The sequence below is a fragment of the Klebsiella terrigena genome, assembly GCF_006539725.1.
Lineage (GTDB): Bacteria > Pseudomonadota > Gammaproteobacteria > Enterobacterales > Enterobacteriaceae > Klebsiella > Klebsiella terrigena.
This window is the reverse complement of record NZ_BJNO01000022.1, coordinates 1-56,815: the sequence shown is the minus strand read 5'-3', so window position 1 is coordinate 56,815 and position 56,815 is coordinate 1. Positions and strand designations below refer to the sequence as shown.

The 56,815-nt window shown below is 57.6% G+C and carries 52 protein-coding genes and 1 riboswitch (1 of these 53 cut by a window edge); of the genes, 24 read left to right on the top strand and 28 right to left on the bottom strand.

Annotation, left to right across the window (positions count from 1 at the left end; all coding sequences use genetic code 11):
- From RTE01_RS20815 to RTE01_RS20805, 3 genes are all read left to right on the top strand, one after another.
- Window positions 1–542: the 3' end of an MFS transporter gene (locus tag RTE01_RS20815; RefSeq protein ID WP_076947977.1), read on the top strand. 724 nt of this gene lie to the left of the window's left edge; 542 of the gene's 1,266 nt are visible here — the last part of the coding sequence; its start codon lies beyond the left edge, outside the window; the stop codon is at window positions 540–542.
- Window positions 543–602: 60 nt separating this feature from the next.
- The gene (locus RTE01_RS20810; RefSeq protein ID WP_141335330.1) at window positions 603–1,196 is read left to right on the top strand and encodes a DapH/DapD/GlmU-related protein; all 594 of its coding nucleotides are present in this window, start codon (window positions 603–605) and stop codon (window positions 1,194–1,196) included.
- 106 nt (window positions 1,197–1,302) lie between these two features.
- A complete protein-coding gene (locus tag RTE01_RS20805) occupies window positions 1,303–2,682 on the top strand; it encodes a carbohydrate porin (RefSeq protein WP_134528306.1) in 1,380 nt (459 codons plus the stop codon).
- A 51-nt stretch (window positions 2,683–2,733) separates the two neighbouring features.
- On the opposite strand, the gene rhaM is transcribed toward RTE01_RS20805, so the two are convergent.
- From rhaM to rhaB, 9 genes are all read right to left on the bottom strand, one after another.
- Window positions 2,734–3,048 carry an L-rhamnose mutarotase gene (rhaM, locus tag RTE01_RS20800; protein WP_045853679.1) on the bottom strand — a complete coding sequence of 105 codons (315 nt, stop codon included), beginning with the start codon at window positions 3,046–3,048 and terminating at the stop codon, window positions 2,734–2,736.
- On the bottom strand, window positions 3,045–4,160 hold the full coding sequence (fucO, locus tag RTE01_RS20795) for a lactaldehyde reductase (protein ID WP_134528309.1): 1,116 nt from the start codon (window positions 4,158–4,160) through the stop codon (window positions 3,045–3,047). Before fucO ends, rhaM begins: the two co-directional genes overlap by 4 nt.
- Before the next feature lie 51 nt (window positions 4,161–4,211).
- Complete coding sequence (locus tag RTE01_RS20790) at window positions 4,212–5,213, bottom strand: ABC transporter permease (protein WP_115193842.1); 1,002 nt, start codon at window positions 5,211–5,213, stop codon at window positions 4,212–4,214.
- On the bottom strand, window positions 5,210–6,214 hold the full coding sequence (locus RTE01_RS20785) for an ABC transporter permease (RefSeq protein ID WP_115193841.1): 1,005 nt from the start codon (window positions 6,212–6,214) through the stop codon (window positions 5,210–5,212). Before RTE01_RS20785 ends, RTE01_RS20790 begins: the two co-directional genes overlap by 4 nt.
- On the bottom strand, window positions 6,214–7,725 hold the full coding sequence (locus RTE01_RS20780) for a sugar ABC transporter ATP-binding protein (RefSeq protein WP_041143418.1): 1,512 nt from the start codon (window positions 7,723–7,725) through the stop codon (window positions 6,214–6,216). The genes RTE01_RS20785 and RTE01_RS20780 overlap by 1 nt, the downstream gene beginning before the upstream one ends.
- A 50-nt stretch (window positions 7,726–7,775) precedes the next feature.
- Window positions 7,776–8,762, bottom strand: coding sequence for a rhamnose ABC transporter substrate-binding protein (gene rhaS / locus RTE01_RS20775; protein WP_041143419.1), 987 nt, complete (start codon window positions 8,760–8,762; stop codon window positions 7,776–7,778).
- A gap of 142 nt (window positions 8,763–8,904) precedes the next feature.
- On the bottom strand, window positions 8,905–9,735 hold the full coding sequence (gene rhaD / locus RTE01_RS20770) for a rhamnulose-1-phosphate aldolase (RefSeq protein ID WP_041143420.1): 831 nt from the start codon (window positions 9,733–9,735) through the stop codon (window positions 8,905–8,907).
- Between the two features lie 77 nt (window positions 9,736–9,812).
- Window positions 9,813–11,072, bottom strand: coding sequence for an L-rhamnose isomerase (gene rhaA / locus RTE01_RS20765; RefSeq protein WP_041143421.1), 1,260 nt, complete (start codon window positions 11,070–11,072; stop codon window positions 9,813–9,815).
- On the bottom strand, window positions 11,069–12,535 hold the full coding sequence (gene rhaB, locus RTE01_RS20760) for a rhamnulokinase (RefSeq protein WP_134528313.1): 1,467 nt from the start codon (window positions 12,533–12,535) through the stop codon (window positions 11,069–11,071). The genes rhaA and rhaB overlap by 4 nt, the downstream gene beginning before the upstream one ends.
- A 313-nt stretch (window positions 12,536–12,848) precedes the next feature.
- On the opposite strand from rhaB, the gene rhaS (RTE01_RS20750) reads away from it, so the two are divergent.
- Window positions 12,849–13,685 (top strand): HTH-type transcriptional activator RhaS, encoded by an 837-nt coding sequence (gene rhaS / locus RTE01_RS20750; protein ID WP_041143423.1) that lies wholly within the window; start codon window positions 12,849–12,851, stop codon window positions 13,683–13,685.
- A 73-nt stretch (window positions 13,686–13,758) separates the two neighbouring features.
- On the top strand, window positions 13,759–14,607 hold the full coding sequence (gene rhaR / locus RTE01_RS20745) for an HTH-type transcriptional activator RhaR (RefSeq protein ID WP_041143424.1): 849 nt from the start codon (window positions 13,759–13,761) through the stop codon (window positions 14,605–14,607).
- A 4-nt stretch (window positions 14,608–14,611) separates the two neighbouring features.
- Here rhaR and rhaT read toward each other — a convergent pair whose 3' ends face one another.
- Entirely contained in the window at window positions 14,612–15,646 is a 1,035-nt protein-coding gene (rhaT, locus tag RTE01_RS20740) for an L-rhamnose/proton symporter RhaT (RefSeq protein ID WP_141335328.1), read from the bottom strand.
- Window positions 15,647–15,937: 291 nt separating this feature from the next.
- On the opposite strand from rhaT, the gene sodA reads away from it, so the two are divergent.
- Both sodA and yiiM read left to right on the top strand, forming a co-directional pair.
- Window positions 15,938–16,558 carry a superoxide dismutase [Mn] gene (sodA, locus tag RTE01_RS20735; RefSeq protein ID WP_041143426.1) on the top strand — a complete coding sequence of 207 codons (621 nt, stop codon included), beginning with the start codon at window positions 15,938–15,940 and terminating at the stop codon, window positions 16,556–16,558.
- 71 nt (window positions 16,559–16,629) lie between these two features.
- Window positions 16,630–17,304 carry a 6-hydroxyaminopurine reductase gene (yiiM, locus tag RTE01_RS20730; protein ID WP_041143427.1) on the top strand — a complete coding sequence of 225 codons (675 nt, stop codon included), beginning with the start codon at window positions 16,630–16,632 and terminating at the stop codon, window positions 17,302–17,304.
- A 40-nt stretch (window positions 17,305–17,344) separates the two neighbouring features.
- Here yiiM and cpxA read toward each other — a convergent pair whose 3' ends face one another.
- Window positions 17,345–18,718, bottom strand: coding sequence for an envelope stress sensor histidine kinase CpxA (gene cpxA, locus RTE01_RS20725; RefSeq protein WP_041143428.1), 1,374 nt, complete (start codon window positions 18,716–18,718; stop codon window positions 17,345–17,347).
- Complete coding sequence (gene cpxR / locus RTE01_RS20720; protein WP_004203671.1) at window positions 18,715–19,413, bottom strand: envelope stress response regulator transcription factor CpxR; 699 nt, start codon at window positions 19,411–19,413, stop codon at window positions 18,715–18,717. The genes cpxA and cpxR overlap by 4 nt, the downstream gene beginning before the upstream one ends.
- Window positions 19,414–19,562: 149 nt before the next feature.
- On the opposite strand from cpxR, the gene cpxP reads away from it, so the two are divergent.
- The 3 genes from cpxP to pfkA all read left to right on the top strand — a co-directional run bounded on the left by cpxP (window position 19,563) and on the right by pfkA (window position 22,288).
- The gene (cpxP, locus tag RTE01_RS20715; protein WP_041143429.1) at window positions 19,563–20,066 is read left to right on the top strand and encodes a cell-envelope stress modulator CpxP; all 504 of its coding nucleotides are present in this window, start codon (window positions 19,563–19,565) and stop codon (window positions 20,064–20,066) included.
- Window positions 20,067–20,225: 159 nt separating this feature from the next.
- On the top strand, window positions 20,226–21,122 hold the full coding sequence (gene fieF, locus RTE01_RS20710) for a CDF family cation-efflux transporter FieF (RefSeq protein ID WP_041143430.1): 897 nt from the start codon (window positions 20,226–20,228) through the stop codon (window positions 21,120–21,122).
- Window positions 21,123–21,325: 203 nt separating this feature from the next.
- Complete coding sequence (pfkA, locus tag RTE01_RS20705; protein WP_134528319.1) at window positions 21,326–22,288, top strand: 6-phosphofructokinase; 963 nt, start codon at window positions 21,326–21,328, stop codon at window positions 22,286–22,288.
- A 57-nt stretch (window positions 22,289–22,345) separates the two neighbouring features.
- Here pfkA and rraA read toward each other — a convergent pair whose 3' ends face one another.
- The 7 genes from rraA to priA all read right to left on the bottom strand — a co-directional run bounded on the left by rraA (window position 22,346) and on the right by priA (window position 30,329).
- Window positions 22,346–22,831, bottom strand: coding sequence for a ribonuclease E activity regulator RraA (rraA, locus tag RTE01_RS20700; RefSeq protein ID WP_041143432.1), 486 nt, complete (start codon window positions 22,829–22,831; stop codon window positions 22,346–22,348).
- A 92-nt stretch (window positions 22,832–22,923) separates the two neighbouring features.
- Window positions 22,924–23,850 (bottom strand): 1,4-dihydroxy-2-naphthoate polyprenyltransferase, encoded by a 927-nt coding sequence (menA, locus tag RTE01_RS20695; protein ID WP_123552995.1) that lies wholly within the window; start codon window positions 23,848–23,850, stop codon window positions 22,924–22,926.
- A 68-nt stretch (window positions 23,851–23,918) separates the two neighbouring features.
- A complete protein-coding gene (gene hslU / locus RTE01_RS20690) occupies window positions 23,919–25,253 on the bottom strand; it encodes an HslU--HslV peptidase ATPase subunit (protein ID WP_041143434.1) in 1,335 nt (444 codons plus the stop codon).
- Window positions 25,254–25,262: 9 nt separating this feature from the next.
- Window positions 25,263–25,793, bottom strand: coding sequence for an ATP-dependent protease subunit HslV (gene hslV / locus RTE01_RS20685; RefSeq protein WP_041143435.1), 531 nt, complete (start codon window positions 25,791–25,793; stop codon window positions 25,263–25,265).
- Between the two features lie 91 nt (window positions 25,794–25,884).
- On the bottom strand, window positions 25,885–26,862 hold the full coding sequence (gene ftsN / locus RTE01_RS20680) for a cell division protein FtsN (protein ID WP_041143436.1): 978 nt from the start codon (window positions 26,860–26,862) through the stop codon (window positions 25,885–25,887).
- A 91-nt stretch (window positions 26,863–26,953) separates the two neighbouring features.
- A complete protein-coding gene (cytR, locus tag RTE01_RS20675; protein WP_041143437.1) occupies window positions 26,954–27,982 on the bottom strand; it encodes a DNA-binding transcriptional regulator CytR in 1,029 nt (342 codons plus the stop codon).
- A 151-nt stretch (window positions 27,983–28,133) separates the two neighbouring features.
- Window positions 28,134–30,329 (bottom strand): primosomal protein N', encoded by a 2,196-nt coding sequence (gene priA, locus RTE01_RS20670; protein ID WP_141335326.1) that lies wholly within the window; start codon window positions 30,327–30,329, stop codon window positions 28,134–28,136.
- Window positions 30,330–30,575: 246 nt separating this feature from the next.
- On the opposite strand from priA, the gene rpmE reads away from it, so the two are divergent.
- Window positions 30,576–30,791 (top strand): 50S ribosomal protein L31, encoded by a 216-nt coding sequence (gene rpmE / locus RTE01_RS20665; protein ID WP_041143439.1) that lies wholly within the window; start codon window positions 30,576–30,578, stop codon window positions 30,789–30,791.
- A 107-nt stretch (window positions 30,792–30,898) separates the two neighbouring features.
- Here rpmE and metJ read toward each other — a convergent pair whose 3' ends face one another.
- On the bottom strand, window positions 30,899–31,216 hold the full coding sequence (metJ, locus tag RTE01_RS20660; protein WP_004869405.1) for a met regulon transcriptional regulator MetJ: 318 nt from the start codon (window positions 31,214–31,216) through the stop codon (window positions 30,899–30,901).
- A gap of 268 nt (window positions 31,217–31,484) precedes the next feature.
- On the opposite strand from metJ, the gene metB reads away from it, so the two are divergent.
- Window positions 31,485–32,645 carry a cystathionine gamma-synthase gene (gene metB / locus RTE01_RS20655; RefSeq protein ID WP_041143440.1) on the top strand — a complete coding sequence of 387 codons (1,161 nt, stop codon included), beginning with the start codon at window positions 31,485–31,487 and terminating at the stop codon, window positions 32,643–32,645.
- A gap of 2 nt (window positions 32,646–32,647) precedes the next feature.
- Window positions 32,648–35,080, top strand: a complete 2,433-nt coding sequence (locus RTE01_RS20650) for a bifunctional aspartate kinase/homoserine dehydrogenase II (RefSeq protein ID WP_115193836.1) — start codon at window positions 32,648–32,650, stop codon at window positions 35,078–35,080.
- Window positions 35,081–35,125: 45 nt separating this feature from the next.
- On the opposite strand, the gene RTE01_RS20645 is transcribed toward RTE01_RS20650, so the two are convergent.
- Window positions 35,126–35,464, bottom strand: a complete 339-nt coding sequence (locus RTE01_RS20645; protein ID WP_374761805.1) for a carboxymuconolactone decarboxylase family protein — start codon at window positions 35,462–35,464, stop codon at window positions 35,126–35,128.
- Between the two features lie 122 nt (window positions 35,465–35,586).
- Here RTE01_RS20645 and RTE01_RS20640 point away from each other — a divergent pair, with 122 nt between their 5' ends.
- Window positions 35,587–36,492: a LysR family transcriptional regulator gene (locus tag RTE01_RS20640; RefSeq protein WP_041143443.1), complete on the top strand. Its 906-nt coding sequence runs from the start codon at window positions 35,587–35,589 to the stop codon at window positions 36,490–36,492.
- 188 nt (window positions 36,493–36,680) lie between these two features.
- A complete protein-coding gene (metF, locus tag RTE01_RS20635) occupies window positions 36,681–37,571 on the top strand; it encodes a methylenetetrahydrofolate reductase (RefSeq protein ID WP_041143444.1) in 891 nt (296 codons plus the stop codon).
- A gap of 31 nt (window positions 37,572–37,602) precedes the next feature.
- On the opposite strand, the gene gldA is transcribed toward metF, so the two are convergent.
- The 3 genes from gldA to RTE01_RS20620 all read right to left on the bottom strand — a co-directional run bounded on the left by gldA (window position 37,603) and on the right by RTE01_RS20620 (window position 40,488).
- Window positions 37,603–38,706, bottom strand: coding sequence for a bifunctional L-1,2-propanediol dehydrogenase/glycerol dehydrogenase (gene gldA, locus RTE01_RS20630; RefSeq protein WP_141335324.1), 1,104 nt, complete (start codon window positions 38,704–38,706; stop codon window positions 37,603–37,605).
- Window positions 38,707–38,760: 54 nt separating this feature from the next.
- Window positions 38,761–39,423 carry a fructose-6-phosphate aldolase gene (gene fsa / locus RTE01_RS20625; protein ID WP_041143446.1) on the bottom strand — a complete coding sequence of 221 codons (663 nt, stop codon included), beginning with the start codon at window positions 39,421–39,423 and terminating at the stop codon, window positions 38,761–38,763.
- Window positions 39,424–39,624: 201 nt separating this feature from the next.
- On the bottom strand, window positions 39,625–40,488 hold the full coding sequence (locus tag RTE01_RS20620; RefSeq protein ID WP_115193833.1) for a helix-turn-helix transcriptional regulator: 864 nt from the start codon (window positions 40,486–40,488) through the stop codon (window positions 39,625–39,627).
- Window positions 40,489–40,639: 151 nt separating this feature from the next.
- On the opposite strand from RTE01_RS20620, the gene zinT reads away from it, so the two are divergent.
- On the top strand, window positions 40,640–41,290 hold the full coding sequence (gene zinT, locus RTE01_RS20615; RefSeq protein WP_141335322.1) for a metal-binding protein ZinT: 651 nt from the start codon (window positions 40,640–40,642) through the stop codon (window positions 41,288–41,290).
- 64 nt (window positions 41,291–41,354) lie between these two features.
- Here zinT and ppc read toward each other — a convergent pair whose 3' ends face one another.
- On the bottom strand, window positions 41,355–44,006 hold the full coding sequence (gene ppc, locus RTE01_RS20610; RefSeq protein WP_041143449.1) for a phosphoenolpyruvate carboxylase: 2,652 nt from the start codon (window positions 44,004–44,006) through the stop codon (window positions 41,355–41,357).
- A 255-nt stretch (window positions 44,007–44,261) separates the two neighbouring features.
- On the bottom strand, window positions 44,262–45,413 hold the full coding sequence (argE, locus tag RTE01_RS20605) for an acetylornithine deacetylase (RefSeq protein ID WP_041143450.1): 1,152 nt from the start codon (window positions 45,411–45,413) through the stop codon (window positions 44,262–44,264).
- Between the two features lie 179 nt (window positions 45,414–45,592).
- On the opposite strand from argE, the gene argC reads away from it, so the two are divergent.
- The 4 genes from argC (at window position 45,593) to oxyR (ending at window position 50,023) form a co-directional block, all read left to right on the top strand.
- A complete protein-coding gene (argC, locus tag RTE01_RS20600) occupies window positions 45,593–46,597 on the top strand; it encodes an N-acetyl-gamma-glutamyl-phosphate reductase (RefSeq protein WP_041143451.1) in 1,005 nt (334 codons plus the stop codon).
- 6 nt (window positions 46,598–46,603) lie between these two features.
- On the top strand, window positions 46,604–47,380 hold the full coding sequence (gene argB / locus RTE01_RS20595; RefSeq protein WP_115193831.1) for an acetylglutamate kinase: 777 nt from the start codon (window positions 46,604–46,606) through the stop codon (window positions 47,378–47,380).
- A 70-nt stretch (window positions 47,381–47,450) separates the two neighbouring features.
- A complete protein-coding gene (gene argH / locus RTE01_RS20590) occupies window positions 47,451–48,824 on the top strand; it encodes an argininosuccinate lyase (protein ID WP_123552978.1) in 1,374 nt (457 codons plus the stop codon).
- Window positions 48,825–49,105: 281 nt separating this feature from the next.
- Complete coding sequence (gene oxyR / locus RTE01_RS20585) at window positions 49,106–50,023, top strand: DNA-binding transcriptional regulator OxyR (RefSeq protein WP_041143454.1); 918 nt, start codon at window positions 49,106–49,108, stop codon at window positions 50,021–50,023.
- On the opposite strand, the gene sthA is transcribed toward oxyR, so the two are convergent.
- Window positions 50,006–51,406 (bottom strand): Si-specific NAD(P)(+) transhydrogenase, encoded by a 1,401-nt coding sequence (gene sthA, locus RTE01_RS20580; RefSeq protein ID WP_076947970.1) that lies wholly within the window; start codon window positions 51,404–51,406, stop codon window positions 50,006–50,008. The genes oxyR and sthA overlap by 18 nt on opposite strands.
- Window positions 51,407–51,601: 195 nt before the next feature.
- On the opposite strand from sthA, the gene fabR reads away from it, so the two are divergent.
- Window positions 51,602–52,237: an HTH-type transcriptional repressor FabR gene (fabR, locus tag RTE01_RS20575; RefSeq protein WP_041143456.1), complete on the top strand. Its 636-nt coding sequence runs from the start codon at window positions 51,602–51,604 to the stop codon at window positions 52,235–52,237.
- A gap of 15 nt (window positions 52,238–52,252) precedes the next feature.
- On the top strand, window positions 52,253–52,612 hold the full coding sequence (locus RTE01_RS20570) for a YijD family membrane protein (RefSeq protein WP_041143457.1): 360 nt from the start codon (window positions 52,253–52,255) through the stop codon (window positions 52,610–52,612).
- Between the two features lie 54 nt (window positions 52,613–52,666).
- On the opposite strand, the gene trmA is transcribed toward RTE01_RS20570, so the two are convergent.
- A complete protein-coding gene (trmA, locus tag RTE01_RS20565) occupies window positions 52,667–53,767 on the bottom strand; it encodes a tRNA (uridine(54)-C5)-methyltransferase TrmA (protein ID WP_041143458.1) in 1,101 nt (366 codons plus the stop codon).
- A gap of 115 nt (window positions 53,768–53,882) precedes the next feature.
- Window positions 53,883–54,062: riboswitch (cobalamin riboswitch) on the top strand.
- Between the two features lie 67 nt (window positions 54,063–54,129).
- On the opposite strand from trmA, the gene btuB reads away from it, so the two are divergent.
- Together btuB and murI are read left to right on the top strand one after the other, a co-directional pair.
- On the top strand, window positions 54,130–55,998 hold the full coding sequence (gene btuB / locus RTE01_RS20560; protein WP_141335320.1) for a TonB-dependent vitamin B12 receptor BtuB: 1,869 nt from the start codon (window positions 54,130–54,132) through the stop codon (window positions 55,996–55,998).
- On the top strand, window positions 55,943–56,794 hold the full coding sequence (gene murI, locus RTE01_RS20555; RefSeq protein WP_045853640.1) for a glutamate racemase: 852 nt from the start codon (window positions 55,943–55,945) through the stop codon (window positions 56,792–56,794). Before btuB ends, murI begins: the two co-directional genes overlap by 56 nt.
- Window positions 56,795–56,815 lie beyond the last annotated feature (21 nt).

The window sequence follows — 56,815 nt, the reverse complement described above, 5'->3', positions numbered from 1 at the left end:
ACGTCTTCGATCAGCAGTTTGCCACCTTCTTTAAATCCTTCTTCGCTACGCCGGAATCGGGTACCCGCGCCTTTGGTTTTGCGACCACCGCCGGGGAGATTTGCAACGCTATCATTATGTTCAGCTCGCCGTGGATTATTAACCGCATCGGTGCGAAGAACACCCTGCTGATTGCCGGGATGGTGATGGCGGCGCGGATGATCGGCTCATCCTTCGCCACCACGGCGGCGGAGGTGGTGGCGCTGAAGATGCTCCACGCCCTGGAAGTGCCGTTCCTGCTGGTGGGGGCGTTTAAATATATTACCGGCGTATTTGACGTCCGGCTGTCGGCGACGATTTATCTGGTGGGCTTCCAGTTTTCCAAACAGGTAGCGGCGATTTTCCTCTCCGCATTTGCCGGCAATATGTATGACCGGATCGGTTTCCAGGAGACCTATATGATCCTCGGCGGTATTGCGCTCTCCGTCACCTTAATATCGGCCTTTACGCTTTCAGGGAAGTCCGCGCCCGGCAGCGTCAGTAATAAAGCAATGACCATTTGATCAATTAACAGAATAAATTCTCACAGGGATGTGCTGAATAAACGGGAGAACATATTGACTATGGATATTAAAAAAAGAATGAACAGCGGTGAATTATATACTGATGGCGGCTACGGGCTGCCGGAGGAGCGGCTAATGGCAAAGGTGCGGGCCTATGAATATAACCACTCGCACCCATTCGGTCAGGAGCTAAGAGAGGATATTATCCAGCGCATGTTTGCGAGCGTGGGTAAACAGTGCTGGATTGAGCCGCCGATCAATCTTGCTTACGGAACTCACACCACTATTGGCGATAACTTCTACGCAAACTTCAACCTGACGCTGGTGGATGACGCGGAGATTATTATCGGCAATAACGTGATGTTCGCACCGAACGTGACGATCTCTACCGCCGGTCATCCGGTGCATCCGGATCTGCGCCACACGCAGCAGCAGTTCTCTCTGCCGGTGATTATTGAGGATGGCGTCTGGCTGGGCTCCGGGGTGATTATTAATCCCGGCGTTACCATTGGTAAAAACTCGGTGATTGGCGCCGGCAGCGTGGTTAATCGCTCGATTCCACCGAACGTTGTTGCCGCCGGGGTGCCCTGCCGGGTATTAAGAAATATTACCGATGAGGATAAAAATAAACATCAGTTATATACCGGCCAATAAACATAAGTCACATATTAATTAGCACTCGTTTCCCTATAAAAATAATGAAGATAGAAAGGTGGGTTATTCACTCACCTTATCTCCCCGTTACCTCCGGAAAATAACAATGAATAAAAAGACGATAGCCTTAGCGATGAGTTTATGTTTGATGGCAAGTTCGGCAGTTGCTAAAAATAATTCTCTGACGCTTGAACAGCGTATGGAACAGCTGGAAGCGCGGCTGGCCGCGGCGGAAAGCCGGGCTACGGTGGCGGAAGGCCAGGTGCGAGAATTACAGGAGAAACAGCGCACCGCTATTGCGCTGGCGCAACCGACCGTTGCGGTAAAAAGCGTCGCGGTGGTCGAGGAGAGCAAAAAGAATATTACCGCGCCGGAGCTTAAGCTCTCCGGCTATGGCGATCTGAAGATCTACGGTGACGTTGAGTTCAACATGGACGCGGAGAGCAAGCACGGCTTGCTGGCGATGACCAACGCCGATGTTGGCAGCGACCCGACCTACGATAACTGGGATTTAAACGGCCGCATTCTGCTGGGCTTTGACGGCATCCGCACCATGAGCAACGGCTATTTTGCCGGCTTCTCGATTCAACCGCTGGCCGATATGACCGGCTCAATGAACCTTGACGATGCCGCCTTCTTCTTCGGTCAGGAGAAGGACTGGAAGATAAAAGTTGGCCGCTTTGAAGCCTATGACATGTTCCCGCTGAACCAGGATACCTTCGTCGAACATTCGGGTAATACCGCCAACGATCTCTACAGCGACGGTCACGGCTATATTTACATGATGAAAGAGGGACGCGGGCGATCCGACGCGGGCGGTAACTTCCTGCTCAGCAAGCAGCTGGATAACTGGTACTTCGAGCTGAATACGCTGCTGGAGGACGGCACCTCCCTGTATGACGGCGGTGACTACCACGGCCGCGACATGGAGCAGAAAAAGAACGTCGCCTACCTGCGCCCGGTTGTCTCGTGGGCGAAAGATGAACTCTCCGTCGCCGCGGCGATGGAGTCGAACGTGGTGAAAAACGCCTACGGCTATAGCAACGCGCGGGGAGAGTTTGTCGATCAGTCCGATCGTACCGGCTACGGCCTGACCATGACGTGGAACGGCCTGAAAACCAATCCGGCCGATGGGGTGGTGGTGAACGTGAACACCGCGTATATGGATGCCAACAACGAAAAAGACTTCACCGCCGGGGTTAACGCGCTATGGCAGCGCTTTGAGCTGGGCTATATCTACGCCCATAACAAAATCAACGACTATGACGGGGTGATCTGCGATAACGACTGCTGGATTAAGGATGAGGGGACCTACAATATTCATACCTTCCACGCCTCGTATCAAATCCCGAACGTAATGAATATGCAGAACTTTAATATCTATCTCGGGGCCTACTACTCCATTCTTGATAGCGATGTGCAGGCCAATAAGAGCGATGACGACGACCGCTACGGCGCGCGCGTGCGCTTTAAATACTTCTTCTGAAGACCGTAAAAGCGGCCCCGCTAAACCTGTTCCGGCGGGGCCGCCGGGGATTTAATCCAGATAGAATACCGGCTTCAGCTCGGCGCTAAGCGGGCTGTTATCGGCATTTGCCGGCATGACGTCGCGCATATGCCGCCACCAGCGCTGGCAGACCTCGGTTTCGGCGACCGCGTTCCAGCGGGCTTCAGATTCAATCTCCACCGTGGCGAACAGCAGGCTGCGCGCTTTATCGAGATAGATTGCGTAGCGGTGCGCGCCGTGCGCCTTCAGAACCGCCTCCAGCTCCGGCCAAATGGGCGAATGTCGACGCTCATACTCTTCGTGCGCGTCGGGATTCACCTGCATCACAAACGCCTTGCGGATCATAACGCCTCCAGATAGAGCTCGCGCACCTGGTCGCGGCTGGCGGTTCGCGGGTTGCACGGCGCGCACGGGTCGGCGAGGGCTTTGTCCAGCCAGCCTTCGATGTCGGCTTTGGTCACCCCAAGCTGGCTGAAGCCCTGCGGAATGCCGACGCGTTTGCTCAGGGCGCGAATCGCCTCGATTGCCGCCATGCTGGCAGCCTCATCGCTCATGCCGCGGGTCTCAACGCCCATCGCCTGCGCCACGCGGGCAAAGCGGGCAACGGCGTTCGGGCGGTTAAAGTTTTCGATGATCGGCAGCAGGATGGCGTTGCATACGCCGTGGGGCAGGTTGTGGGTCGCGCCAGGCTGATGCGCCAGCGCATGGACCAGGCCGAGACCGGCGCTGTTGAACGCCATGCCCGCCAGATACTGACCAAACGCCATCTGCTCGCGCGCCTCAAGGTTGTGCCCGTCATCGACGGCTTTCGGCAGCCACAGATTAATCAGCCGAATAGCCTCCAGGGCGTTGGCATCGGTGAGCGGGTGGGCGCCGACCGAGACAAAGGCTTCGATAGCGTGGGTCAGGGCATCCATTCCGGTGGCCGCGGTGATCGAGGCCGGGATGTCCAGCATCACGCTGGCGTCATCGACGGCGATGTCCGGAATAATATTCGGATCGATGATGACCGCATTGCTGGTCATCTCCGCCGCCGTTCCGGCGGTGGTATTTATCGCCACCAGCGGGACGCCGGCGTTTTTCACCTTGCCGACGCCGGAATAGGCGGTGGAAGGGGCCGGGTTGGCGGTGAGAATTTTAACCGCTTTCGCGGTATCGATGGGGCTGCCGCCGCCAAAGGCGATAATGTAATCGCACTGCGCATCGTGGAAGGCGGAAATGCCTTTATGCACCAGCGCTTCGGTGGGGTTCGGGAACACCTCATCAAACAGGTGCCAGCACATCTGGTGTGCGTCGAGCGCGGCAAACAGGCTGTCCAGCAGGCCCAGCTTCACCAGCTGACCGTCGGTGACGATCAGCGCTTTGCCCCACTGTTTAGCGGCGACCAGATTGACCATATCGCCAATGGCGCCCGCGCCGTGCAGGCTGATTTTCGGCAATGCCAACATAAAGCTCATGATAACTCTCCTGTTAATGAAATCCCGTTCCCCCCACCGTCAGGCGAAGGGTTAATGTCTTCGCTGCAGCACCCGCCGGGCGATAATCGGCAGAGAAATCACCGCTATCAGCATGGCGCCGATGATTATCGACATCACGATGCCCGGTACGTTGAGCAGGCTCAGGCCAAAGGTCACCAGACCCATCAGGAAGGCGGCAATAATCACCCCCACCATGCTGCCGGAGCCGCCGAGGATATTGACGCCGCCGAGCACCGCCATCGTCACGACCGCCAGCTCCCAGCCCACTGCCAGCGAGGGACGAGTGCTGCCGAGCCGTGACGTCAGCAGCACCGCGGCCAATCCCGCCATCAGCCCAACCAGGGCAAACAGGATCAGGTTATGGCGCTTAACGTTGATCCCGGAAAACCAGGCGCCGGTCGGATTATTGCCAATCGCGTAGGTGCGGCGGCCAAAGTTGGTTTTATGCAGCAGGAAGGTAAAAGCGGCCGCCAGCAGCAGGAACAACGCAAACTCAAACGAGAGCGCTCCCCAAACGTAGCCCTGACCGAACCAGGCGAAGCTGTCCGGATAGTGATTTAGCGCCTTATCGCCCAGCAGGATGTAGGTCAGGCCGCGATACAGGCTCATGGTGCCGATGGTGATAACGATCGACGACAGGTTTAGTCGCGTCACCAGGATGCCGTTAAACAGGCCGCACAGCAGGCCCACTCCCAGCCCGACGGCCACCAGTAGCGGCGTATCCATCCCCGCCGCCGCGCAAAAGCCCATCGCCGTTGAGCTCAGCGCCATGGTGGAGGCGACCGAGAGGTCAATCTCTCTGGCGATAATCAGCATCGCCATCGGCAGGACGATAATCGCCTTCTCGGTGAAGTTGAAGGTGGCGTCAGAGAGGTTCCAGATATTAAGGAAGTAGGGCGACGCCAGCGCGTTGGCGGCAAAAACGGCGAGGGTCACCGCCAGCAGGAAGCCTTCCCAGCACAGCAGGCGGCGCAGCGGCGACGGCGCCGTCGGGCGGCCGGTCATCTCGTCAGTGGTCATTATTTTGCTCATGGTTTCACCGTCTGTTTTTGCGAAGCCAGCACCGCGCTGCGCAGAATGAGCCGTCCTTGACGTTTGTTCCCACGCTCGTTAAGCACCACGGCGATGACAATAACCGCGCCGGAGATAGCCATCTGCCAGAAGGGGGAGATACCGATGACCGGCAGCGCGTTGTTGATAATCCCGAGGAATAGCGCGCCGCACAGGCAGCCGACTACGCGTCCGGTCCCGCCCATGGTGCTGATGCCGCCGATGACGCAGGCGGCCACGACCTGCAGCTCGAAGCCGTTGGCAACGTCAACGTAGGCGACGGCAAAGCGGGAGATCCACAGATAGCCGCAAAATCCCGCCAGCGCCCCGGAAAGGCAGAAGCTGATGAACTGCATTTTCCCGGCGTTGATGCCGGTGTAGTACGCCGCCGTGGCGTTGCCGCCTGCGGTGTATAGCGCCCGTCCGGTGCGGCTGTAGCGCAGGAAGTAGCCCACCAGCAGCAGGGCGGCGATGGCGCACCAGCTCAGCAGCGGCAGCCCCAGCAGCGAGGTGCGCGGCAGGGCGAGGAAGTCCGCGCTCATCTGATGTGAGTTAACCCAGCCGCCGTCGGAGAGCAGGAAAATAATGCCGCGATAGATGCTCATGGTGCCGAGGGTGACCACGATCGCCGGTATGCCGAGACGCCAGACCAGCAGGCCGTTAATCACCCCCATCAGCAGGCCGAGCAGGGTCGCCAGCATCAGCAGCGCCCACACCGGAATGTCCGGGTGGTGGGCGTTGAGCAGGGCGACGATCATCCCGGTCAGCGCCAGGTTGGCGGCCATCGACAGGTCGATCCCCTTGGTCAGCAGCACCATCATCTGGCCGAGAGCGAGGACGATCAGAATCGAGGTGTCGTTAAACATCTCGACCAGGTTTTCCGCCGCGATGAACGACGGTACCCGGCTGCCGATGCCCGCCACCATCAGGATAATGACCGCCGCCAGCAGCGCTTCGCGGTTTTTAAGCAGTTGTCGCCACATCACGCAGCCTCCCGGGCAGTGCCGCTGGCGGCGCTGACGATAGTTTCCGCCGTCGCTTCGCCGGCGCGATATTCGGCCACCATCAGCCCTTCGTGCATCACGATGATGCGGTCAGCCATTCCCATGACCTCCGGCAGCTCTGATGAGACCATAATGACCGCCAGCCCCTGGCCCACCAGCTCGGACATAAACTGATGCACCGCCGCTTTTGAACCGATATCGATACCCTTCGTCGGCTCATCGAGAATGATCACCTGCGGATGGGTAGCCAGCCATTTGCCGATCACCACTTTCTGCTGGTTGCCGCCGGAGAGGGTTTCTACCGCCTGCTGCCAGCTAAAGGCCTTGACCTGCAGGCGCGAGGCATACTCATCGGCCAGCCGCCATTCGCGGGCGTCGTTCAGCACGCCGCGGGGGTTGAGCCTGGCGAGCTGGGGCAGGCTGATGTTCTGCGCGATCGGCAGGGCGACGATCGCCCCCTGCTTCTGCCGCTCTTCCGGCACGCAGACGATACCGGCCTGAATGGCGTCCGCCGGCTGGCGAAAGCGCACCGCTTTGCCATTCAGCACCATTTCGCCGGAGGAAGGGTGCGATACGCCGGACAGCGCCTGCATAAGCTCGGTGCGCCCGGCGCCGACCAGCCCGTAGAAGCCGAGGATCTCGCCTTTGCGCAGGCTGAAGTTGATATTGGCGAACTCGGTGGGGTGACAGAGATTGCTGACCTCCAGCACCGTTTCTCCCGGGGTGCAGCTCACCTTCGGGTAGGTTTGGGTAATGGCCCGCCCGACCATCATCGACACCATCCGCTCTTCGGTGATCTCGTTGATGGCGCCGGAGCTCACGTACACGCCGTCGCGTAAAATGGTGTAGTAGTCCGCCAGCTCGAAGATTTCGTCAAACTTATGCGAGATAAACAGGATGGCCTTACCGTCCTGCTTCAGGCGCTCGACTATCTGATAAAACTCCAGAATTTCGTGCTGTGAGAGCGCGGCGGTCGGCTCGTCAAGGATAACCACCTGTGCCTCAAAGGAGAGCGCCCGGGCGATAGCCACCATGTGGCGCTGGGCGATGCTCAGCGTTTTTAGCGTCGCGCGCGGGTCGATCTGCACTTCCAGGCGGCGAAGAATATCCCCGGCTTTCTGGTGCATTGCCGGCCAGTCGAGCTTTTTCAGCAGGCCTTTATGCAGATACTGGCCGACAAAAATATTCTCCGTCACCGAGAGTTCGTCAAACAGCACCGTCTCCTGGTGAATAGCGGTGATCCCGATCCGGTGCGCCGACTCCGGATGAGGCAGCTGAATCGGGATCGCTTTATAAAGGATTTCGCCCTCTTCGGGCTGATAAATGCCGGTCATCACTTTGACCAGCGTGGATTTGCCGGCACCGTTTTCGCCAATTAAGGCGGTCACTTTGCCGGGCCAGAGATCGAGCTGTACGTTCTCAAGAGCACGCACACCGGGGAAAACCTTGGTGATGCCCTTAAGCGACAGCAGCGGGGTGGACGCCGTCATGATAAGTCTCCGGTTTTTCCCCCGTTTCCAGGCGAAACGGGGGCTGAGGATTAGAAAATTTTGGAAAACTTATCGATGTTGCCGGCATCGTAAACGAACGGCTCCGCCATCGCGCCGCTGCCGTCGGCATCCAGCTTCACCTTGCCGAGCCTGCCCATGCTGGCTTCGGTTTTGGTTGCCGTGCCTTTGACTAAATCGTCGGCCAGGTAGGTGGCGGCGTAGCCGAGGTCAATGGGGTTCCAGATAGCAAAGCTTTTGCTGGCGCCGGACTTAATCGCTCCGGCCATTTCAGACGGCAGCCCCAGCCCGGTGACGTACACCTTGCCAATCTTGCCCTGATCCTTCACCGCCTGGGCGGCGGCAACGATCCCCACCGACGAAGGCGAGACGATCGCTTTCAGATTGGGATACGACTTCAGCAGGCCGACCGCTTCGCGGTAGCTCTTGTCGGAGAGATCGTCCCCGTAGGCAACGGTGACCAGGTTGACGGAAGGGTACTTCGGCAGCACCTTCTTCATCTCTTCGATCCAGATGTTCTGGTTGGTTGAGGTGGGGGTCGCGCTGAGGATCGCCACGTCACCTTTTTCGACGTTCAGCGCCTTCAGGGCGTCCGCGGCGAGCCTGACGTTGGTCTCGCCAATCAGTGCGTTATTGGAAGGATTTAAGTGGATCTGGCGGCCCGCTGGCGCAACGCCGGAATCCCAGGAGACCACTTTGATCCCGCGCTGCATCGCTTTTTTCAGCACCGGCACCACGGCGTCCGGATCGTTGGCGGAAATGGCGATCGCATCCACCCCCTGGGCGATCAGCCCGTTCAGCACTTCGATCTGCGCTTCGGCGGTGGTGGTGGTGGGGCCGGTATAGATCACTTTCACATCGCCTAACTCTTTAGCCGCTTCCTGCGCGCCGACGTTTGCTGCCTCGAAGAATCCATTTCCCAATGATTTTGCCACGAGGGCAATTTTAACTTCAGCTAAAGCAGAACCGGACAACGCCAGAGCGGCAACGGTGAGGATCAAGCTTGTCTTTATTTTCATTGCTTTTACTCCACATGATTGAGTTAGTTTCCCACCGTCTTTCATCTTGCTGATGCGTGGGCTTCCCGCAGGGCGAAAGAGTTAGGGTAGGGTTTGCAGGTGACAGAGTTCGCCCCGTCTCGGTGAGCGGGGCGCGATGTAATTATTGATAAAGGTCTAACGCGGACTGCACGGGCTGTACATCAAAGCGCTTGCCGAGGGCAATCAGCTCTTCGCGGGTGATGGTCTGCTTCATGCCACCCATGGAGTAAACCTTCACCAGCACTTCAGCCGATTTCTCGGCGGTATCGATCAGGCCAAAGGTCTCATCCAGCGTCGGCCCGCTGCCGAAGACGCCGTGGAACGGCCACAGCACCAGCGAATGCTGACGCATTTCCAGCGCGGTGGCTCCGCCGATTTCGTCGGTACCCGGCACCATCCACGGCAGAATGCCGACGCCGTCCGGGAACACCACCAGGCATTCGGTGCTGCCTTCCCAGAGCTTGCGGGTGAAGAGATCGCTGTTGTTCTCCAGCACGTAGGTCAGGGCGATCAGGTTGGTGGCGTGGCAGTGCATGATCACGCGATCTTTGCCGCCGGTCAGCCTGATGCGTTCGCTGTGGGAGAGGAAGTGGGCTGGCAGTTCTGAGGTCGGCACCGCCTCGTGGGTTAAGCCCCACAGGACGTGATATCCCGCACCGTCGCTGTCCACTTTGACCACGCCGAGGTTGGCGGCCGGATCGAGCTGCACGTTGCGGAAAAACTTACCGGAGCCGGTGACGATAAACGGCTGGTTGGCCAGCGTCGGCATCGGCTGGCTCAGGGCGATATAGCGCGGTTTGGCGTGGAAATCCGCCGCGAAAGGTTCGATATCGGCCTCGTCGAGGCGCAGCGTCAGGTTACCGCCGTTGCGCTCATCCCAGCCCTTCAGCCACGCATCTGTGGTGGCCTTAATCATGCCCTGGACGAACCAGGAGTCGATAATCGTGTGCATAGTCTTGTGCTTCCTGTTGATTCGGCGCGGAGTTGACCCCGCGCCCTGAATAGGTTGTTTATTTGTCGGTTGCCGGGCTACCCGCGCTGGCTGAGAACGGCCTTCTCGTAGCCGCGAACGCTATCCAGCCACTGGCTGCCCGCCGGGGTATCGTGACGCTGGCAGTACATCTCCCAGACGGCCTGCCACGGCAGGCATTTCTGCTCTTCCAGCAGCGCCAGGCGGGCGGTGTAATCGCCGTCGGCTTCCAGCTGGCGCAGCTGTTCCGTCGGCTCCAGCAGCGCGCGCAGCAGCGCTTTTTTCATGTTGCGGGTACCAATCACCCACGCCGCGATGCGGTTGATGGAGGCGTCGAAGAAATCGAGGCCGATGTGCACGCGGTCAAACAGGTTGTGGCGGATGATTTCGCTGGCGATGGCCTGGGTTTCGTCATCCAGCAGCACCACGTGATCGCTATCCCAACGCACCGGGCGGCTGACGTGCAGCAGCAGGCGCGGAATGTAGAGCATGGCGGCGGAGATCTTGTCGGAGATGACCTCCGTGGGATGGAAGTGCCCGGCGTCCAGGCACAGCGCGGTCTGCCGGCTGGTGGCATAGCCCATATAGAATTCATTGGAGCCGACGGTGTAGCTTTCGGCGCCGATACCGAACAGCTTGCTCTCCACGGCATCGATGTGATGCGCCGGGTCGAGCTTCTCGCTAATGACCTCATCCAGCGCGTTCAGCAGGCGCTGGCGCGGTGCGAGGCGGTCAACGGTGATGTCCTTCATGCCGTCCGGGATCCAGATATTCATCACCGACGGGGTGCCCAGCTGCTCGCCGAAATAGGCGGAAACCCGGCGGCTGGCCTTGCAGTGATCGATCCAGAACTGGCGGATTTCATCGTTAGCGTGCGAGAGGGTAAAACCGTCGGCGCTTAGCGGATGTGAGAAACAGGAAGGGTTAAAGTCGAGACCCAGCCCGTTGCTTTTGGCCCACTCCACCCAGTTTTTAAAGTGCTCAGGTTTGATTTCGTTACGCGCAACCGGGGCGTCGGACTCCAGGTACAGCGCGTGCAGGTTCAGCCGTTTCGGTCCGGGGATCAGGCTCAGCGCCTGCTCAAGGTCGGCGCGCAGCTCGCCCGCGTTGCGGGCTTTACCCGGATAGTTGCCGGTGGCCTGAATCCCGCCGGTTAAGCTCCCCTCCGGGTTTTCAAAGCCCGCGACGTCATCGCCCTGCCAGCAGTGCATGGATACGGGGAGCCGGTCCAGCTGGCGCAGAGCCTCCTCGACATCCACACCGGCGGCGGCGTAGCGCTGTTTAGCAATTTCCCAGGCTTGTTCAAGTTGAGTGGTCATGCGCAAAGCTCCTTGGTCTGTTGTTGCTGAAACTGCGCAACGAAGCGGGCAATTTCATGTTCAGGATTAGGGGTAAACGTGGTGAGCGCGTAGTTGTCGCGTACCACCTGACGGAAATCATCGACGTTGTTCAGCTCATCCAGCGTCATCAGCTGGATGCCGATATTGCCGAGCGTAGAGGCCTCGACGGGGCCGGCGATAACCGTTATGCCGCAGGCGTCCGCGCACAGCTGATTGAGCAGCGCGTTCTGACAACCGCCGCCGACGATATGCAGCTGGCTGAAGGGCTGGCCCCGCAGCCGGGCAAGCTCGCCGAGCACGCGGGCGTACAGCAGAGCGAGGCTGTCAAAAATACAGCGCGCCAGCTCGGCGTCGCCGTCGGGCACCGGCTGTCCGGATTCGCGGCAGGCGGCCTGAATCTCAGCGCTCATATTGGCCGGGTTGATAAAACGCTCATCGTTGCAGTCAATCACCGAGCGGCAGGCCGGGAGGTCGGCGGTGTGGGCAATCAGCGCCGGGAGGTCGCTGACGTTCTGCTCTTTCAGCACCCGCTGCAGCAGCCACAGGCCCATAATATTTTTCAGCACCCGATAGCGGCCTTCGGCGCCGCCTTCGTTGGTGATATTGGCCCGCAGCGCATCGTCGCCGGTGCAGGGGGTTTTGCTTTCAAAGCCCATTAACGACCAGGTGCCGGAGGAGAGATAGGCCGCATTTTTACCGGTCAGCGGAGAAGCGATCACCGCGCTGGCGGTATCGTGACTGGCGACGGCGACGACCGGGATCGCGTTGCCCTGCGGGCAAATCCAGTGGCCGATCACGTTGCCGGGATGGGTCGGGGTACCGAACCACTCGCGCGGCGCGCCGCTCCAGTTCAGCAGATCCTCATCCCAGCTATCGCTGTTGATATTGACCAGCTGGGTGGTGGTAGCGTTGGTGTATTCCCAGTTCATCTGGCCGGTCAGACGGAAGCTGAAGTAGTCCGGGATCAGCAGCGCGTGCGCGGCCTGGCTCACCAGCTCCGGCTGCTGCTCAACCAGGGCGCGCAGCTGGTAAAGGGTGTTGAACGGCAGAAACTGAATGCCGCTGCGGCGATAGATATCCGCTCGGCCTATCTGCGTTTCGGCATGCTGCATCAGGCCGTGGGTGCGGTCGTCGCGATAGGAAACCGCGAGGCCGACGCGCTGGCCCTGACCGTCGAGCAGGACATAATCCACGCCCCAGGTATCAATGCCGATGCTGTCGATAAGGATGCCCCGATCGCACACCAGCGCCAGCCCGCGGCGAATTTCGCCTTCCAGGCTATCGATATCCCAGCAGTCGTAGCCATCCACCTTGTGCAGGCTGTTGGTAAAACGGTGGATTTCACGCAGCGACAGCGCACGCTGTCCGCTTTCATAGCTGGCGAGCATCACCCGCCCGCTGGAAGCGCCTAAATCAACGGCGACACAATGTCGAAAACTCATGGCAGAGATCCTTCTGAAAATCATTGCCAGCAGTCTAAAAAAGTCGCCGGTCGCGCACCTTCTTGCCACGGACAGGGAAATTTCTCCGCTGGCAAGAAAGCAAAGGTGACCGTGAGAGAGCTCACAATTTCATTCTGTCGCTATCGACGTGGGGGATGTGACGCTCTCCGCAGTTCCCGATCTTTCCGGCTGTTTCTTGAAAAAGCGGCAGGCTTTACGCCGTTTGCGGTCGAAAATTGAAGGCCGGATTGCCGGTCCTTAATTACTATTTGCGACACTGATTGATAACATTTCTCATTTCGAGGGAGCTGCTATGACCGTATTGCACAGTGTGGATTTCTTTAAGTCCGGTACTTCTGCTGTTGCCATTGAGCCACGCCTCCCTCAGTCGGCGTTTCCGGAGCATCACCACGATTTCCATGAAATTGTTATCGTCGAGCACGGGACGGGGATCCACGTTTTCAACGGCCAGCCCTATACCATCAGCGGCGGCTCGGTCTGTTTTATTCGCGATCACGATCGCCATCTTTATGAACATACCGATAACCTGTGCCTGACCAACGTGCTCTATCGCGCACCGGATGCCTTTCGCTTTCTGAGCGGCGTCAGCCAGCTGCTGCCGCAGGAGCAGGAAGGCAACTATCTCTCGCACTGGCGGGTTAATCAGGGGGCTTTGCAGCAGGTGCGGCAGATCGTCAGCCAGATGGAAAGCCTCGGCGGCGAGTCGGATGTGCATACTATTGCCAGCCGGGAAATTTTGTTTATGCAGCTGCTGGTGCTGCTACGCAAAAGCAGCCTCGCGGAAGGGGCCGCCGATAGCGAGGCGCGGCTCAATCACCTGATGGCGTGGCTGGAAGATCACTTTGCAGAGGATGTCTGCTGGGAAGAGGTGGCGGCCCAGTTTTCGCTGTCGCTGCGCACGCTGCATCGTCAGCTCAAGCAGCAGACCGGCCTGACGCCGCAGCGCTACCTGAACCGGGTGCGGTTGATGAAGGCGCGCCATCTGCTGCGGCACAGCGATGACAGCGTAACGGATATCGCCTATCACTGCGGATTCGGCGACAGTAACCACTTTTCGACGCTTTTTCGCCGCGAGTTTTCCTGGTCACCGCGTGATATCCGCCAGGGACGTGACGCCATTCTTCAGTAACGCGAGAGCAGTCAACGTTTTAGCGAGCAAAATCGCGAATAATCGAACGTTATTTGTGCCTGGAGTTGTCGCGGTGGCCGGTCAGTTGATTCTTCGCAAAGATGAGTTTTTTGCCTCGCCTTCTCAGGCGGTGGCGGTAGCGGATCGGTACCCGCAAAACGTCTTCGCCGAGCATACCCATGAGTTCTGCGAACTGGTGCTGGTATGGCGGGGAAACGGCCTGCATGTGCTTAACGATCGCCCGTGGCGCATTACCCGCGGCGATCTGTTCTATATCCGCGCGCAGGACAAGCACTCCTATGCGTCGGTGAACGATTTAGTCCTGCAAAACGTCATCTACTGCCCGGACCGGCTGCGGCTCAACTTTGACTGGGCGGCCCATATTCCCGGACTGTTTGGTACGCCGTGGGTTCCGCACTGGCGAATCGGCAGCTCCGGTATGACCCAGGTACGGCAGGTGATTACCCAGCTTGAACAGGAGAGCACCCGCAGCGACCCCCAGGCCAATCAGATGGCCGAGCTGCTGTTCGCCCAGTTGGCGCTCATTCTGCACCGACATCGCTACGCGACCGACAACCTGGCGGCGACCCAGAGCGAAGCCCTCCTCGATAAACTGCTGACCGAACTGGCCGGCAGCCTGAACCGACCCTTTTTCCTCGATCGCTTTTGCGCGCGGGAAGCGTGCAGCGAGCGCGCCCTGCGCCAGCAGTTTCGCCAGCAGACGGGTATGACGATCAACCACTATTTACGTCAGCTGAGAATTTGCCACGCGCAGTACCTGCTGCAGCATACGGAGCGGCTGATTGGCGAAATCGCTATGCTGTGCGGATTCGAAGACAGTAACTACTTTTCGGTGGTCTTTAACCGTGAGATTGGCATGACGCCGGGGCAGTGGCGGCAACGCAGTCGCGTCGCCGCTTAGGCGTTTAGTTTGCCATTCCCAGGCCGACAATATTGGCGGCAATAATGATCACCACGCAGCCAAGGCTGAGTACGCCGACCGGACGCCGTCCGGCGTTGTTCCACTCCTTCAGCACCAGCCCCACCAGCCCACCGCACAGAACGTAGAAGCTCATATGCAGCATCCAGCTCATGTAGTCGTACTGTGCCGGAATGCTGGCGTGGCCCCATGCGTAGAAGAAGAACTGCAGGTACCACATCAGGCCGCCGAGCGCGGAAAGCAGGATATTGGCGATGATGAGCGGTTTTGCCCGCGAGAAGTCCGCTTTTATCGACAGGTTTTTCACTTTTGCCAGCCGAATAAAGCAGAATCCGAGGTTCACCAGCGCGCCGCCGCCCATGATCACCACGTAGCTAGGCAGAGCGGTGTACAGCGGGTCAACCCCCAGCGCCGCGGCGGCTTCGTGCATCGGTTTGGCGGCGTTCATTGCAAACGACATCCCCGCCGAGAAAATGCCGCACATGACCGCCAGGACCAGACCTTTTTTAAGGTTGAAGTCTGCGGCCTTAATGCCCATTTTGCGCTCTTTCAGCTGCCCCGCTCGGGTGACAATGGCGACGCCAATCACCGCGACCAGCACGCCGAGCAGCGTCATCTGACCGCCTTTGGTATTGATTAAAACCTCGAACTGACCGTTGAGAATCGGGGTCATGAGCGTACCGACGATCAGGGTAATGCCGATGGCGATACCGATCCCCATCGACATGCCGAGATAGCGCATGGTCAGGCCGTAGTTGATATTGCCGATACCCCACATCGCGCCGAACATGAAGACCGGCAGCAGAGTCGAGGCGCTAAAGGAGTTGTAATAGGCCCAAAAATCAGGCAACAGCAGGGCGCTGATAGTCCAGGGCAGGATCAGCCACGAGACAATCCCGCCGATAGACCACATGGTTTCCCATGACCACTGCTTAACTTGTTTGAACGGAGCATAGAAACAGGCTGCACTGGCCGCACCTATCAAATGCCAAAAAATACCCATCGTAATCGCGTGATTCATTGATTTTATCCTCATCTATTTTTTATCGGATAAATCTTCTTCCGACCCGATGAGTGTAAAAATCGGTCAGTTTTATCGCCTTCAGGCTGTTGCCACGTGTGGGTAAACCCTGGCAACCAACGGCTTAATTACTTGTTCCAGCTCACAAAATCGCGGGTATCACACTCTGTTATAACCTTATTAAAAATACGGCATTGATAAGCGTTTTCAATATCATTTAATTAACTATAATGAACCAACTGCTTACGCGGCCTTAACACTTTCAGCCGCTCGACAATAATGGAGATGATTATGAGTTTTACACTGCCAGCCCTGCCGTACGCTTATGACGCCCTGGAACCGCACTTCGACAAGCAGACTATGGAAATCCACCATACTAAGCACCACCAGGCTTACGTTAACAACGCGAACGCTGCGCTGGAAAGCCTGCCGGAATTCGCCGATCTGTCTGTTGAAGAGCTGATTACTAAACTGGATCAGCTGCCGGCTGACAAAAAAGGTCCTCTGCGTAACAACGCGGGCGGCCACGCTAACCATAGCCTGTTCTGGAAAGGCCTGAAAACCGGTACCACCCTGCAGGGCGACCTGAAAGCGGCTATCGAGCGCGATTTCGGCTCCGTTGATAACTTCAAAGCTGAGTTTGAAAAAGCTGCAGCCACCCGTTTCGGCTCCGGCTGGGCGTGGCTGGTACTGAAAGGCGACAAGCTGGCCGTGGTTTCTACCGCGAACCAGGACTCCCCGCTGATGGGTGAAGCTATCTCCGGCGCTTCCGGTTTCCCGATCCTGGGCCTGGACGTGTGGGAACACGCTTACTACCTGAAATTCCAGAACCGCCGCCCGGACTACATCAAAGAGTTCTGGAACGTGGTTAACTGGGACGAAGCAGCAGCGCGTTTTGCCGCCAAAAAATAAGGTTGCATTGTGCTGAACGAGAAGCGAGTCTGATGACTCGCTTTTTTTATACCTGTAGCAGGGGGCAGCAGATGCACTATCCGGTGAACGTCTTTGTGGGCAAGATAAGGGATTACGAAGGAAGCCGTCCGAGCGCCATCGGGAAAATCCAGGTCGACGGTGAGTTAACCCTCGGCGATCTGGGGCTGGAAGGCGATGAGCAGGCGGAAAAGAAAATTCACGGCGGCCCGGATCGCGCGCTCTGCCAGTACCCGCGCGAGCACTACGCCGACTGGATCCGCGAATTCCCCCAGCAGGCCGACCTTTTCTGCGCGCCGGCCTTTGGCGAAAACCTTTCTGCTGAAGGAATGACCGAGAAAAACGTCTATATCGGGGATATCTTTCGCTGGGGCGAGGCGCTGATTCAGGTAACGCAGCCGCGATCGCCGTGTTTTAAGCTCAACTTCCATTTTGCCATCAGCGATATGGCCCAGCGCATGCAGAATAGCGGTAAAACCGGCTGGCTGTACCGGGTGGTGGCGGGGGGCGTGGTCTCCTGCGACGCGCCGCTGGAGCTGGCGTCCAGGGTGAGTGATATCAGCGTACATGAGGCCGGCGCGATTGCCTGGCATATGCCGTTTGATGACGAGCAGTATCATCGCCTGCTCAGTGCCGCAGGGCTGTCGGTAAGCTGGAGCCGTACCATGCAGAAGCGGCGTTTAAGCGGCAAGATCGAAGATAATTCCCGCCGATTGTCGGGGAAATAAGGCTTCCCCCGGCTGCGTGCGCAGACCGGGGAACGCCGCGTCAGGTGCGCTTATACAGCGGCAGCCAGATGGTCAGCCGCAGGCCGCCCAGCGGGCTGTCGTCGGCTTTCACCCAACCGCGATGCTGCTGAATAGCGGCTTCGACAATAGCCAGTCCCAGACCGGTACCGCCTGACTCGCGATCGCGCGCTTCGTCGGTGCGGTAGAACGGGCGGAAAATCTGCTCGCGATCCTCAGGGCTGACGCCCGGACCGTCATCATCGACGTTAACCGTGATGCCGTCTTTATCCACCGAGAAGCTCACCGAAATTCGGGTATGCGAGTAGCGCAGCGCGTTGCGTACGATATTCTCCAGCGCGCTTTCCAGCGCGTTGGGGTTGCCGTACAGCGGCCACGGCCCCGGCGGATACTCCACGGTGAACGATTTTCCTACCTGCTCGGCCTCGAAGGCGGCGTTATCGAGCACCTCGCCCCACAGCTGGTTGGCTTTTACCGTCTCGCTGACCAGCGCGTTGTTGGCCTGATTGCGCGACATCACCAGCAGATCGTTGATCATGCTGTCCAGCCGATGCGCCTCCATCTCAATACGCTCCAGCTCTTTGCTCTCGCCGCTGCGGCGGCGCAGCAGGGCGGTGCCCAGCTGCAGTCGCGTAAGCGGCGTGCGCAGCTCGTGGGAGATATCGGAGAGCAGACGCTGCTGGCTGGTCATCATCCGCTCCAGGGCGGTGACCATCTGGTTAAAGCTGGTCCCGGCGGCCAAAAACTCCTGCGGGCCGGCTTCCAGTTCCGGATGCTGGCGCAGGTTCCCCTGGGCGACCTCGTCGGCGGCATTTTTCAGCTTACGCGCCGGTTTTGCCAGACTCCACGCCAGCCATAGCAGCAGCGGAGCGCTGACCAGCATGGTGACGATAAGCAGCAGCAGCGGACGGTCAAACAGCAGGTTGATGAAATCGGATTGTGACGTGCTGGCGGGGCGGATCAGATAGAGCTGATAATTATCCTCACCATCCCTGACGGAAAACGGGCCGACCATTTCCAGACGACCGTAGCGTTTTTTCTGCGGATGATCGGCATTATCGGCCTGGCCGATAAAGTTGCGAATAATCTGCATTTCGTTGCGTTCTGCGCCGATAACGCGCCCTTCGCTGGTGACCAGCAGCAGGCGCTGTCCCGGCGGAGCCCATTTATCTATCGCCCGAAACAGACGACGCCACCACATCAGATCGTTGGGTGGATCGGTCGCCAGCTCGGCCTCAACGTGCTGCTCAATCATGATGCCCTGGCGTTGCTCGCTTTCCAGAAGTTCGGTCATCTGGCGCGAATCCAGCTTGGGCAGCATCAGAACCAGCATCAACACCAGCGCCAGCGTGAGCCAGAAAATAGCGAAGATGCGTGCGGTTAAACTTCCAATCATGAAGCTGAAACCATCAGATAGCCGCGCCCGCGCAGGGTTTTAAACCACGGGTGGCCGTCTTTACGCTCCGGCAGCTTACGCCGCAGGTTAGAAATATGCATATCGATGGCGCGGTCGAACGGCGTCAGGCGTTTTCCCAATACTTCCTGACTCAGATGTTCACGAGAGACCACCTGGCCAAGATGCTGCGCCAGCAGGTACAGCAGGGTGAACTCCGTTCCGGTAAGCTCCAGCGTTTGACCATCAAAGTTGGCTTCCTGACGGCCCGGGTTGAGGCTCAATGCGTCAACCTCCAGCGTCGGTGAGCCGGCTTCGGTGGTTTGCTGCTGCTCACTCCAGTGGGAGCGGCGCAGAATCGCGCGTATGCGCGCCACCAGCTCACGATCGTTAAACGGCTTAGGCAGATAATCATCCGCGCCCAGTTCAAGGCCGAGAACGCGATCCAGCTCGCTACCGCGGGCAGTTAGCATGATAACGGGAGTCTGGTGTGTCTGACGCAACTCTTTAAGCGTATCGATACCGTTTTTCTTCGGCATCATCACATCAAGTAAAAGTAAATCGATGCTGTCGTCCAGGAGAGCCAGCGCCTGTTCCCCATCATGGGCTACGAGCACGTTAAAGCCTTCCATATCGAGCAGCTCTTTTAACAGGGAGGTGAGCTCCCGGTCATCATCAACTAACAGGATTTTGTTCATTGTTTAAATACCTCCGAGGCAGAAATTACGTCATCAAGGCTCGCTAATCCATGACTTTACGTTGTTTTACACCCCCTGACGCATGTTTGCAGCCCGAATCGTAAACTGTCTCTCGTTGAATCGCGACACAAACGTTTTGGGAGTATGTGATGCGCAATGTTATTGCTGCCGTCATGGCCTCAACGCTGGCGCTAAGTGCTAATAGCCAGGCCGCTGAAGTCGTTACCAGCGTTAACTGGCTCCCCGGAGAAGAAGGGGCGCAGCGCAGCATCCAGGGCCACATGTTTGATGGCATAAGTTTAACCGAACAGCAACGACAGCAGTTACGAGATCTTATGCAACGGGCACGCCACGATAGGTTACCCGTTAATGTTAGCGAAATGGAGACAATGCATAGCCTTGTCACCGCAGAAAAATTTGATGAAAACGCTGTGCGCGCTCAGGCCGATAAGATGGCGCAGGAACAGGTTGACCGCCAGATCGAAATGGCGAAGGTTCGCAACCAGATGTACCACCTGTTAACGCCAGAGCAGCAAGCGGTTTTAAATGCTAAGCACCAGCAGCGAATGGATCAGTTGCGTGAGGTTGTAAGGATGCAGAAAGGCTCAGCGAAGATGCTTTCAAGTAGTAGCAATACCGTGCAACCCCAGTAACAAACCCTGTTTTCCTTGCCATAGACACCATCCCTGTCTTCCCCCCACATGATGTGGGGGTTTTTTTTGCCTGTCATTCAGCTAAACGACCTCCCGCTTGTCATCCGTCGTCGCAATAGATCGGGTTATACTAAGCGCACTGCGGGTGAAGGAGCGTTTATGAATCAATCTTATGGGCGGCTGGTGAGTCGTGCGGCCATTGCGGCGACGGTGATGGCTTCCGCGTTACTTTTGATTAAAATTTTTGCGTGGTGGTATACCGGCTCTGTGAGTATTCTGGCTGCGCTGGTGGACTCGCTGGTGGATATTGCCGCCTCGTTAACCAATCTCCTGGTGGTGCGCTATTCGCTGCAACCTGCCGATGAGGAGCATACCTTTGGCCACGGCAAGGCCGAGTCGCTGGCGGCGCTGGCGCAAAGTATGTTTATCTCCGGGTCGGCGCTGTTCCTGTTTTTGACCGGTATTCAGCACCTGGCGCGCCCGGAACCGATGCAGGCGGCGGGCGTCGGGATGATTGTGACCCTGATTGCGCTGCTCAGTACGCTGGTGCTGGTGACCTTCCAGCGCTGGGTGGTGAGAAAAACGCAGAGTCAGGCGGTGCGAGCAGATATGCTTCATTATCAGTCTGATGTTATGATGAACGGCGCTATTCTGGTGGCGCTGGGCCTCTCCTGGTACGGCTGGCATCGTGCCGATGCGCTATTTGCGTTGGGGATAGGCGTCTATATTCTGTATAGCGCGCTGCGCATGGCCTATGAGGCCGTCCAGTCGCTGTTAGACCGCGCGCTGCCTGATGAGGAACGTCAGGACATTATCAATATCGTGACCGCATGGCCTGGCGTCAGCGGGGCACACGATCTACGGACGCGGCAGTCAGGGCCGACTCGCTTTATTCAAATACATTTGGAAATGGAAGATAACCTGCCATTGGTTCAGGCACACGTCATTGCCGACCAGGTGGAGCAGGCGATTCTGCACCGTTTTCCGGGTTCTGATGTCATTATCCATCAGGACCCCTGTTCTGTGGTGCCGCTGGCGCGGCAGGGCGTTTTTTAAGCTTTGAGTTATAGTCTGTAAACTCGATGTAAAAATGTGGGGCAGGCCGGCATTATTTGTATAAATTACCGCCGTTTGGTCTGACCTGAATCAATTCAGCCAGAAGCGTTTGATATACTATTGCAATTATCGTCGTGCACTCCTGATAAGGGAGCGCTTCAGGCAACAGGATTATTTTTTGCTTCCTAAGTTCAGAGGTAGTCATGATTAAGAAAATCGGTGTGTTGACAAGTGGCGGTGATGCGCCGGGCATGAACGCGGCAATTCGCGGCGTTGTGCGCGCGGCATTAACGGAAGGTCTGGAAATTTTTGGAATCTATGACGGTTACCTCGGGTTGTATGAAGATCGTATGATCCAGCTCGACCGCTATAGCGTTTCCGACATGATCAACCGTGGCGGCACCTTCCTGGGTTCAGCACGTTTCCCGGAATTCCGCGAAGAGCACGTTCGCGCCGTGGCCCTTGAGAACATGAAAAAGCGCGGTCTGGATGCGCTGGTTGTTATCGGCGGTGATGGTTCGTACATGGGGGCGATGCGCCTGACCGAAATGGGCTTCCCGTGCATCGGTCTGCCGGGCACCATCGACAACGATATTAAAGGCACCGACTACACCATCGGTTTTTTCACCGCGCTGAGCACCGTTGTTGAAGCGATTGACCGTCTGCGTGATACCTCTTCCTCACACCAGCGTATTTCCATCGTTGAAGTGATGGGCCGCTATTGTGGCGATCTGACGCTGGCGGCGGCTATTTCCGGCGGCTGTGAATTCGTCATGGTGCCTGAGGTTGATTACAGCCGCGACGATTTGGTCGCTGAAATCAAAGCGGGTATCGCCAAAGGTAAGAAACACGCGATTGTGGCCATCACAGAGCACATGTGCGACGTCCACGAGCTGGCTGACTACATTGAGAAAGAGACCGGTCGTGAAACGCGTGCAACCGTTCTGGGTCACATTCAGCGCGGCGGCTCCCCGGTTCCTTATGACCGTATCCTGGCATCCCGCATGGGCGCCTACGCGATTGACCTGCTGCTGCAGGGCTTCGGCGGCCGCTGTGTGGGTATTCAGAACGAGAAGCTGGTTCATCATGACATTATCGACGCTATCGAAAACATGAAGCGTCCGTTCAAAAATGACTGGCTGGATTGCGCGAAGAAACTGTACTAAGTTTCAGCGTAAAACAAAAAGGCCTTCTCAGAGAGAAGGCCTTTTTTATTGGGCGGGCTATTCGATATCCAGCGCATCCTCGGAGAGGATGATGCCGGTATTATCGGCGTACAGATGATCGCCGGAGAAGAAGGTCACGCCGCCGAAGTTGACGCGGACGTCGCTTTCGCCGATGCCTTCACCTGCGGCACCTACGGGAATGGCTGCCAGCGCCTGGATGCCGATATCCAGCTCTTCCAGATCGTCTACCTGACGCACCGCGCCGTAAACCACCAGTCCTTCCCACTCATTCTGCACCGCCAGACGCGCCAGGTCCGCGTCAATCAGCGCCCGTCGGACGGAACCGCCGCCATCGATCAGCAGAATATGACCACGGCCGTTCTGTTCGAGCATATCGTATAGCAACCCGTTATCCTCGAAACATTTCACCGTGATGATTTGTCCACCAAACGACGACCGCCCTCCAAAGTTGGAGAACAGAGGTTCCACTACGTTGACATCCTCCTGGTAGATGTCACAAAGCTCGGAAGTATCGTATTTCATAGGCTTAACGTTCAGTTGCTGCGAGAGTTTTTAGTATATCTCGCGAAACCCATTGTTGGCAAAATCATCAATTGTTAATTGATATTTGTCAGTTAACCCAGCAGCTTGCTGCAAATAATCCCGATGACAAACAGCAGGTTGGTTAACAGAGCCGCTTTTACCGTTCGTTCCAGCATTGGGCGCATCGCCACCGGTTCGCGCTCGCGCATGACAAACTGCACCTGCTTCACCAGCAGCGGCGTAGCGAGGATAAACAGCCAGCCCCACGGATTGTGCAGAGAAAGCAGGTTAAACAGCGCCAGGCACAGCGGAGCGCCAATTAACAGGCAGGCGTGGTAGCGGCGGGCGTTGAGCGGACCAAGGCGCACGGCCAGGGTGTTTTTACCGTTCTCCCGGTCGCTATCGATATCGCGCAGGTTATTGATATTGAGCACTGCCGCCGCGAGCAGGCCGCAGGCCGTTGCGGGCAGGAAGACGCTGGCGGCAATCGTGTGGGCCTGTAGGTACCAGCTTCCCGCCACGCTCAGCCAGCCAAAGAAGACCAGCACCGAAATATCGCCAAGGCCGATATAGCCATAAGGGCGGGTACCGACGGTATAGGTGATTGCCGCGACGATGGCGAGGCTGCCCAGAACCATAAAGCCAATAAAATCGGCCATGGTTTGCCAGGCGGAAAACAGCAGAGCCAGTCCGGAAAGACAAATCAGCACCACGGTGAGGATGAGCGCGCGCTTCATCTGCGCCTGGCTGATCGCCCCTTTTTGCATACCGCGAAGCGGGCCTATACGATCGGGCTTGTCGCTGCCCTTTACCGCATCGCCGTAATCGTTAGCCAGATTAGATAAAATTTGCAGCAGACCGGCGGTAATCAGCGCCAGCAGAGCCACCCAGGGATCGAAATGACCCTGGTGCCAGGCAAGCGTCGTTCCGACAACGATGGCGGCAAAGGCCAGAGGCAGCGTTTTTGGGCGCAGGCTTTCCAGCCAGGCCTGGGTGCGGTTTATCGGTTGTTCAGTCATAGGTTCCGGCCAAAAAAATGGGGCTATTTATAGCCCCATCGATTGTGATGAAAATATATTGAACCGGATTATAGGATAAAACGACTCAGATCTTCATCTGCCACCAGAACATCGAGATGTTTACCGACATATTCAGCGTCAATGGTGATGCTCTGGCCGTTCATTTCGCTGGCATCGTAGGAGATATCTTCGATCAGACGCTCCAGGACGGTATGCAGACGGCGCGCGCCGATGTTCTCGGTGGTTTCGTTGACCTGCCATGCGGCCTGAGCGATACGCTTGATGCCGTCTTGCGTAAACTCAATGCTCACGCCTTCGGTGGCCATCAGCGCCTTATACTGTACGGTAATCGAGGCGTTCGGCTCGGTCAGGATGCGCTCGAAATCTTCGGTGGTCAGCGCTTTCAGCTCGACGCGAATCGGCAGACGACCCTGCAGCTCAGGGATCAGGTCTGACGGACTGGCCACCTGGAATGCGCCGGAGGCGATAAACAGGATATGGTCAGTTTTCACCATGCCGTGCTTGGTTGAGACGGTACAGCCTTCAACCAGCGGCAGCAGATCGCGCTGGACGCCTTCACGAGACACGTCCGGGCCGGAGCTATTGCCGCCGCGCTTACAGATTTTGTCGATCTCGTCGATAAATACGATACCGTGCTGCTCAACCGCGTCGATAGCGTCCTGCTTCAGCTCTTCCGGGTTAACCAGTTTGGCCGCTTCTTCTTCAATCAGCAGCTTCATCGCGTCTTTGATTTTCAGCTTGCGCGGCTTCTGCTTCTGCCCGCCCAGGTTCTGGAACATGGACTGCAGCTGGCTGGTCATCTCTTCCATGCCCGGAGGGGACATGATCTCTACGCCCATTGGCGCAGCGGCAAGGTCAATCTCGATTTCTTTATCGTCGAGCTGGCCTTCGCGCAGTTTTTTGCGGAATGCCTGACGCGCCGCGGACGGCTCCTGAGTTTGCTCAGCCTGGCCCCAGTTATTTTTCGCCGGTGGGATCAGCACGTCAAGAATGCGCTCTTCCGCCAGCTCTTCCGCACGGTAGCGGTTTTTATCGATGGACTGCATGCGGACCATTTTGATCGCCGCATCGGTCAGATCGCGGATGATGGAATCCACTTCTTTACCGACATAGCCCACTTCGGTGAATTTGGTCGCTTCCACTTTGATGAACGGCGCGTTGGCCAGTTTTGCCAGGCGACGCGCGATTTCGGTTTTACCGACGCCGGTTGGGCCGATCATCAGAATGTTTTTCGGCGTAACTTCATGGCGCAGCTCTTCGCTAAGCTGCATGCGGCGCCAGCGGTTACGCAGGGCGATAGCGACAGAACGCTTAGCGGCGTCCTGACCAATAATATGTTTGTCCAGTTCGCTGACAATTTCGCGTGGGGTCATTTCAGACATGGGAGATCCTTACGCTTTAGAGGCTAATTCTTCGATGGTGTGGAAATGGTTGGTATAAATGCAGATATCGCCTGCAATATTCAACGCCTTCTCTGCGATGTCGCGAGCGCCCAAATCGGTATTTTCCAGCAGAGCGCGAGCAGCGGCCTGGGCGTAGGGACCACCGGAGCCGATAGCAATTAAATCATTTTCTGGCTGCACCACGTCACCGTTACCGGTGATGATCAGGGACGAGTTCTCATCCGCTACCGCCAGCAGCGCTTCCAGCTTACGCAGCATGCGATCGGTACGCCAGTCCTTCGCCAGCTCAACGGCGGCTTTGACCAGATGGCCCTGGTGCATTTCCAGTTTACGTTCAAACAGTTCAAACAGCGTAAAGGCGTCTGCGGTGCCGCCGGCGAAGCCCGCAATCACTTTGTCATTGTAGAGACGGCGGACTTTTTTCACGTTGCCTTTCATTACGGTGTTGCCCAGCGTGGCCTGGCCATCACCGGCAATAACCACATGGCCGTTACGGCGAACACTAACTATTGTTGTCACGAGCAGACCCCTTGGTTACAAAAGCGGAATAGGGGCCCCGCGCTTTACGCGGGGCGGAATGCAATTATAGATGGGGGGGATTTTGAGGGTTTCAACCCCTGGCGGCGAGACGAATGCAGTTTGCATGCCCGGCCATTTTCAGGCGACCGATCATGTCGTTGGCATTTTCCTTGCCTTTCAGCGGCCCAATGACCACGCGATTCCAGCCGTTGTTGGTGGTGATGTGCGAGGCAAATCCTTCAAAGGCCAGCTGAGCACGGACGGTTTCCGCCTGTTCAGCTCCTTTAAAGGAGCCGCACTGGATCATCCAGCTGCGATCGTCTTTCTTCTCGGCTGCGGCTTTTGGCGCCTCTTCAACTCGCGCAACCGGCGCGGCCGCCTGTGTTTTAGGTGCCGCTGCGGTATGCGCTGGCGTCTGCAGCAGATCCTGATACGGCTGCGTCGCTGCCGCCGTTTGTTTCGGCTGCTGTACCGGCTTCGGCTGCTGTGCTGGCTGTTCTACAACCCGCTGCTGTACGCGCGGCTGCTGCACCGGCGCCTGCTGCTGGGTTTGCGCCCACTGCTGCTGCTGTACCTGCTGCTGAGCCAGACGCTGACGCTGCAGCGTCTGCTGACGCTGTGCCGGGGTCTGTTCGTTCCACGGCACCTCGGTCAGCTGAGTAGGCTGCTGGCGCATATCGGCCTGCATCTGTGCCAGCAGCTGGCGCTGTTCGTTGGTCAGCTGTTCAGGCTTCATCACTTCGCCGCCGGCCGTTGGTTCAGTTGGCGCACGTACGCCAGGCTGACGGCTTTCCAGCTCTTTAATATAGCGCCAGCGCTCTTCCGGTTTCGGCGGTAGGCCGTTACCTGCCGCCTGGCGGTTTTGCAGCGCTTCAGCTTCTTCTTTTTTGTGGTGCGTGATGAAGTACAGTCCACCGATAAAGGCCACCAGCACGGCCGCCGCGATTGCCACCATGGTAGGTGAAATAGCAGAAAGGCCGCTTTGCTTGTTCCTTGAGCTTCGGGTGTTGCTCTTTTTGCGCCGCGAAGAAGCCGGTTGGCTGCGGCGTACATAATCTCGTTGTGCCACTATCGTTTCGCTGTCTTATTCATTCGTCAGCCCGCCATGTTACTTAAGCGGCGGGCCTTTGACCAGAAGAGCAGGCCCGAAAGCCTGATGGTTATGCTCTGATTTTTCGCGTACTGCCACGAACGATCAGCTCGCAGTCAAGCAGTCGCGAGCCGCTGCTGACGCTGTGACCGTGCAGCTGGTCCAGCAATAGCAGCATCGCTTCGCGGCCGATATCAAAGCGCGGTTGCGCAACGGTCGTCAATGGCGGATCGCAAAATTCAGACAAAGAGATGTTATCGAAACCAATAATAGACAAATCGTCAGGAATTTTCAGGCCACGACGTTTTGCCAGCGACAGAGCCCCCAGCGCCATAATATCGCTGTGGCAGAACACCGCCGTTGGCGGCACGGGCAGCGATAAAAGCTGCTCGAGGGCGTTAGAGCCGGCCTCATAGGTAAAATTACCGCGGGCAATATACTGCGGCTCGACGGTTATCCCGCTGCGGCGCAGCGCCTGGACGTAGCCCTGCAGACGGTAGTGGCACAGCGGCATCTCTTCCGGACCGGCGATACAGCCGATACGCTTGTGCCCCAGCTCGTGCAGGTAGTTGACGGCGTTGAAGGCGGCGGTGAGGTTGTCGATATGCACCGTGGGCAGCTCGAGCTCTGGCGCAAACTCGTTTGCCATCACCATCGGCGGCAGATTGCGCTGCTCCTCTACGCCGGCATCGAACGGCAGCCGGGAGCCGAGCAGCAGCATGCCGTCGATCTGCTTGGTAATAATCAGGTCGATAAAGGTTTTTTCCTGACGGTTTTGATGGGCGCAGTCGCCGATCAGTACCAGGTACCCCTGTTCCGCAGCGGTGATTTCGATACCGCGGATGATTTCACTGAAGAAGGGATCGCAAATATCCGGCACAATCACCAGGATCGTGCGCGATTCGTTGCGTTTCATATTTCGCCCGAGCGACTGCGGCAAATAGCCGACTTCCAGCGCCGCCTGCTCCACCCGATTACGGGTAGTTTGTGAAACCTTATCGGGATTCATTAACGCTCGGGATACGGTTGCCGTTGAAACGTTAGCCTTCAGGGCGACGTCTTTCATCGTGGCGGCAACCACCTGTTTTTTGGGCTTCACCTGTTTTCTCCTCGCTGACTGGCGCAGACACATCCCTTGTGATCTGACATCAACAACATTTTTAGCAGATAGTCGATGCGTTGAGTTACAGAATTTTCATGAAAAACGTGATGAGCATTGAATTTTTTCGATCCGCCTCGCAAGAGAAGGCTTAACCTTCAATAGGATCGACGTCCAGCATCCACTTCACCTTGCGCGCTTCCGGCAGCGTATTGATCAGGGCCAGCGTACCGCTGACGATGTGCTGCAGGCGGGTGCGCGACGGGTGCTGCAGTAGGATCTGCCAGCGCCAGCGGCCTCCGCGCTTTGGCGCCAGCGCCGGAACCGGGCCAAGCACCCACAGCTTATCGTCGGCCAGCGGGCTGGCCTGCAGCAGGTTACGCAGCTGCTGTAGGAACAGCGGCGCCTGCTGGTTGTTATGATCTTCCGCACGAATCAGCACGTGGCTGGTCCACGGCGGCAGCTGCATCGCCTGACGTTCGGCGAGCGCCTGATCCGCGAAGGCGTCATAGCCTTTATATAACAGCGTTTGCAGCAGCGGATGCTCAGGATGGTGGGTCTGGAGGATAACCTCGCCCTGTTTCCCGGCGCGGCCCGCGCGGCCGGATACCTGGGTGTAGAGCTGGGCGAAGCGCTCCGCCGAGCGGAAATCGGCGGAAAACAGCGCTCCGTCGACGTCGAGCAGAGAGACCAGGGTGACATCCGGAAAGTGGTGACCTTTTGCCAGCATCTGGGTGCCAATCAGAATACGCGCTCCGCCGCGATGAATATCGGAGAGATGCTGTTCAAGCGCCCCTTTACGGCTGGTCGTATCGCGGTCAACGCGGGATAGTGGCACTTCGGGAAACAGCGGCGCCAGCGCCTGCTCCAGCTGCTCCGTGCCGAGCCCTACCGGCACCAGATGCGTCGAGCCGCAGGAAGGGCACTGACGCGGTATAGGCCGCTGGCTGTCGCAGTGGTGGCAGCGCAGATGATGCTGCGACTGGTGCAGGGTGTAATAACTGTCGCAGCGCGGGCATTCGGCAATCCAGCCGCAGTCATGGCACAGCAGCGCCGGGGCGAAGCCGCGACGGTTTAAAAACAGGATGACCTGATTATCGGCCTGCAGGTGCTGACGCATCCGGGCAATAAGCGCCGGAGAGAGCCCCGCCTGCAGCTGCTGGCCTTTTAAATCCAGCACGTGCTGCTGGGCAGGACGGGCGTTACCCGCGCGCCTGGTTAGCTTGAGCTGGCGATATTTTCCCTGGCGAACGTTGTGTAACGTCTCCAGCGCCGGGGTTGCCGAGCCGAGAATAATCGGGATTTGCTCGCTATGGGCGCGCCACACCGCCAGGTCGCGGGCGTGATAGCGCCAGCCTTCCTGCTGCTTATAGGAGCTGTCGTGCTCTTCATCAATCACGATCACCCCGAGGTCTTTAAACGGGGTAAAGAGCGACGAGCGGGTGCCGATAACTATCGCCGCTTCGCCGTTTTTGGCTTTCAGCCACGCCGAGAGGCGCTCGCTATCGTTAAGTCCGGAGTGCAGGACCTCAACGGGAGCGTTAAAGCGCTCGCGAAAGCGGGCGATGGTTTGCGGCGTCAGGCCGATTTCCGGCACCATTACCAGCGCCTGGCGACCCTGCGCCAGCACGTTTTCCAGCACGCTCAGATAAACTTCGGTTTTCCCTGAGCCGGTGATCCCCGCCAGCAGCCAGGTGGAAAAGCGGTCAGCGGCGCTGTGGATCGCGCCGACGGCGGTGGCCTGCTCGGTATTCAGGCGCAGCCGCTCTCCGGGGACGGTGAAGCTCGTCCGCCAGTCGGTGATGGCCGGCGCTTCGTTTGCCAGTTCGCAGAGCCCTTTCCCGCGCAGCGCCTGCAGCGCCGCATCGCTGAACTCCAGCTCCGCCACCTGATGACGCCAGATTTTTCCCTGACGCAGCGCGGCCAGCGCCTGCTGCTGCTTCGGTGAACGCTTGAGGCCGTTGATGTCTACCGCCTGGCCCTGCTCGGTGGCGAACCAGTACCACAGCGGCGTCGCGCTGGCCGGCTTTCCCTGGCGCAGGGCGATAGGGAGGGCGTGAAACAGCACGTCGCCAATCGGATGATGATAGTAGTCGGCCGCCCACAGCAGCAGCCGCCAGATAGAGGAAGAAAAGACCGGCTCGGCGTCCAGCGCTTCTGCAACCGGCTTGAGTCCGTCCAGCGGCAGCTCGCTGCGTTCGCTAATCGCGGTGACAATGCCGATGCGCTCCTGTTTACCGAACGGCACGCGCACGCGACAGCCCGCTTTGACCGTGATGCCCTCAGGGAGCAAATAGTCAAAGGTACGGGGCAGCGGAACGGGCAGGGCTACGTGGGCGACGGGCATGTCATCTTCCTGACTTGAAATCTGGCCGGTTAGTATACACATTGTGATAAGGGCTCGCGGATCAGTTTGCATCCGTCGGTCAAATTCTGTATGATTCGCCGCCTTTGGTGTGCTTCGTGCAGCATCAAAGCGTATACTATTACCCATGAGTTCCGCACGGCGGAAAGTCTACGGGAAATTATTAACATCGCGTGGTGTCTGGCGTTAGGGCTGGAAGAGCGACGCGGCCTTAACTGAGGTTCTCCCATGAAAAAAGATATTCACCCGAAATACGAAGAAGTTACTGCTAACTGCTCTTGCGGTAACGTCATGAAAATCCGCTCTACCGTAGGTCACGACCTGAACCTCGACGTGTGCGGTAAATGCCACCCGTTCTACACTGGCAAACAGCGTGATGTTGCTACCGGTGGCCGTGTTGACCGCTTCAACAAGCGCTTCAGCGTACCGGGCAGCAGCAAGTAAGTTGCCGGAAGAAGAAGCCGCCTCAGGGCGGCTTTTTTGTTTCTCTCGCCGTCAAACGCGGAGAAATAAAAAAGGGCAGAAGCTTTCTTCTGCCCTTTTTTATTGGCTTAGTATTCCCACGTATCCGGGTCGATGCCCATCTCACGCATAATCTGTTTCGCCGCTTCCGGAATTTCATCACTGCGTTCTTTACGCAGGTCTTCATCGTTAGGCAACGGTTGACCGGTAAATGCATGCAGGAACGCTTCACACAGCAGCTCGCTGTTGGTGGCGTGACGCAGGTTGTTGACCTGACGACGCGTGCGTTCATCTGTGAGGATCTTTAACACCTTCAGAGGAATGGAAACCGTAATTTTTTTTACTTGCTCACTCTTCTTACCGTGCTCAGCGTATGGGCTGATATATTCGCCGCTCCATTCAGCCATGAGATACCTTTAATCCTCTAGTCATTAGTTAAGGGCCTGAATCTTGAGTCCGGGCCATAATCGCGCGTAGTTTACCGCATGAGTCGTCTTTCTGACATGAGATAAGCCGATACGGATGTGCGCTAATGCATATAATTTTAACGGCTATTTCCTGTTTGCTCAATCTATACGCAAAGAAGTTTAGATGTCCAGATGTATTGACGTCTATTGTGACAATGATTACTCTGGAGTCTGACATTTCACCGATTCAGCCCAGGAACTGCCCAACATGACGCGTAAACAGGCCACCATCGCAGTGCGTAGCGGTTTAAATGACGACGAACAGTACGGCTGCGTTGTCCCGCCGATCCACCTTTCCAGCACCTATAACTTCACCGGCTTTAACGAACCTCGTGCCCATGACTATTCCCGTCGTGGTAACCCAACGCGTGACGTGGTACAGCGCGCTCTGGCGGAGCTGGAAGGCGGCGCGGGCGCGGTTCTGACCAATACCGGCATGTCGGCTATTCTGCTGGTGACCACCGTTTATCTGAAGCCGGGCGATCTGCTGGTGGCGCCGCACGACTGCTACGGCGGCAGCTATCGTCTGTTTGATAGCCTGGCGAAACGCGGCTGCTACCGCGTGCTGTTTGTCGATCAAAACGATGAGCAGGCGCTGAGCGCCGCGCTGGCGGAAAAACCGAAGCTGGTATTGGTTGAAAGCCCAAGTAATCCATTGCTGAGAGTGGTGGATATTGCGAAAATCTGCACGCTGGCGCGTGAAGCGGGGGCGGTGAGCGTGGTGGATAACACCTTCCTGAGCCCGGCACTGCAAAATCCGCTGGCGCTGGGAGCCGATCTGGTGTTGCATTCGTGCACCAAATACCTGAACGGCCACTCAGACGTTGTCGCCGGCGTGGTGATTGCCAAAGATCCGCAGACTGTCACCGAACTGGCATGGTGGGCGAATAATATTGGCGTCACCGGCGGGGCCTTCGATAGCTACCTGCTGCTGCGCGGTCTGCGTACGCTTTCCCCGCGTATGGAGGTGGCCCAGCGCAACGCGCAGGCGATCGTCGACTATCTGAAAACTCAGCCGCTGGTGAAAAAACTGTATCATCCATCTCTGCCGGAAAATCAGGGGCATGAGATTGCTGCGCGTCAGCAAAAAGGTTTTGGTGCGATGCTAAGCTTCGAGCTGGATGGCGATGAGCAGACGCTGCGTCGTTTCCTGAGCGGATTATCGCTATTTACGCTGGCGGAGTCGCTGGGAGGCGTAGAAAGTCTGATTTCTCACGCTGCGACGATGACCCACGCAGGCATGGCGCCTGAAGCGCGCGCGGCTGCGGGGATCTCAGAAACGCTTCTGCGTATTTCGACCGGTATTGAAGATGGTGAAGATTTAATTGCCGACCTGGAAAATGGCTTCCGGGCAGCAAACGAGGAATAAACATGAGTGTGATTGCGCAGGCAGGGGCGAAGGGTCGTCAGCTGCACAAATTTGGTGGGAGTAGTTTAGCGGATGCGAAATGTTACCTGCGCGTCGCGGGGATCATGACGGAATACTCGCAGGCAGGCGACATGATGGTTGTCTCCGCCGCTGGCAGCACCACCAACCAGCTGATTAGCTGGCTGAAGCTCAGCCAGACCGATCGCCTCTCTGCGCATCAGGTACAGCAGTCGCTGCGTCGTTATCACATGGAGCTGATCTCCGGTCTGCTGTCGGCAGACGCTGCCGACACGCTTATCGCGACCTTTATTCACGATCTTGAACGACTGGCAGGCCTGCTGGATAGCGGCGTCACCGATGCGGTATACGCTGAAGTGGTTGGCCACGGCGAAGTCTGGTCCGCGCGCCTGATGGCCGCAGTCCTCAATCAGCTGGGGCTGGAGGCCGCGTGGCTTGATGCGCGCAGCTTCCTGCGCGCCGAGCGTTCGGCGCAGCCGCAGGTGGATGAAGGTTTATCCTACCCGCTGCTGCAGCAGCTTATGGCGCAGCATCCGAACAAACGTCTGGTGGTGACCGGTTTTATCGCGCGTAACAACGCCGGAGAAACCGTGCTGCTGGGGCGTAACGGTTCCGACTACTCCGCCACCCAAATCGGTGCTCTGGCCGGCGCGTCCCGCGTCACTATCTGGAGCGACGTTGCCGGCGTCTACAGCGCCGACCCGCGTAAAGTGAAGGATGCCTGCCTGCTGCCGCTGCTGCGCCTGGATGAAGCCAGCGAGCTGGCTCGCCTGGCGGCGCCGGTGCTGCACGCGCGTACGCTCCAGCCGGTCTCCGGCAGCGATATCGACCTGCAGCTGCGCTGTAGCTACACCCCTGAGCAAGGTTCAACGCGTATTGAACGCGTTCTGGCCTCCGGGACCGGAGCGCGGATCGTCACCAGCCATGACGACGTGTGCCTGATTGAGTTCCAGGTGCCCGCGGGCCAGGATTTCAAGCTAGCGCACAAGGAGCTGGATCTTATCTTTAAACGCGCCCAGCTGCGCCCGCTGGCCGTTGGCGTGCATGCCGACCGCAAGCTGCTGCAGTTCTGCTATACCGCCGAAGTGGCGGACAGCGCGCTGCGGCTGCTCGACGAAGCCGGTTTGCCTGGCGAGCTGCGTTTACGCCAGAAGCTGGCGCTGGTGGCGATGGTTGGTGCGGGCGTTACCCGCAATCCGCTGCACTGCCACCGCTTCTGGCAGCAGCTGAAAGGGCAGCCGGTTGAGTTTACCTGGCAGTCTGAAGAGGGGATTAGCCTGGTTGCCGTACTGCGCGCGGGCCCAACCGAGAGCCTGATTCAGGGCCTGCACCAGTCGCTGTTCCGCGCGGAAAAGCGTATTGGTCTGGTGCTGTTTGGCAAAGGCAACATCGGTTCCCGCTGGCTGGAGCTGTTTGCTCGCGAGCAAACCACGCTTTCCGCGCGCACCGGCTTTGAGTTTGTTCTCGCCGGGGTGGTGGATAGCCGCCGTAGCCTGCTGAATTACGAAGGGCTGGACGCCAGCCGTGCGCTGGCCTTCTTCCATGATGAAGCCGTTGAGCAGGATGAAGAATCGCTGTTCCTGTGGATGCGTGCCCACCCGTACGACGATTTAGTGGTGCTGGACGTGACCGCCAGCGCGCAGCTGGCGGATCAGTATCTTGATTTTGCCAGCCACGGTTTCCACGTGATCAGCGCCAATAAGCTGGCCGGGGCCAGCAGCAGCGATAAATACCGTCAGATCCACGACGCGTTTGAGAAAACGGGGCGTCATTGGCTCTACAACGCCACCGTTGGCGCCGGGCTGCCGGTAAACCACACGGTGCGCGATCTGATCGATAGCGGCGATACCATTCTGGCGCTGAGCGGTATTTTCTCCGGGACGCTCTCCTGGCTGTTCCTGCAGTTTGACGGGACGGTGCCGTTTACCGATCTGGTCGATCAGGCATGGCAGCAGGGGCTAACTGAACCGGATCCGCGCGTTGACCTTTCGGGCAAAGACGTGATGCGCAAGCTGGTGATCCTCGCGCGTGAGGCGGGCTATGATATCGAGCCTGACCAGGTGCGCGTGGAATCGCTGGTGCCGGCGCACTGCGAAGAAGGGTCCGTCGATCACTTCTTTGAGAATGGCGAAGAGCTGAACGAGCAGATGCTGCAGCGCCTTGAGGCCGCCCGCGAAATGGGCCTGGTGCTGCGCTATGTCGCGCGTTTTGACGCCAATGGCAAGGCGCGCGTCGGCGTTGAAGCCGTGCGCCAGGAGCATCCGCTGGCGGCGCTGCTACCGTGCGATAACGTGTTTGCTATCGATAGCCGCTGGTATCGTGATAATCCGCTGGTGATCCGCGGCCCGGGCGCCGGGCGCGATGTGACCGCCGGCGCGATTCAATCGGATATTAATCGCCTGGCGCAGCTGCTGTAATCTCCCTGTCAGAGAGGCCGGACGCCCGTCCGGTCTCTTTTGCCGCTAGCGCCCGGCGAACACCTCTTTGGCGGCGAACAGCCCGTTGAGGGCGGCCGGGAATCCGGCATACACCGCCATCTGCATGATCACTTCAACGATCTCTTCCTGCGTCAGGCCGACGTGCAGCCCGGCTGCGATGTGCACCTTGAGCTGCGGGGCCGCGTTGCCTGAAGCGGTCAGGGCGGCAATAGTGGCGATTTCACGACTGCGTAAATCGAGCCCGGGTCTGGCGTAAATATCGCCAAAAGGGAACTCAACCAGATAGCGGGCAAAATCAGGGGCGATGTCGCTCAGGCTGTTAACGACGGCTTCGCCGCCCTTACCGTCAACGCGCTGCAGCATCTCCAGGCCGGTAGTAAAACGTGATGAAGTCACGATCTTTCCTCATAGTGATAGGGTGTGATGAGGAGATTAAGAAAGTTTGCCGGACTTGAGTAATACCCTTTTCGTGATACCTTTTCGGTATGACAAATTCACGCCTCTCTTCTCTGGATCTTCGTCTGCTGCGCTATTTTGCCGTGGTGGCGGAGGAGAACAATATTAGCCGGGCGGCACAACGCCTGTTTATCTCGCAGCCGCCGCTTAGCCGTCATATCCGTCACCTGGAAGAGCAGCTGGGAGCCGCGCTATTCGTGCGCCATACCCGGGGCCTGATCCTCACGGAGGAGGGGCAGCGGGTGCTGGATATCATTCGCCCTCTGCTGGCGCTACAGGAGCAAACCTTAACCGCGCTGGGCCAGCTCTCCGATAGCGGGCAGCCGCCGCTGCGGATCGGGCTGACGACCGCCTTTGAGCAGGGCGTGTTTACCGCTGCCGAAGCCGCGCTGAGGGAGAGTGGCCGCCCTTTGCAGATGAGCCGTCACGGCTCGCCATCCCTCGCGCAGCAGGTGCGCAAGGGCCGGCTGGATGCGGCGCTGGTGGCGCTCCCCCTCGATGCCAGCGGGCTGGTTCTGTCTCCCTTGCCCTATCAGGAGCCGCTGATCGCCGCGCTACCGGCGTCATGGCCGGAATCCAGCGTCGCCGGGCTGGCCCTAAAGGCCTTTAACCATCGGCCGCTGTTTTGGTTTAAACGCGAGCGCAACCCGGCATTTTTTGACTACACCCGGCGGATGTTTGAACGGGCGGGGTATACGCCTGCCTACGTGGAAGAGCCCGCGGAGCATGACGTTCTGCTGGCCCGCATCGCGCGCGGGGAAGGGATGATTTTGCTGCCGGCATCCTTTGCGGCTATTCAGCGTCAGGGGGTGGTCTTTTATCCGCTGGATGAGGCCAGCCTGCATTTTCCGCTGGCGCTGGGCGTGGTCACGCTGCCGCAGAATGATGCTTTGCGCGCGTGGCTGCTCCCCTTGCTTGAGGAATCATTAGCTTAGCGCCGACCCCTGCGGCGTTTAGCATAAACGACATGAATCATTTTCATCTTCCCTGAATATTCCTCACTCTTTACGCTGATTTTTCTATTGACGCCCGGGCTCTTTTCCGTCATTTTTACATCTGGACGTCTAAACGTATAGAAGTTCGCAACACAACAAACAATAAAATGCGATTGATGAGGTAAGGTATGAGCTTTTTTCACGCCAATCAGCGGGAAGCCCTGAATCAGAGCCTGGCAGAAGTGCAGGGCCAGATTAATGTGTCCTTTGAATTCTTTCCGCCGCGGACCAGTGAAATGGAGCAAACCCTGTGGAAATCCATCGATCGCTTAAGCAGCCTGAAGCCAAAATTTGTTTCGGTGACCTACGGCGCTAACTCCGGTGAACGCGACCGTACCCACAGCATCATCAAAGGTATAAAAGAGCGTACCGGCCTTGAGGCGGCACCGCACCTGACCTGTATCGACGCCAGCCGCGACGAGCTGCGCACGATTGCCCAGGATTACTGGAACAACGGGATCCGCCATATCGTGGCCCTGCGCGGCGACCTGCCGCCGGGCAGCGGTAAGCCGGATATGTATGCCGCGGACCTGGTTACGCTGCTGAAAGAAGTGGGCGATTTTGATATCTCCGTTGCGGCTTACCCGGAAGTGCACCCGGAAGCGAAAAGCGCCCAGGCGGATCTGCTGAACCTGAAGCGTAAGGTCGAGGCCGGCGCTAACCGGGCGATCACCCAGTTCTTCTTTGATGTTGAAAGCTACCTGCGCTTTCGCGATCGCTGCGTCTCCGCGGGGATTGATGTCGAAATTATCCCGGGCATCCTGCCGGTATCCAACTTCAAGCAGGCGAAGAAATTTGCCGATATGACCAACGTGCGCATTCCAACGTGGATGTCGAAAATGTTTGAAGGTCTGGATAATGATGCCGAAACTCGCCAGCTGGTGGGGGCGAACATCGCCATGGACATGGTCAAAATTTTAAGCCGCGAAGGGGTGAAGGATTTCCACTTTTACACCTTAAACCGCGCGGAGATGAGCTACGCGATTTGCCACACCCTGGGCGTGCGCCCGGCGGTGTAAAAAAATGGCCCTCTTCGAGGGCCATTTTTATTTATTCCCACTCCTCCAGAAAACGTTGACCGTACTGGTCGGCGACCAGCAGCGCGGCGTAAACCTGATCCGCCGTGGCTCCGCCAGGCATGTTATGGATAGTTTCTCCTTCCGCGCAGGCGGCTTCGGCAACGATGCGCATTTTACCCGGAATATCCTCTTTGATGTTCAGCTGGGCCAGGGTGAGCGGCAGGCCCACGCTGTGACACAGCGCGGCGGCGGTTTCAATCTCTTCTACCGGCGCGTTTTCCAGCACCAGCTGCGTCAGCGTGCCGAAGGCGACCTTTTCACCGTGATAGTAATGATGGGCGTCCGGCAGGGCGGTCAGGCCGTTGTGGATGGCATGTGCGGCTGCCAGGCCGCCGCTTTCAAAGCCGACGCCGCTGAGGTAGGTGTTGGCCTCGATCACTTTTTCCAGCGCCGGCGTGACAACATGCTGCTCCGCCGCCAGCATCGCCTTTTCTCCCTCTTCAATCAGCGTGTGGTAGCACAGTTCAGCCAGCGCCAGCGCCGCCTGGGTGCATTTTCCGCCGGCCATGGTGGTGGCGCCGCTGCGTGAACAGGCGCGGGCTTCAAACCAGGTGGCTAGCGCATCGCCAATACCGGCCGCCAGCAGGCGCGCCGGTGCGCCGGCAACAATCTGGGTATCAACAATGACCATATTGGGGTTGCGCGGCAGCATCAGATAGCTGTCGAACTCGCCCTCGTCGGTATAGATAACCGAGAGCGCGCTGCAGGGGGCGTCGGTGGAGGCGATGGTGGGGACAATCACCACCGGTAGATTCATAAAATGTGCTAATGCTTTTGCGGTATCCAGCGTTTTTCCACCGCCGATACCCAGTACGGCATTGCAGCGGGCTGAGCCTGCTATATCACGCAAGCGATTGATTTCATTATGCGAGCATTCGCCACCGAACGGGGAGATTTCGGCGACCAGGCCGGCTTCGGCCAGGCTTTGACGCAGCTTTTCTTCGGCAAAGCCCAGCACAAACTTGTCGCCAACGATAAGCCAGCGCTCGGCCAGCGGTTTGAGATAGCCGCCGAGGCGGGTGATAGCATTTGCACCCTGAATGTATTTGCCTGGCGATTGAATAATGCGATCCATTTCTATTCCTCCTGGATGACCGTGATACCGCCCGCGGGCGGTTCGCCGATCGGGTTACAGGTTCAGATTTCCAAAAGCGCTATTCCAGTCTTGCTCAAACTTCTCTATTGCTGACTCTACCGCGGGCGTGCCGAGCATTTGTTGCGCTACGTCTAAAGGAAGGGTGATAGCTTCACATCCGGCCAGCAGGCAGTCGAGCGCCTGACGCGGCGTTTTAAAGCTGGCCGCCAGCACTTTGCTGCCCGGCGCGTGCAGCTCCAGCAGGGTTTGCAGCTCCTGTACCATGCGGATGCCGTCGCCGCCCTGGGCGTCAACGCGGTTGACGTAAGGCGCGACGTATTTTGCCCCGGCCAGCGCCGCCAGCAGACCCTGAGAGGCGCTGTAGACCGCGGTACCGAGCGTGGTGATACCCTCTTTTTTCAGCAGCTTTATCGCGGCGAGCCCTTCGGCGGTGACCGGGATTTTTACCACAATGCCGGGTATGGCGTTACTGAGACGTTTTGCCTCTTCAACCATGCCCTGCGCGTCGCGGCTCATGGTCTGGGCAAAGAGGATCCCATCCGGGCCAACGGCTTTTTGCAGGCGGGGCAGAACGTCCCAAACCGGCGTTTTTCCCGCGGCGATGATGCTTGGATTGGTGGTTACCCCGGCCAGCGGGTAGATGCGTGCCAGGCGTTCAACTTCTGCTACGTTCGCGGTGTCCAGATAGAGTTCCATAACCTTTCCTCAATGCGTAATTCAGTGACGTTGAGATAAGGATACGGCCTGGGCCCGGCGGGTCGCCAGATGACAAATTTGCCAAAAACTGGATAAATGTACGCATTGCGGGTAACAGTGATTTAGATCATGTTTATTCGCCGCTGCCTGGCATATCGGGAGGGAATCAGGGCGTGGTTGCCAGAAAGAACTTACAAAAATCTAGTTTTCCGTCGGCGGATGCTTTTCCGTCAGCTGGCTATGATACTGGCGACGATATTCTGACGGCGAGCGTTCGGTATTTTTACGAAACAGGCGGCAGAAGTAGTTACTGTCGGCAAAGCCGCAGGCGTGAGCGACATCCTTAACCTTCATATCGTGGCCTTTTAGCAGCATTCGGGCCTGCTCGAGACGCACGTGGTTCAGGTATTCGTTAAAGCCCATCGGTCCGCATTTCTGAAACAGATGAGAGAGATAGTTGGGGGAGAGATAGAACGCCTCGGCGACTGACTCGCGGGTTAAGGGTTCGGCGAAGCGGGCATCAATATATTTTCGGATGGCTTCAAACAGCGCCTGGCTGCGGGAAGCGGTTTGCACCTGGCTGCCGAGGAGATCGGCGCAGTGGCTGAGCAGGCCGATCGCTATGTAGCGCGCGGTTTGCTGCTCCTGCGGCTGCATCTGCATTTCATTGAGCGCCTGCAGCAGAAAGGAGCCCACGCGAGGACCGCGGCGCGGCGTCTGCACTCTCTCTTCAATATGCAGCGTCTCGCCGTCCCAGCGCTGAAGGGTGAACTCCAGCTGCTGCTTACCAAACTGAATGCTCAACGCGGTGCAGGGCGCCTGCCACTGCGCAAGATCCCAGCCGCCTGCGGGGATATACAGCACATCATAGCGGCAAAGCAGCGCCGGCTCGGCCTTGATGCCGGGATCGCCGCGCTGGCCTTCGAGGATAACGTCGAGGCGCGGAAAATCGACCTGCAGCGCCAGCCCCGAGGCCGGGCGATGCTCGGTGGTAAAGCGAACCTGCCTGATTGCCGTCGGGCCGTTAATTAAAGCATCGATGTGCTGACTGAGATGGCCGTCCATTCCTGCTCCTTAAAAAGCCCACGTTTTTATCATACCCGACATCGCGGGAAGGGCCAAAGTCGGGCGAATCTGCGCGCATCAGATGTTGCACAACATAAATGTTATGTTATATCGTAACTATCGATTGCAAAAGTTAACTCAGGAGAGAGTGATGACCAGAAAGATACACGTATTTGCGCTTGGCGTTGGCATGCTGCTGGCCGGTAGCCAGGCTTTTGCTCACGGGAACCACAGCCACGGTCCGGCATTGACCGAGGCGGAAGTTAAGGCGAGCGAAGGTATTTTTGCCGATAAAGACGTTAAGGATCGCCCGTTAAGCGACTGGGATGGTATCTGGCAATCGGTGAATCCGTATCTGCTCAAGGGGGACCTGGATCCGGTGCTGGAGCAGAAGGCCAAAAAAGCGGGGGCGAAAAGCGTCGCCGAGTATCGTGAATATTATAAGAAGGGGTACGCCACCGACGTTGACCAAATTGGGATTGAAGACAACGTGATGGAGTTCCACGTCGGGAAAGAGGTTAACGCCTGTCGGTACGCCTATTCCGGCTATAAGATCCTGCAATATGCTTCCGGCAAGAAGGGCGTGCGCTATTTATTTGAGTGCCAGCAGGCAGACTCGAAAGCACCGAAATTCGTCCAGTTTAGCGATCACACAATTGGCCCGAGAAAATCGCAGCACTTCCATATTTTTATGGGCAATGATTCACAGGAGTCGCTGCTGAAAGAGATGGATAACTGGCCGACGTACTACCCCTACGCGCTGCATAAAGAGCAGATTGTCGACGAGATGCTGCACCATTAATAAAAATCCCCGGATAGCGCGCGTACGGCGCTTTCCGGGGATTTATGCTGACGAAGGGCAGAGGTTAGCCGGTGTTACGCATACCCGCAGCCACGCCGGCGATGGTGACCATCAACGCCTGCTCAACGCGCGGGTCCGGATCCTGGCCCTGCTCTTCCGCCAGACGCGAACGGTGCAGCAGCTCTGCCTGCAGGACGTTCAGCGGGTCGGTATAGATATTACGCAGCTGGATAGACTCGGCAATCCACGGCAGGTCAGCCATCAGATGAGAATCGTTGGCGATATCGAGTACCACGTTAATACCTGAAGAGAGCAGCTCGCGCAGCTCGCTGCCGAGGCCCCACAGCTCCGGTTTCACCAGGCGCTGATCGTAATATTCCGCCAGCCACAGGTCGGCCTTCGAGAACACCATTTCCAGCATCCCAAGACGGGTTGAGAAGAACGGCCAGTCGCGACACATGGTCTCCAGCTCGCTCTGTTTGCCATCTTCCACGACTTTCTGCAGCGCGGCGCCGGCGCCCAGCCAGGCCGGTAGCATCAGGCGGTTCTGCGTCCAGGCGAAGATCCATGGGATCGCGCGCAGAGACTCTACCCCGCCGGTAGCGCGGCGTTTCGCCGGGCGTGAGCCGAGCGGCAGTTTGCCCAGCTCCTGCTCCGGGGTAGCGGAGCGGAAGTAAGGTACGAAGTCTTTATTTTCACGCACGTAGCCGCGGTACATTTCACAAGAAATGTCGGACAGCTCGGCCATGATATTGCGCCACTCCGGTTTGGGTTCCGGCGGCGGCAGCAGGTTCGCTTCCAGAATCGCGCTGGTATACAGCGACAGGCTGCTGATGGTGACTTCCGGCAGACCGAACTTGAAGCGGATCATCTCGCCCTGCTCGGTGACGCGCAGGCCGCCTTTCAGGCTGCCTGGAGGCTGGGAAAGCAGCGCCGCGTGCGCCGGGGCGCCGCCGCGGCCGATAGAGCCGCCGCGACCGTGGAACAGCGTCAGCTCAATCCCGGCTTTTTCGCAGGTTTTGATCAGCGCGTCCTGAGCCTGGTACTGCGCCCAGGAAGCGGCCATGACGCCCGCATCCTTCGCCGAGTCAGAGTAGCCGATCATGACCATCTGTTTGCCCTGAATAAAGCCGCGATACCAGTCGATATTCAGCAGCTGGGTCATCACGTCGTTGGCGTTATTGAGGTCGTCCAGGGTTTCAAACAGCGGAGCAACCGGCAGCGCGAAGCCAATACCGGCCTCTTTGAGCAGCAGGTGTACGGCCAGCACGTCAGACGGCGTCTTCGCCATGGAGATCACGTAAGCGGCAATGGATCCGTGCGGCGCTTCGGCGATCACTTTGCAGGTATCGAGAACTTCGCGGGTTTCATTGCTTGGCTCCCACTGACGCGGCAGCAGCGGACGCTTGGAGTTCAGCTCGCGGATCAGGAACGCCTGCTTGTCGGCTTCTGACCAGCTTTCATAATCGCCGATGCCGAGATAGCGGGTCATTTCGCCCAGCGCTTCGGTATGGCGGGTGCTTTCCTGACGAATATCGATACGTACCAGCGGCACGCCGAATGACTTCACGCGGCGCAGGGTATCGAGCAGCTCGCCGTTGGCGATAATGCCCATACCGCAGGCCTGCAGGGATTTATAGCAGGCGTAAAGCGGCTCCCACAGCTGTTCGTTCTGGGTAATCAGGCCCGCGGGTTTCGGCAGCTTCTGCCCTTTCAGGCGCGCTTCCAGCCACGACTGCGTATCCATCAGCTGGGTGCGCAGCTTTTTCATCAGATAGCGGTACGGTTCCTGTGCCCCTTCGGCGCCGGCCATTTCACGCAGCTCGTCGGTACATTCGACCATCGACAGCTCGGAAATCAGCAGCTGGATATCTTTGAGGAACAGATCGGTGGCTTTCCAGCGGCTGAGCAGCAGCACGTGGCGGGTGATATCGGAGGTCACATTTGGGTTACCGTCGCGGTCACCGCCCATCCAGGAGGTGAAGCGCACCGGGACGAAATCAACCGGCAGCTGATAGCCGAGGTTCTCTTCCAACTGTTCGTTCAGCTCGCGCAGGTAGTTCGGCACGCCTTCCCACAGGCTGTTTTCGACGACCGCAAAGCCCCATTTCGCCTCATCAACCGGCGTCGGGCGATATTTGCGGATTTCATCGGTATGCCATGACTGGGCGATCAGCTGGCGCAGGCGGCGCATCAGCTGGTGGTGCTCGTAGTCAGCGATCTCTTTGTTATCGAGCTGCTTCAGGCAGTTATTCACTTCCACCATTTTGTGGATCAGCGTACGGCGGGTGATTTCGGTCGGGTGGGCGGTTAATACCAGCTCCAGCGACAGGGACTCCACCGCTTTTTTAATGGTGTCTTCGTTGAGATGGGATTGGCCTTTGAGCTTTCTCAGGGTACGGGCAATCACTTCCGGATTGCTGGCCGCTTCACCGTTTGGCGAAATGCTGTGGTACTGCTCAGCGGTATTGGCCAGGTTCAGAAACTGGCTGAAGGCGCGCGCTACCGGCAGCAGCTCGTCGTTGGACAAGTTTTGCAGCGTGGTGAGCAGTTCCTGGCGATTGGCTTCATTGCCCGCGCGAGAAGACTTGGACAATTTACGGATAGTTTCGACACGTTCAAGAATGTTCTCTCCCAGTGCATCCTTGATGGTATCGCCCAGCACTTTACCGAGCATACTGACATTACTACGCAAAGCGGAATATTGTTCGTTCATGTTACCCCAGACACCCCATCTCATTTTATTTTGTTATATCCGCGACTCGGCAACGATGAGTCGCGGATAAGCAGCCGTCTTTTATAAAGCCACGTAAAAACCCCCACGTCAATTGTTGCGAAATCGCTTCAGCAAACGAATAAATGGCGGCAATTTGCGAAATTTAACTCAGAGGTCGCTTGATAAGCATTGCTTATGGAAATGTGACAATTGTCACTGTCCCGCCCCTGGATACAGGGCGGGAAAAGCGCGATTTTAGTGCCAGCAGAAATGATGCACGACCTGGGTTATCAGCTCGCGGGTCGGCTTAATAAACCGGGTTTCCAGATATTCATCCGGCTGGTGGGCTTGGTTGATTGAGCCAGGACCGAGAACCAGCGTTGGGCAGATAGTCTGGATAAACGGCGCTTCGGTACAGTAGTTGACGACCTCGGTTTGTGCGCCGAGCAGTTTTTCAACCACCTGTACGAGCTGATGATCCGGCGGGCACTCGTAGCCGGGGATTGGCGGATGGAGCTCGCTCACGGTTAAACGACCCGGCCAGCGTTCGCTGACCGGCGCCAGCGCTTCATCCAGCAGCCCGTTGAGATCGTTGAGCGTCATGCCCGGCAGCGGACGAATATCCATATGCAGCTCGCAGCAGGCGCAGATGCGGTTAGATGCGTCACCGCCGTGAATCGATCCGAGGTTGAGCGTCGGGTAGGGTACGGTGAAGGCGGCAAAGTGGTAGCGCTCCTTCAGCGCATCGCGCAGCTGCATGATGCGGCCAATGGCGTCGTGCATGAGCTCAATGGCGTTAACCCCGCGCGCCGGATCGCTGGAGTGACCCGACTGGCCCTGGACGCGAACGGCGGTGGAGATATGGCCCTTGTGCGCTCGCACCGGTTGCAGGGACGTTGGTTCGCCGATAATCGCGCAGTCCGGGCGCAGCCGGGTGGTTTCGGCAAAGTAGCGGGCCCCGGCCATGCTGGTCTCTTCATCGGCGGTGGCCAGAATATAGAGCGGCTTTTTGAGTTTACTGACGTCAACATCGCGCAGGGCGTCAAGAATAAAGGCGAAGAAGCCCTTCATGTCGGCGGTGCCGAGGCCGTAAAGCTTGTTGTCGTGCTCGGTAAGGGCGAACGGATCGCGGGTCCAGCGGCCATCATCGAACGGCACGGTATCGGTATGCCCGGCGAGCAGCAGGCCGCCGGCGCCCTGGCCGGTGCTGGCCAGCATGTTAAATTTATTGCGCGTATCCGGCACCGGCTGAACTTCGACATTGAAGCCAATTTCGCGAAACCAGCCTGCCAGCAAATTGATTAAAGTCTCATTGCTCTGATCCAGCGACTCTTCGGTTGCGCTGATGGAAGGTGTGGCGATCAATGCGCGGTAAATCTCGATGAACGGCGGTAAATTGTTTTTCATTGTTGACACACCTCGGGTCATGATAGTATCAATATTCATGCAGTATTTGTGAATAAAAATACATTATCGTTGAGCGTAAGAAAACCCATCGAATGTAAGGAAATACTCTTACGGCTCAACAGGGTGAGGAAGATAACGGTCTTCCCAGGCAAACAGATGTAAGAAGGTGAAGAGCCCCAATGTTGAATACGCTGATAGTGGGTGCCAGCGGCTATGCCGGCGCAGAGCTAGTGACCTATGTAAATCGCCATCCTCATATGACCATAACCGCTTTGACGGTCTCCTCGCAAAGTAATGATGCGGGGAAATTAATTTCCGATTTACATCCGCAGCTGAAAGGCATTGTCGATCTGCCGCTGCAGCCAATGTCAGATATCAGCGAATTTAGCGACGGGGTGGATGTCGTTTTCCTCGCGACCGCTCATGAAGTGAGCCACGACCTGGCGCCGCAGTTTCTTGCTGCCGGCTGCGTGGTGTTCGATCTCTCCGGCGCGTTCCGCGTGAACGACGGCGCCTTCTACGAGAAATATTACGGCTTTACCCATCAGCATCCGGCGCTGCTTGAGCAGGCGGTATATGGCCTGGCCGAGTGGAGCGTCGAGCGGCTGAAAGAGGCCAGTTTAGTCGCCGTTCCCGGCTGCTACCCGACCGCGGCCCAGCTGTCGTTAAAACCGCTGATCGATGCCGGGCTGCTGGATCTGACTCAGTGGCCGGTGATCAACGCGACCAGCGGCGTGAGCGGAGCGGGCCGTAAGGCGGCGATCGGCAACAGCTTCTGTGAAGTGAGCCTGCAGCCGTACGGCGTCTTCACCCATCGTCATCACCCGGAAATCTCTACTCACCTTGGTGCTGAGGTTATTTTTACCCCGCATCTGGGCAACTTTAAGCGCGGCATTCTGGAAACCATCACCTGTCGCCTGAAGCCGGGTGTGAGCAAAGAGCAGGTGGCCGCCGTTTTCCAGCAGGCTTACGCCGATAAACCGCTGGTACGTTTATACGATAAAGCGCTGCCGGCATTGAAAAACGTCGTGGGTCTGCCATTCTGTGATATCGGTTTTGCGGTCCAGGATCAGCATATCATCGTGGTCGCGGCGGAAGATAACCTGCTTAAAGGCGCAGCGGCGCAGGCAGTACAGTGCGCGAATATTCGTTTCGGCTTCGCTGAGACGCAGTCTCTTATTTAAGGTGTGATGATGAACCCATTAATTATCAAACTCGGCGGCGTGCTGCTGGATAGCGAAGAAGCGCTGGAGCGCCTGTTTACCGCGCTGGTGAACTACCGTGAAACGCATCAGCGTCCGCTGATTATCGTGCACGGCGGCGGCTGCGTGGTCGATGAGCTGATGAAGCAGCTTAACCTGCCGGTAAGCAAGAAAAATGGGCTGCGGGTAACGCCGGCGGATCAAATCGACATTATTACCGGCGCGCTGGCGGGCACCGCCAATAAAACGCTGCTGGCGTGGGCGAAAAAGCACGGCATTGCCAGCGTAGGCCTGTTCCTCGGCGATGGCGATAGCGTTAAGGTGACCCAGCTTGCCGAAGATCTGGGGCACGTTGGCCTGGCCCAGCCGGGCTCGCCGGCGCTGATTAATACCCTGCTGGCGGGCGGCTACCTGCCGGTGGTGAGCTCTATCGGCGTAACCGATGAAGGGCTGCTGATGAACGTCAACGCCGATCAGGCCGCGACCGCGCTGGCGGCTACGCTCGGCGCCGATCTGATCCTGCTTTCCGACGTCAGCGGTATCCTGGATGGCAAAGGTCAGCGCATCGCGGAGATGACCGCGGAGAAGGCGGAACAGCTGATTGAACAGGGTATTATTACCGACGGCATGATCGTAAAAGTGAACGCCGCGCTGGATGCGGCACGCGCGCTGGGTCGCCCGGTGGATATTGCCTCCTGGCGCCACGCGGAGCAGCTGCCGGCGCTGTTTAACGGCACGCCGATCGGTACGCGTATTCTGGCCTGATTGAAAACATTTGCAGACGGGGAGCGCAGGGCTTCCCGGCAGAAATAAACAAATTTGAAGGAATCACATTATGGCACTTTGGGGCGGGCGTTTTACTCAGGCAGCAGATCAGCGGTTCAAACAGTTCAACGACTCTTTGCGCTTCGACTATCGCCTGGCGGAGCAGGATATCATTGGCTCTGTTGCCTGGTCCAAAGCGCTGGTGACGGTTGGCGTGTTGAGCGCCAGCGAACAGCTGGAGCTGGAAGAGGCGCTGGGCATCCTGCTGGAAGAGGTGCGGGCTAACCCGCAGCAAATCCTTGAAAGCGATGCTGAAGATATTCACAGCTGGGTGGAAGGCAAGCTGATCGACAAAGTCGGCCAGCTGGGTAAGAAGCTGCATACCGGCCGTAGCCGTAACGATCAGGTGGCGACGGACCTCAAGCTGTGGTGCAAGGACACTATCGCCGAGCTGCTTTCTGCGAATCGCCAGCTGCAGGGCGCGCTGGTTGAAACGGCGCAGAGTAATCAGGATGCCGTGATGCCGGGCTACACCCACCTGCAGCGCGCGCAGCCGGTGACCTTTGCCCACTGGTGCCTGGCCTATGTAGAGATGCTGGCGCGCGATGAAAGCCGTCTGCAGGACTCCCTGAAGCGCCTCGACGTCAGCCCGCTGGGCAGCGGTGCGCTGGCGGGGACCGCCTATGAAATCGATCGCGAGCAGCTGGCCGGCTGGCTGGGCTTCGCCTCGGCGACCCGCAATAGCCTCGATAGCGTCTCCGACCGTGACCACGTGCTGGAGCTGCTTTCCGGCGCCTCGATTGGGATGGTGCACCTGTCGCGTTTTGCTGAAGATCTGATTTTCTTTAATACCGGTGAAGCGGGCTTTATTGAGCTCTCCGATCGCGTGACCTCCGGCTCATCCCTGATGCCGCAGAAAAAAAACCCGGACGCGCTGGAGCTGATCCGCGGCAAGTGCGGCCGCGTTCAGGGCGCGCTGACCGGTATGATGATGACGCTGAAAGGCCTGCCGTTGGCCTACAACAAGGATATGCAGGAAGATAAAGAAGGGCTGTTTGACGCGCTCGACACCTGGCTTGACTGCCTGCATATGGCCGCGCTGGTGCTGGACGGCATTCAGGTGAAGCGCCCGCGTTGCGAAGAAGCGGCGCAGCAGGGTTATGCCAATGCGACCGAGCTGGCGGATTACCTGGTGGCGAAAGGCGTACCTTTCCGTGAAGCGCACCATATTGTCGGCGAAGCGGTAGTCGAGGCGATTGCGCAAGGTAAGCCGCTGGAAGCGCTGGCGCTGGCCGACCTGCAGAAATTTAGCAGCGTGATTGCCGATGATGTCTACCCGATTCTGTCGCTGCAGTCCTGCCTGGATAAGCGCGCGGCCAAAGGTGGCGTTTCGCCGAAGCAGGTTGCGCAGGCGATCGCCGATGCACAGCAGCGCCTGGCGTAAACCGGGAGCCCGCTGGCCCTGAGCGGTGTCTCAGGCAACGAAAATGAGAAGCTCGAGCGATGCTCGGGCTTTTTTATGCAAAAAAAAAAGCGGACACGAGGTCCGCAAAAGTTCACGTTGGCTTTAGTTGTTCGGTCAGGGAAAGCGCTGAGGCTATACGGTGATTTTCTGATACCGGCCTCGTTTCTGGGTTTATTATTGAACAGAAAACTTGATAGGGATAATCGTTCGTTGCTATGCTATCTATCGCCATGAACTATCATGGCGACGGAGGATGAATAATGAATATTCGCGATCTTGAATACCTGGTTGCGCTAGCCGAGCACCGCCACTTCCGGCGCGCGGCGGACTCTTGCCACGTCAGCCAACCCACGCTTAGCGGGCAAATCCGCAAGCTGGAGGATGAGCTTGGGGTCATGCTGCTGGAGCGTACCAGCCGTAAGGTTCTGTTTACCCAGGCGGGGCTGCTGCTGGTGGATCAGGCGCGTACGGTGTTGCGCGAAGTAAAAGTGCTCAAGGAAATGGCAAGCCAACAGGGCGAGACAATGTCCGGGCCGCTGCATATTGGCCTGATCCCAACGATTGGCCCGTATCTGCTGCCGCAGATTATCCCGATGCTGCACCAGACTTTTCCCAAGCTGGAAATGTATCTGCATGAGGCCCAAACCCATCAGCTGCTGGCCCAGCTGGATAGCGGCAAGCTTGACTGCGCTATCCTGGCGCTGGTTAAAGAGAGCGAAGCCTTTATTGAGGTGCCGCTGTTTGATGAGCCGATGATGCTGGCTATCTATGAAGATCACCCGTGGGCGAACCGCGACCGCGTGCCGATGTCCGATTTAGCCGGGGAAAAGCTGCTGATGCTGGAAGATGGCCACTGCCTGCGCGATCAGGCGATGGGCTTCTGTTTTGAGGCCGGCGCCGATGAAGATACCCATTTCCGCGCCACCAGTCTTGAAACGCTGCGCAACATGGTTGCTGCCGGGAGTGGAATTACCCTGCTGCCTGCGCTCGCGGTGCCGCAGGAGAGAAGGCGAGATGGCGTGGTGTACATTCCGTGCATTAAGCCTGAGCCGCGACGCACCATTGGGCTGGTTTATCGCCCCGGTTCGCCGCTGCGCAGCCGCTATGAACATCTGGCGGAGGCCATCCGTAGCACCATGGATGGCCACTTCGATGAAGCGTTAAAACAGGCGGTTTAAGCCATTTAACGCCGCTACCCGATAGGCTTCCGCCATCGTCGGGTAGTTAAAGGTGGTGTTGACGAAGTACTCAATGGTGTTACCGCCACCTTTCTGCTCCATAATCGCCTGGCCGATGTGAATAATCTCGGCCGCGCGCTCGCCAAAGCAATGAATACCCAGGATCTCTTTGGTTTCCCTGTGGAACAGGATTTTCAAGGTTCCCACGCTCATCCCGACGATCTGCGCGCGCGCCAGATGCTTGAACTGCGCGCGGCCCACTTCATAAGGGACCTTCATGGCGGTCAGCTGCTGTTCGGTTTTACCCACCGAGCTGATTTCCGGAATGGTATAGATGCCGGTCGGAATGTCTTCAATCAGATGGGCCGAAGCCTCGCCTTTAATCAGCGCCTGCGCGGCGATGCGTCCCTGATCGTAAGCGGCCGAAGCCAGGCTCGGATAGCCAATGACGTCGCCAACGGCATAGATATGCGGCAGCGCGGTCTGGTACATGCTGTTGACCTTCAGCTGGCCGCGGCTGTCGGTCTGCAGACCGATATTTTCCAGCGCCAGGGAGTCGGTATTGCCGGTACGACCGTTGGCATACAGCAGGCAGTCCGCCTTCAGCTTTTTGCCCGATTTCAGATGCATGATCACGCCATCATCCACGGCTTCAATCTTCTCGTACTCTTCGTTGTGACGAATCACCACGCCGCTGTTCCAGAAGTGATAGGAGAGGGAGTCGGACATCTCCTGATCGAGGAACGCCAGCAGCCTATCGCGGGTGTTGATCAGATCCACCTTCACTTCCATACCGCGGAAGATTGACGCGTATTCGCAGCCGATGACCCCTGCGCCGTAGATGATCACATGGCGCGGCTCGTGCTGAAGGCTGAGGATGGAGTCGCTGTCGTACACGCGCGGGTGGGAAAAATCGACATCCGCCGGGTGATACGGGCGGGAGCCGCAGGCGATAACGAATTTTTCTGCGGTGACCGTTTCAACGGTGCCGTCGTGACACTCCAGGGCCAGCGTATGTTCATCAACGAAGTGCGCGTTGCCCTGCAGGATTTCGCAGTGGTTGCGCTCATAGAATCCCTGACGCATATGGGTCTGCTGGTTAATGACGCTGTCGGCATGGTTAAGAATGTCGGCGAAGGAGGAGCGAAGAAGGCGGGAGTGGTCGCTGTAGAGAGGGTTTTGGTTGAACTCGATAATACGGCTGACGGCATGGCGGAGCGCTTTCGACGGGATGGTTCCCCAGTGGGTACAGCCACCGCCGACGTTATGGTAGCGTTCAATAACGGCAACGCGTGCTCCCTGCTTAACCAGTCCCATCGCAGCGCCTTCGCCGCCGGGGCCGGAACCAATTACTATTGCATCATAATCCCAAGAGTGCGACATGGCATTACTCACCTGTTTTATACAGAAAATAAACACGATGATAACATTCGCCGCAGTTTAACCCAATTATCGTTGTGCTTTTTTGCGGCATAAAAGCATGATCGGCTCGTAAACAATCTTTCACAAACCAGTGTAAACCGATTAGTTTTATCTCTGGTATAGTGCCAGCAGGGCTATTGGAAGGATTCATACAACGTGATGGGCGTAAGAGCGCTACAAAAAGAGAAAACCCGGCGTTCGCTGGTAGAAGCGGCATTTAGCCAACTTAGCGCCGAACGGAGTTTCGCCAGCTTAAGCCTGCGTGAAGTTGCGCGTGAGGCGGGGATCGCACCGACCTCCTTTTATCGTCATTTTCGCGATGTCGATGAGCTCGGTCTGACCATGGTCGATGAGAGCGGGCTGATGCTGCGTCAGCTGATGCGCCAGGCGCGCCAGCGTATTGCCAAAGGCGGCAGCGTGATTCGCACCTCGGTCTCCACCTTTATGGAGTTTATCGGCAATAACCCGAACGCTTTTCGCCTGCTGCTACGCGAACGCTCCGGTACGTCTGCGGCGTTTCGTGCCGCCGTGGCGCGCGAGATTCAGCATTTCATTGCGGAACTTGCCGACTATTTAGAAATCGAAAACCACATGCCGCGCGCCTTTACTGAAGCGCAGGCCGAAGCGATGGTCACCATCGTATTTAGCGCCGGCGCTGAGGCGCTGGACGTCGGGCCTGAACAGCGCCGACAGCTGGAAGAACGGCTGGTGCTGCAGCTGAGAATGATCTCGAAAGGCGCGTATTACTGGTATCGCCGTGAACAAGAAAAAATATCAAATCATTCCGTATAACGTGAAGGACGAGCAATGAAACACTCAGTTCAAGATAAAGGTACGCTGCTGCTGGCGCTGATCGCTGGCCTGTCGATTAACGGAACCTTCGCCGCGTTGTTCAGCTCGATTGTTCCCTTTTCCATTTTCCCGGTACTTTCTCTGCTGCTGACGGTCTACTGTCTGCACCAGCGCTATCAGAACCGGAGTATGCCCGTGGGGCTGCCGGGCCTGGCTGCTGCCTGTTTCATTCTCGGGGTTCTGCTATATAGCACCGTGGTGCGTGCGGAATATCCGGACATCGGCTCTAACTTCTTCCCGGCCGTGCTGTCGGTCATTACGGTATTCTGGATAGGCTACCGGGTGCGTAACCGGAAGGATGCGGCGGCAGAGTAACCGCTTTATGTCAGAACCCGGCAGGCATCGCGGGCCGGGTTCTGTGAACATCGCCTACCTGCGGGTTAATAAGACGCCGCATTCCATATGATGGGTGTACGGGAACTGATCGAACAGCGCCAGACGCGTAATATCGTGGGTCTGGCTGAGGGTTTCCAGGTTCTGACAGAGCGTCTCCGGGTTGCAGGAGATGTACAGAATTCGCGGATACGCCTGCACCATTTTCTCGGTTTCGCTATCCAGCCCGCTGCGCGGCGGATCGACAAAAATCGTCTCACAGCGGTAGCTTTTCAGATCGATACCCTGCAGGCGAGTAAACTCCCGCACGCCGTTCATTGCCTGAGTAAACTCCTCTGCCGCCATGCGGATAATCTGCACGTTATCGATATGGTTGGCCGCAATGTTGTACTGCGCCGCGGCGACGGAAGGTTTAGCGATTTCCGTGGCCAGCACGCGATCGAAATTACGCGCCAGCGCCAGGGAGAAGTTGCCGTTGCCGCAGTATAGCTCCAGCAGATCTCCGGTTGCCCCCTGCGTACTCTCCAGCGCCCACTCCAGCATCTGAATATTCATCGCCGCATTTGGCTGGGTGAAGCTGTTCTCAACCTGACGGTAGATCATCTCACGGCCGGCTACCGGCAGGCGTTCATCGATGTAGTCCCGATCGAGCTCGATTTTCGTTTTGGTTGCCCGGCCAATCAGGTGCACGTTGAGATTTTGCGCGCGCAGCGCGTCGCGCAATGCTTCCGCCTGCTGACGCCACTCGTCACCGAGTTTTTTGTGATACAGCAGCGTTACCACGGCCTGGTTGCTCATGGTCGTCAGGTAGTCGACCTGGAACAGCTTATGGCGAAGAACCGGGTTATCGCGCACGCCATCGAGGATGGCGACCATCAGCTGATTGATAAGCTCGCTGGCCGCCGGGAAGCTATCGACGCGAATTCGCGATTTGGTCTGCTGGTCAAACATGATGTGGTAGAGATCGTCCCCATCGTGCCACAGGCGGAACTCTGCGCGCATGCGATAGTGGCTGACCGGCGAACGAAATACCTCCGGAACCGGTGCGGCAAAAGGTGCCATCATTTTTTGCAAACGAATGACTTTCTCTGCCAGCTGCGCTTCATATTGTTCGGTTGGAAGGTGTTCGGGGGTCATGATGCATCCTGAATAAAATAAGTACGCGGGGATTGTAGGGAAAGCATCAGGGAAGTCCAGCCCGGATGAGGGATCAAATATAATTATAGAAGTCTGGACTTCTATATGTTTCTGATTATAGCATTGTGTAACCGGTCCTGTGAGTTAAAAGGGAACCCAGTGTAAATCTGGGGCTGACGCGCAGCGGTAAGGAAGGTGGGATGAACGCAATTTGCAGACACTGCCGATATCTGGTGGGAAGTCCTCATCCATAAAACGCCCCGAGCCCGAAGACCTGCCGGTATACGTCGCATTTGGTTTCTATCATCGCGTGCTACTGATGAAACCCGCGGCATCCTTTATATGTTACGGATGCTTTTACAATGATTAAAAAAGCTTCGCTGATGACGGCTCTCTCCGTCACGGCATTTTCCGGCTGGGCGCAAGACAGCAATTCAGACACGTTAGTAGTGACAGCAAATCGTTTTCAACAGCCGGTCAGTACGGTCCTTGCACCGACCGATGTGGTAACGCGTGAAGATATCGATCGCTGGCAGGCGAAGAATTTAAACGATGTGATGCGTCGTCTGCCTGGCGTTGACGTCGCGCAGAACGGAGGAATGGGGCAGACGTCTTCCCTGTTTATTCGCGGTACTGAGGCTAAGCAGGTGCTGGTGCTGGTCGATGGTATCCCCATGTCCCGCCCGGGTATTACGAATAACCCCGACCTGAACCAAATCCCGCTGTCGCTGGTACAGCGCGTGGAATACATCCGCGGCCCGCGTTCGGCTATTTATGGTTCCGGCGCAATGGGGGGCGTGATTAACGTCATTACCCATTCCGATAAAGAACAATCTAAGATCACCGCCGGCGTCGGTTCTGAAGGCTATCAGCAATATGATGGCACCCTGCGTCACCGCTTTGGCGATACGGTTGCCACGGTGGCCGGCTCTTATGAGGGTAATAAAGGCTTTAACGTCCAGCCAGACTCAACCTGGGACCACGACCAGGATCGCGACGGCTTCCGCAGCAAAGCATTCTGGGGCAGCCTGGAGCATAAATTTAACGATAGCTTTGATGGCTTCTTCCGTGGTCGTAGCTACACCAATAACACTGACTACGATTTGGGAAGCCCGCCGTACACCCCAGCCTACAGCGCAGATGAAGAGCAGCTCTATAATCAGAGCTGGGACGCGGGACTGAAGTACAGCTCCGGGATCTACTCATCGCAGCTCGTTGCCAGCTATCAGAAGGTCAAAGACTACAACTACAGCAGCATCTATGGCCGTTATAATGATGGCACCACGCTCGATCGAATGACCCAGCGTAATCTGCAGTGGGGTAACAACCTTATTGTCGGTCATGGTTCAGTGAGCGCTGGCGTGGACTGGCAGCAGCAGCGTTTGACCTCCTCGGATACGGTATTATCGGACACCTACAAGCGCGATAACACAGGCCTGTATCTGACCGGGCAGCAGCAGTTTGGCGATGTGACCCTCGAAGCCTCCGGCCGTGAAGATCACGACGAACAGTTTGGCTGGCACGGAACATGGCAGACCACTGCCGGCTGGGAGTTTGTCGAAAACTATCGCGTGACCCTGGGCTACGGTACTGGCTTCCTCGCTCCTTCGCTGGGACAGCAGTTCGGTTCTACCCGCTTTGGAATCAGCTCAAATCCAAACCTGAAGCCCGAAGAGTCGCAGCAGTGGGAAGCCGGGCTTGAAGGGCTCACCGGGCCGCTGGACTGGCGCCTCTCGGCGTATCACTACAAGATTACTAACCTGATTACCTACTATTCAGATCCTGTCACCTTCGAAGGCGAGTATGACAATATCAACGCCGCGACGATCAAGGGCGTTGAATGGACGGGAAGCGTGGATACCGGTATTTTCAGCCATCGCGTGACGTTGCAATACGTTGACCCGCGTAATGATGATAACGGTGAGGTCCTTGCCCGACGCTCCAAGCGACAGGCGAAGTATCAGGTGGACTGGACGATGTTTAACGTCGATATGGATGTGTCGTGGCAGTATTACGGTAAGCGCTACGATAACAATACGTCTCAGTACAATAATACGCAGAGGATTTTGCCAAGCTACAGCACGCTTGACGTATCTGCCGCGTATCCGATCACCGATCGCCTGACAGTTCGTGGTAAAATAGCCAACCTGTTCGATAAAGATTACGAGACAGCTTATGGCTACCAAACTGCAGGACGAGAATACTACTTGTCTGGCAGCTACACCTTCTGATCCACGCCCCACCGTGCTGGTATTTGATTCCGGTGTCGGTGGGTTGTCGGTTTATAATGAGATTCGGCAGCTGCTGCCGAATCTGCATTACATCTACGCTTTCGATAACGTGGCTTTTCCTTACGGGGAGAAGAGCGAAGAGTTCATCGTTGAGCGCGTGCTCGAAATTGTCACCGCGGTTCAACGGCGTTATCCGCTGGCGCTGGCCGTCATTGCCTGCAACACCGCAAGTACCGTTTCCCTTCCTGCCCTTCGTGACCGCTTTGCTTTTCCCGTTGTTGGCGTGGTTCCGGCGATTAAGCCTGCGGCCCGCTTGACGGCGAACGGCGTCGTTGGCCTGCTGGCGACGCGCGGTACGGTCAAACGCCCCTATACGCGCGAGCTGATCAGCCGCTTTGCAAATGAATGCAAGATAGAGATGCTTGGCTCCGCAGAGCTGGTTGAGCTGGCGGAAGCGAAGCTGCACGGTGAGCCGGTTCCGCTGGAGGAGCTACGACGCATTCTTCGTCCGTGGCTGAGAATGGCCGAACCGCCTGATACGGTTGTGCTGGGCTGCACCCATTTCCCTCTATTACAGGAAGAGCTGCAGCAGGTGATGCCGGAAGGGACGCGAATGATTGATTCCGGTGCCGCCATCGCCCGTCGCACCGTCTGGCTGCTGGAGCATGAAGCGCCGGATGCGAAATCCAGCGATCCAAACCTGGCATACTGCATGGCGCTGACGGCGGAAACTGAACAGCTTTTACCCGTTTTACAGCGCTACGGCTTTGAAACGCTGGAAAAACTGCCAGTTTAGGCGCGCTTTGGTGAAAAAAGA

What these genes read in the sequence shown, in the direction of transcription:
- RTE01_RS20810 (WP_141335330.1), top strand. Translation starts at nt 603, where the DNA reads ATGGATATTAAAAAAAGAATGAACAGCGGTGAATTATATACTGATGGC.
- RTE01_RS20805 (WP_134528306.1), top strand. Translation starts at nt 1,303, where the DNA reads ATGAATAAAAAGACGATAGCCTTAGCGATGAGTTTATGTTTGATGGCA.
- rhaM (WP_045853679.1), bottom strand. Translation starts at nt 3,048, where the DNA reads ATGATCCGCAAGGCGTTTGTGATGCAGGTGAATCCCGACGCGCACGAA.
- fucO (WP_134528309.1), bottom strand. Translation starts at nt 4,160, where the DNA reads ATGAGCTTTATGTTGGCATTGCCGAAAATCAGCCTGCACGGCGCGGGC.
- RTE01_RS20790 (WP_115193842.1), bottom strand. Translation starts at nt 5,213, where the DNA reads ATGAGCAAAATAATGACCACTGACGAGATGACCGGCCGCCCGACGGCG.
- RTE01_RS20785 (WP_115193841.1), bottom strand. Translation starts at nt 6,214, where the DNA reads ATGTGGCGACAACTGCTTAAAAACCGCGAAGCGCTGCTGGCGGCGGTC.
- RTE01_RS20780 (WP_041143418.1), bottom strand. Translation starts at nt 7,725, where the DNA reads ATGACGGCGTCCACCCCGCTGCTGTCGCTTAAGGGCATCACCAAGGTT.
- rhaS (WP_041143419.1), bottom strand. Translation starts at nt 8,762, where the DNA reads ATGAAAATAAAGACAAGCTTGATCCTCACCGTTGCCGCTCTGGCGTTG.
- rhaD (WP_041143420.1), bottom strand. Translation starts at nt 9,735, where the DNA reads ATGCACACGATTATCGACTCCTGGTTCGTCCAGGGCATGATTAAGGCC.
- rhaA (WP_041143421.1), bottom strand. Translation starts at nt 11,072, where the DNA reads ATGACCACTCAACTTGAACAAGCCTGGGAAATTGCTAAACAGCGCTAC.
- rhaB (WP_134528313.1), bottom strand. Translation starts at nt 12,535, where the DNA reads ATGAGTTTTCGACATTGTGTCGCCGTTGATTTAGGCGCTTCCAGCGGG.
- rhaS (WP_041143423.1), top strand. Translation starts at nt 12,849, where the DNA reads ATGACCGTATTGCACAGTGTGGATTTCTTTAAGTCCGGTACTTCTGCT.
- rhaT (WP_141335328.1), bottom strand. Translation starts at nt 15,646, where the DNA reads ATGAATCACGCGATTACGATGGGTATTTTTTGGCATTTGATAGGTGCG.
- sodA (WP_041143426.1), top strand. Translation starts at nt 15,938, where the DNA reads ATGAGTTTTACACTGCCAGCCCTGCCGTACGCTTATGACGCCCTGGAA.
- yiiM (WP_041143427.1), top strand. Translation starts at nt 16,630, where the DNA reads ATGCACTATCCGGTGAACGTCTTTGTGGGCAAGATAAGGGATTACGAA.
- cpxA (WP_041143428.1), bottom strand. Translation starts at nt 18,718, where the DNA reads ATGATTGGAAGTTTAACCGCACGCATCTTCGCTATTTTCTGGCTCACG.
- cpxR (WP_004203671.1), bottom strand. Translation starts at nt 19,413, where the DNA reads ATGAACAAAATCCTGTTAGTTGATGATGACCGGGAGCTCACCTCCCTG.
- cpxP (WP_041143429.1), top strand. Translation starts at nt 19,563, where the DNA reads ATGCGCAATGTTATTGCTGCCGTCATGGCCTCAACGCTGGCGCTAAGT.
- fieF (WP_041143430.1), top strand. Translation starts at nt 20,226, where the DNA reads ATGAATCAATCTTATGGGCGGCTGGTGAGTCGTGCGGCCATTGCGGCG.
- pfkA (WP_134528319.1), top strand. Translation starts at nt 21,326, where the DNA reads ATGATTAAGAAAATCGGTGTGTTGACAAGTGGCGGTGATGCGCCGGGC.
- rraA (WP_041143432.1), bottom strand. Translation starts at nt 22,831, where the DNA reads ATGAAATACGATACTTCCGAGCTTTGTGACATCTACCAGGAGGATGTC.
- menA (WP_123552995.1), bottom strand. Translation starts at nt 23,850, where the DNA reads ATGACTGAACAACCGATAAACCGCACCCAGGCCTGGCTGGAAAGCCTG.
- hslU (WP_041143434.1), bottom strand. Translation starts at nt 25,253, where the DNA reads ATGTCTGAAATGACCCCACGCGAAATTGTCAGCGAACTGGACAAACAT.
- priA (WP_141335326.1), bottom strand. Translation starts at nt 30,329, where the DNA reads ATGCCCGTCGCCCACGTAGCCCTGCCCGTTCCGCTGCCCCGTACCTTT.
- rpmE (WP_041143439.1), top strand. Translation starts at nt 30,576, where the DNA reads ATGAAAAAAGATATTCACCCGAAATACGAAGAAGTTACTGCTAACTGC.
- metJ (WP_004869405.1), bottom strand. Translation starts at nt 31,216, where the DNA reads ATGGCTGAATGGAGCGGCGAATATATCAGCCCATACGCTGAGCACGGT.
- metB (WP_041143440.1), top strand. Translation starts at nt 31,485, where the DNA reads ATGACGCGTAAACAGGCCACCATCGCAGTGCGTAGCGGTTTAAATGAC.
- RTE01_RS20650 (WP_115193836.1), top strand. Translation starts at nt 32,648, where the DNA reads ATGAGTGTGATTGCGCAGGCAGGGGCGAAGGGTCGTCAGCTGCACAAA.
- RTE01_RS20645 (WP_374761805.1), bottom strand. Translation starts at nt 35,464, where the DNA reads ATGCTGCAGCGCGTTGACGGTAAGGGCGGCGAAGCCGTCGTTAACAGC.
- RTE01_RS20640 (WP_041143443.1), top strand. Translation starts at nt 35,587, where the DNA reads ATGACAAATTCACGCCTCTCTTCTCTGGATCTTCGTCTGCTGCGCTAT.
- metF (WP_041143444.1), top strand. Translation starts at nt 36,681, where the DNA reads ATGAGCTTTTTTCACGCCAATCAGCGGGAAGCCCTGAATCAGAGCCTG.
- gldA (WP_141335324.1), bottom strand. Translation starts at nt 38,706, where the DNA reads ATGGATCGCATTATTCAATCGCCAGGCAAATACATTCAGGGTGCAAAT.
- fsa (WP_041143446.1), bottom strand. Translation starts at nt 39,423, where the DNA reads ATGGAACTCTATCTGGACACCGCGAACGTAGCAGAAGTTGAACGCCTG.
- RTE01_RS20620 (WP_115193833.1), bottom strand. Translation starts at nt 40,488, where the DNA reads ATGGACGGCCATCTCAGTCAGCACATCGATGCTTTAATTAACGGCCCG.
- zinT (WP_141335322.1), top strand. Translation starts at nt 40,640, where the DNA reads ATGACCAGAAAGATACACGTATTTGCGCTTGGCGTTGGCATGCTGCTG.
- ppc (WP_041143449.1), bottom strand. Translation starts at nt 44,006, where the DNA reads ATGAACGAACAATATTCCGCTTTGCGTAGTAATGTCAGTATGCTCGGT.
- argE (WP_041143450.1), bottom strand. Translation starts at nt 45,413, where the DNA reads ATGAAAAACAATTTACCGCCGTTCATCGAGATTTACCGCGCATTGATC.
- argC (WP_041143451.1), top strand. Translation starts at nt 45,593, where the DNA reads ATGTTGAATACGCTGATAGTGGGTGCCAGCGGCTATGCCGGCGCAGAG.
- argB (WP_115193831.1), top strand. Translation starts at nt 46,604, where the DNA reads ATGATGAACCCATTAATTATCAAACTCGGCGGCGTGCTGCTGGATAGC.
- argH (WP_123552978.1), top strand. Translation starts at nt 47,451, where the DNA reads ATGGCACTTTGGGGCGGGCGTTTTACTCAGGCAGCAGATCAGCGGTTC.
- oxyR (WP_041143454.1), top strand. Translation starts at nt 49,106, where the DNA reads ATGAATATTCGCGATCTTGAATACCTGGTTGCGCTAGCCGAGCACCGC.
- sthA (WP_076947970.1), bottom strand. Translation starts at nt 51,406, where the DNA reads ATGTCGCACTCTTGGGATTATGATGCAATAGTAATTGGTTCCGGCCCC.
- RTE01_RS20570 (WP_041143457.1), top strand. Translation starts at nt 52,253, where the DNA reads ATGAAACACTCAGTTCAAGATAAAGGTACGCTGCTGCTGGCGCTGATC.
- trmA (WP_041143458.1), bottom strand. Translation starts at nt 53,767, where the DNA reads ATGACCCCCGAACACCTTCCAACCGAACAATATGAAGCGCAGCTGGCA.
- btuB (WP_141335320.1), top strand. Translation starts at nt 54,130, where the DNA reads ATGATTAAAAAAGCTTCGCTGATGACGGCTCTCTCCGTCACGGCATTT.
- murI (WP_045853640.1), top strand. Translation starts at nt 55,943, where the DNA reads ATGGCTACCAAACTGCAGGACGAGAATACTACTTGTCTGGCAGCTACA.